This is a genomic window from Rhizobium sp. KNZ2-6A (assembly GCF_056755475.1).
Genome location: NZ_JBNDIC010000015.1, coordinates 1 through 54146, shown reverse-complemented (window position 1 = coordinate 54146; position 54146 = coordinate 1). Strand labels below are relative to the sequence as shown.

Genomic DNA, 54146 nt, shown 5'->3' with positions numbered 1-54146 from the left:
TCGTCGGCCATCAGCAATTGCGCGAAGACTGGCCCCTTGACGAAGCGGAAGGAGCGGCGGCCGCTCTCGTCTTGATCCATCACTTCGGAGCCGAGAATATCCGACGGCATGAGGTCCGGAGTGAACTGCACGCGGTTGGAGTCAAGGCCGAGGACTGCGCCGAGCGTGGTCACGAGCTTCGTCTTTGCGAGGCCTGGCACGCCGACGAGCAGGGCGTGACCGCCGGCGAGCACGGCCAGAAGCGTGTTCTCCACGACGCTTTCCTGGCCGAAAATGACCTTCGACACCTCCTCGCGAATGGCGGCAATATCGCTGAGCGCCTTTTCGGCGGATGCGATGATGGCCTGCTCGTCGAGACTCGTTTCGGTCGATTTGATCATGCCCATTTGCGTCTCCAATGGCAGAAAAACGGTGCGCGTGATTCGCAGACGTTACACATTTGCCTCATAATCAATACAACTTATCGCCACCAAGACGGCTGACAAGCACGTTTCAAATGACTATCTCGTGAGAACTGTCATATTTGTGACTAACGACCAACCGGGACAGAAGAATGGCAACCGAGGAAATCAAGGCAACGGGCGACGCCGCGAGCCTCGCGGCGCTGATTTCGCGCGCAGCCGGCGATAGCGGCGGCCGCAAGAAGGGTCTGCCACCCGTCGATCGCTGGAATCCGCCGTTCTGCGGCGATATCGACATGGAAATCAGGGCCGACGGCACCTGGTTCTATCTGGGCACGCCGATCGGCCGCGCGCCGCTGGTGCGGCTGTTTTCCACCGTGCTGCGCAAGGATGCGGACGAGAAGACCTATCTCGTCACACCTGTGGAAAAAGTCGGCATTCGCGTTGTCGACGCGCCTTTCGTGGCCGTCGAGATGAGCGTGACGGAGCGCGACGGCAAGCGCGTGCTGACATTCCGCACGAATGTCGGCGATGTCGTCGAAGCGGGCAGGGACCATCCGATCCGCTTCATCATCCGCGGCGAAAATGACGAGCTGAAGCCCTACCTGCATGTCCGCGGACGTCTCGAGGCTCTGGTGACGCGCGCGGTCATGTACGATCTCGTCGAACTCGGCGAACCCGTTGAAATTGCCGGGCGCGAGATGTTCTGCGTGCGCTCCGGGGGGACGATCTTCCCCGTCATGCCGCTTGCCGAACTGGATGCACTGACTCGATGAGTGAATTCCCTCTTTATTCCGCGGATGAATTCCGCCGTCGCGCCCTCAACCAGAGCGGCGGCCCGATCGATCTCGCCTGGCGCGATCATGGCGATCATCTGCTTAATCCGGAGACGATAGCGCAGGTCGCGGACCTGAAGCTGAAGGATGCCGCCGTACTCATACCGGTCGTCGACAGCGGCGACGATGCCAAAGTCATCTTCACACTGAGGACATCCACCCTGCGCAAGCATTCCGGCCAGATCGCCTTTCCGGGCGGCGCGATCGATCCGGAGGATGCCTCGCCGGAAATGGCGGCGGTGCGCGAGGCGGGCGAGGAGATCGGGCTTGCCGATATCTTCATCGAGCCTGTCGGGCGGCTGCCGCATTATCTGGCCGCCACCGGTTTTCGCATTACGCCCGTTCTCGCGGTCGTGAAGCCCGGCTTCGATCTGGCTCTCAATCCGACAGAGGTGGAGGATGCCTTCGAGGTGCCGCTCTCCTTTCTCATGGATCCCAGCCACCATGTCACCGACACCATGCTCTGGCAGGGGAGCGAACGGCATTTCTACCGCATGCCTTACGGTCAACGCATGATATGGGGCATTACCGCGGGCATCGTCCGCACGCTTTATGAAAGGCTCTATACATGACGTCCGTTGCCAATGAGGCCTGGTTTCGCGATAAGGCGCTGCAGCGGGTGCTGTCGTTGCTCGATGCCGATGGCGGCGAAGGACGCGTGGTCGGTGGTGCCGTACGCAACAGCCTGATGGGGCTGCCGGTCGCCGATATCGACATAGCAACCACTCTCTTGCCGGAAGCCGTCATCGAAAGAGCCGAGGCGGCGGGGATCAAGGCAGTACCGACGGGCATCGCGCATGGCACCGTGACCTTGGTTATCGACGGAAAACCGTTCGAAATCACTACTTTGCGTCGCGACGTTGAGACCGACGGGCGCCGCGCCGTGGTCGCCTTCAGCCAGGATTGGCAGGCAGACGCCGAGCGGCGCGACCTGACCATCAATGCGCTTTATGCGTCCGCCGATGGCGAGGTCGTGGATCTCGTCGGCGGTTTGGCGGATCTCGAGCGCCGCAATATTCGTTTCATCGGCGATGCGGCTACGCGGATCGCCGAGGATTATTTGCGTATCCTGCGGTTCTTCCGCTTCTTCGCCTATTATGGCAGCGGCCGGCCGGATGCGGATGGGTTGCGCGCCTGCGCCGCTGCGCGGGCGAAGATATCAACGCTCTCCGCCGAGCGCGTCTGGTCGGAAATGAAGAAGCTTCTGGCGGCTCAGGATCCGGGCAGGGCGCTGCTCTGGATGCGCCAGGTCGGCATATTGACCGAAGTCCTGCCGGAAACCGAGAAATGGGGTATCGACGCCATTCCCGGACTTATTTCAACCGAGCAGGCCCTCGGATGGCCGGCGGAGCCGTTGCTGCGGCTTGCCGCCATCGTGCCGCCGGATACGGAAAGGCTTGCCAAGCTTGCCGAGCGGCTGCGTCTCTCGAAAGCCGAAGGAGTCTATCTCCAGGCATGGGCGAACGCACCTGCCGTCAAGGATGATATCTCGGAAGCGGCCTTCGACCGCCTGCTTTATCGCCACGACCCATCGGGCGTCGCGGTTCGCCTGAAGCTGGCGCTGGTGACCGCGCGAAGCAAGGCAGAGAGCGATTTTGAGGAGATGGGACGTGTCGCGCGGTTGGGCAAGCTGCTGGAACGAGTGGCAAAATGGAAAAAGCCCGCATTCCCGCTCAGCGGCGCGGATGCGCTGGCCGCGGGTATTGCCGCCGGGCCGCGCGTCGGCGAGCTTCTTGGCAAGCTCGAGCAGGAATGGCTCGACGGAAACTTCAAGATGAACCGGGCGAGCCTTCTCGCCCGACTGAAGGAATTGGCCGCCGCGTGATATCGAGGCCTCGTGCCTACCCCCTAATCAGGCCGCGTTGGCCTCATCGCGAATGCGTGCCTTGATATTGTCGACCATGTTTTCGCGGATGGTTGTTTCGCCATGCGCCTCGCGCATATGCTCGACGGCGCGGCGAACCACTTCGGCGTCGTCCTTGGCGCGAGTATGCCAGGAACAGCCGGGCACGAGCGTACCACATTCGAACAGTCGCATATCTTCCTCCTCATTTCCCAATAGGTTCCGGTCCCTCACGCCGAAAAGCATAGTGGCCGAAAGGCATGGGGGCTAAACGCGGTGGACGGAAAAAAGTTTCTGCCGCCGGCGAGCTTCCCGCTTGCCGGCGGCAGTCTTCCAGATTTCAATCCGGCATTGCCCAGGATTTGAAGCAGTCCGATGACTGATACTTCGTAATCGGTGGCTGTCTTGCCGAACGATCGGCCGCGAAGCGGGCGATGTCGTTCGGCGATTTGCCCGCCAACTGCATCCTCACCTGTTCGATGAAGCAGGATAGCGGCAGATCGGATCCGCTGCGGATCCGCATATCTTCGGCCAGCCGGACGACAAATTCCGGACTATCGACCGTGCGTGACAGTTTCTGCTCTTTCGAAGCTTCGGTGACGTGTTTCTCTGCTCCCATTACAACCTCCTCCGATTGAAACGAGCATTAGGTCACTTAGGCACTCCTCCCGCCGATTTCTTATCCGATCGACTCGTGTCGGATATCCAAAGCGTGTCGCGATCTTTCAGATTCGCCCATTACGCTCCGCATCGCCTGCTTTCGCATGCCGTTATCGCAAAACGCCGCCACCCTTGCGCGACATATATCAGGGCCAACGCACCACCGGCGGCAGAGACGAAAGAATGGACTCCACGTTGCCGCCCGTCTTCAGTCCGAATATTGTACCCCTATCATACAGCAAATTGAACTCCACATAACGTCCGCGGCGAATTAATTGCTCGTCGCGGTCCTCTTCCGTCCATGTTTCGTTGAAATTGGAGCGGACGATGCGCGGGTAAACCATCGTGAAGGCGCGGCCGACGTCGCGCGTGAAGGCGAAATCGGCATTCCAGCCGCCGGCTTCTTCCGTAGAATGCAGCCAGTCGAAGAAGATGCCGCCGATGCCGCGCGGTTCGTTGCGGTGCTTCAGGAAGAAATATTCGTCGCACCAGTTCTTATAGTGCTTGTAGTCGGCGACGGAGTGGCGGTCGCAGACGATCTGCATGGCGCGGTGGAAGAGTGCGCTGTCGGCATCTTCCTGGGTGCGTCGGCGATCGAGCATCGGCGTCAGGTCGGCACCGCCGCCGAACCATTGGCTCGTTGTGACAACCATGCGGGTATTCATGTGCACGGTCGGCACGTTCGGATTGACGGGATGGGCAATCAGCGACAGTCCGGAGGCCCAGAAGCGAGGATCTTCTTCGGCGCCCGGAATCTGGCTGCGAAAATCGGGAGAGAATTCGCCATGGACCGTCGATGTATGGACGCCGACCTTTTCGAAGACGCGGCCTTCCATCATGGACATGCGGCCGCCGCCGCCTTGGCCCTTGTCTCGTTGCCAGTCCTTGGCGACGAAGCGGCCCGGTTCCTGGTCGGAAAGGGGGCCGGTCAGCTCGTCCTCCAGCTGCTCGAATTCCGCGCAGATCGTGTCGCGCAGGCCTTCGAACCAGTGTCGCGCCGCTTCTTTCTTTTCTTCAATATCCTCGGGTAATCCCTTGGGAAGATTGGGTCGTTCCATGCATGCTCTCCGACGGTGCGAGCAACCGGCGGCCCGCGATTCGCGCTGTATGTATCGTGATTTGGAATATCAGCAAGATTGCGGCGCAGCCAGTGCAGCAACGTCGCAGGAGAATCGACTCGCAAATTTCACAATGCGGTATTATGTTCCCTCTCTCAAAGGCGAGGTTTTATCATGAGGATACCTGGACCGCCGCCCCTGGATGGGTTGAGACGCAGAATATTCCGTTACCGGCAGGAACATCCCACTGGCGGGAAAAGCGAATTCGTTCGCGAGACCTTTTGTCTCAGTCGCCCCGAAGCGCGTGAAAAGGCGCGTGAATGGTTCGACGAATTTCCCAAGGCTGCCTATTGGACCGAAGTCGAAAGCTGGCGTCAGGTCGACGGCGATCGCATCGAGTTCACCATGCGGCGCCTGCCATCGGCGGATTGACCTGAAAGAGATAACCGCCTGCAGTGATGGGCGATGGGGCTGACACATGTTCCAGTGTGTTTGCGGCTATCTTCTATTTGTAATCAGCTCAATGCGGCTTGGGTGACTGTGCGTCATCCGATGTGCCTGATCCGGCAGGCTGAATGCCGGGCAGGATGCCGCTGGAAAAGGCTTTCCTGACCTTCTCGATCGTTGCCGTGTGCCCACCGCCTGGAACCAGAGGTGAGAGCGCCTGTGCCGTCGGCTGGGCCGGGGCATCGAATGTTGCGGCTTGATGCTGTTCCGCTTTCGGATCTTCGATGATCGGCGATGCCGCGAGGATCTCCCTGAGCGTGGTCGTTACAGGCAAATGGCCGCCCAGATCGGTGTTTGTGTGATGCCATGCCTGCGAAATGCGCCGATCGGCCTCGATGAAGGCGCGGGAGTTGATTTCGCCGAACCAGTCCCACTCGCCCATGACATCGACGATATCGGTGAATACGGGCGGCATGGCGATGCGAGTGCCGATCGTCACGATCTTCGTATGCCGCGCCAGCTCCGCAACTCGTCCTTCATTCTGTTTCGAGAGGTTATGCAGGGCGGCAGAAAGGACGAGATTGCCCTTGGAGTGGCCCGCCAGCAGAGGGAAGGAGAGGCGAGGATCGGCGAGAAGCGCCTGCACGGTTCTGGTGTCCAGGCTGGTGCTGGCAGCAGTTCCATCACGCTGCGCTCCAACCCTGGGCCGGCCGGCAAGATCATCCAGGCTTTCAAGCAGCGGCCGCAGACCTCTCAAATGACCGAAGAAAAACGATCCGCCGAAAGCTTCGGTGATGACATCGGCGATGCCGTAGCCCGAGACGACGACCGCGACCGGCGCGTCGACCGCATCGGCGACGTTGCGGGCAAAGGCGGCCGCTCCGAGCGCGGAACCGCCGATGCCGGCGACTGCGAGCGCCCGGGCATCGGCACCGCCGCGCAAGACGAATTCATCGATGGTTTCGCAGAGGGTGAGCGCCCCAAGACCGCTCGGTGGCACGAGCAGGATCGCGCCCTCGGCGGCGAGCGAGTCACTGATGTAGAAGGCTTCCTCGGGTGTGATGACCGTGACGTCGTAGAACAGCGCATCGAGAGCCAGGTTCCGCTGGCGAAGGCCTTCAAGCGCGAGGTTGCGCAAAGGGGAGTGCTGGAGCCGTTCGGGGAGGCTCAATGTACGTGCGAACTGGGTAAGGAAAAGCGTGAATGCCGTCTGGAACATGGGTCACCTCGCCAAGGCTGCCTGAGTTTGAGCATTCCAGGGCGAAGCTTCTCACACTTTATCCGGCGTGCCAACGGCTATTCGGGTGCGGCATTCAGGCCTGGGATGCGGGCGATGACCATCGCGCTTGCCGCAGCGCTTCGCCCGAAATCATGGCCGCCGACATTGCGACATTGATGGAGCGCTGGCCCTCGACCATGGGGATCAGGACCCGGCCATCGGCCTTTTCGTGCACATGCTCCGGCACGCCGGCGCTTTCTCGGCCGAAGAGGAGAATATCGTCGTCGCGGAAGGCAAAATCCGTATAGCGCTGTGCCGCTTTCGTCGAAGCCAGCACCAGCCGTCGCCCGCTTTCCTGTCGCCATGCCTCGAAGCGCTCCCAGTTGACGTGTCTCGTCAAGGTGACGGCGGCGAGGTAGTCCATGCCGGCGCGCTTGAGATTGCGGTCCGATATGTCGAAGCCGGCCGGCTCGATGATGTCGACGCCGAGGCCGAGGCAGGCTGCAAGCCGCAGGATCGTGCCGGTGTTGCCGGGGATGTCGGGCTGGTAAAGGACGATGCGCAGTTTTGTCATGCGCTGCAACTAGCGAAAACTCCCCTGTTTGTCTTCGATTTTCCTCGATCCCTCGATTTTTGTGATGTCTCCCATCAGCAGAATTGAAGGTTTCAGCCCATTTTTCAGGCATATTTCGCTTTTCAAAAGAGAAATGTCGCGCTAAAAGACACTCGCTCTACAACCAGCGAAATAGGAGGCGCAGATGGATATCACCTTTGTAATGATGCGCCTTCGTGCCGTGAACCCACGGTTCTGAACAAGCGCTTTAAGGCGCTCCTTCGCAGGTACCTCCTTTTTCGATTCATTTCGCGGCCATATGGCCTCGTTCTTTCATCGTCCGGCCACCATATCAATCCGCGACCTTTAGGCGCAGAAGGTGGTCAAAAGGTCGAGTCTCTGGAGCATTTCAATGTTTGGCTGGTTCGAACGCCGACTAAATCCATTCCCGAGCGAAGTGCCGGATACTCCGCCGCGCGGCCTCTTCGCCTTCTGCTGGCACTATTCAAGGCCGGCGCTGCCATGGCTCGTCGCCATGAGCATTCTCACCATGTCGATCGCGATCGGTGAAGTCGCGCTATTCCAGTTCCTTGGCGATATCGTCGACTGGCTGACGAAGGCGGACAAGGCGACCTTCCTGCAGACCGAATGGCACAAGCTGTTCTGGATGGGCGCGATGGTGCTCGTCGGCCTGCCGCTCGCGGCGATACTCGACAGCTTCATCATGCATCAGGTGCTGCTCGGCAACTATCCGATGATCGCGCGCTGGCAGATGCACCGCTTCCTGCTGCGCCACAGCATGACCTTTTTCGCCAACGAGTTCGCGGGCCGTGTCGCGACCAAGGTGATGCAGACCTCGCTTGCCGTGCGCGAAACGGTCATGAAGATCCTCGACGTCTTCGTGTACGTCGTCACCTATTTTCTGTCGATGATCCTCGTCATCGCTGCAGCCGACTGGCGGCTGATGATTCCGATCCTGCTCTGGCTCGGCGTCTATGTTGCCATCGTCGCTTACTTCGTGCCGGTACTGCGCAAGATCGCCGCGCAGCAGGCCGATGCACGCTCGACGATGACGGGCCGCGTGGTCGACAGCTACACGAATATCGCCACGGTGAAGCTCTTCTCGCACGCGGGTCGTGAAGAGACCTATGCCAAGGCCGGCATGGAGGAATTCCTCAATACCGTCCATAAGCAGATGCGCAAGGTGACGCTGTTCCACGCCTCGGTCTATTTCAACAACTGCGCGGCGCTGTTCATCGTCTCGGCTCTGTCCATCTGGTTCTGGCTCAGCGGTTCGATCTCGGTCGGCTCCATTGCCATTGCCATCGGCCTTGCCATGCGCGTCAACGGCATGTCGCAGTGGGTGATGTGGGAAGTCTCGGCGCTCTTCGAGAACATCGGTACCGTCTATGACGGCATGGAGATGATGACGAAGCCGCACGATATCGTCGACAAGCCTGCTGCCTCGCCGATCGTTGCCAAGCAGGGTGCGATCCGCTTCGATCACATTCGCTTTCATTACGGTAAGGCGAAGGGTGTGATCGAGGATCTGAGCCTCGACATCCGCGCTGGCGAAAAGGTCGGCCTCGTCGGCCGGTCCGGTGCCGGCAAGACGACGCTGATGAACCTGCTCTTGCGCTTCTACGATCTGGAGAGCGGCCGCATCACCATCGACGGCCACGATATCGCCGGCGTGACGCAGGACAGCCTCCGCTCGATGATCGGCGTGGTGACGCAGGATACGTCGCTGCTGCATCGCTCGATCCGCGACAACATCGCCTATGGCCGTCCGGATGCGACTGACGAAGAGGTGATCCAGGCGGCCAAGCGCGCCAATGCCTGGGACTTCATCGAAGGACTGGTCGACATGCAGGGGCGCACGGGACTGGATGCGCAGGTCGGCGAGCGTGGCGTCAAGCTCTCCGGTGGCCAGAGGCAGCGTGTCGCGATCGCCCGCGTTTTCCTGAAGGACGCACCGATCCTGGTGCTCGACGAGGCAACCTCGGCGCTCGATTCCGAAGTGGAAGCGGCGATCCAGGAAAACCTCTTTGCCCTGATGCACGGCAAGACGGTGATCGCCATCGCCCACCGCCTGTCGACGCTGACCGAGATGGACCGCCTCGTCGTTCTCGACAAGGGCCGGATCATCGAGATGGGGTCGCACCAGGAACTGGTCCAGAACGGCGGCATCTATGCCGAGCTCTGGAGCCGGCAGTCCGGCGGATTTTTGGCAGATCACGAGGAGGCCGAGGCGGCGGCGGAGTGATGAATGGAACGATTGGGGCGCTTCGGTGCCCCAATCGTTGTTTTAACGATCTTCTCGTCCGTGCCATATGCGCAGGATGAAAACAGTCGAGCCTGCAATTTCATAGCGCATTTCATAAGCGCCTATCAGAATGCGCCTGACGTCGCGAGGCTCGAATTCTTCAAGTCTTTCACCGATGCGTGGATGCTGAAGGAGCTGCAGCGGAGCGGATGAAAGAGTTTGCGCAGCTTTGATTGCCGCAGGCCTGTTGACCGGCGCCAGAAAGTCGTAGACGCGGATCAGATCGGATTGCGCTTTTGCAGTCCACTTGATTTCCATCAGCGGGATTAAGCCTCGTCTTCCGACGCGCCCAAGCTGCGCACCCAATCTCCGATAAGCTGATGGTCGACAACATTCCCGGCATCGACATCAGCCAGAGCCTCAAGTGTCAACCTGTGGCGCTCTTCCTGCAGAGCGACCCAATCGTTGAGCGCTTGCTTCACGATCCATCCTCGAGAGCGCTCCAGTCGAGCGGCTATTTGGTCGACTTTTTCCGCCAACGACAACGGAACATGGGTCGTCAGAACTTTCGTGTCAGCCGTCTTGTTGCTCATTTCGATTGTGTCCTATCTCTCGTTACAAGATAGGCGAATGATGAATTTTGTATAGCTATTTATCGGTTTCAATCTTTCTGATTAAGTTTGATTGATGTGCAATAATATACTGGATCCAAGTGCTGCAGCTGAACATGAAGAAAATATAACCTTTCCCGCGGCATGCCGTCGGTTTGCTCGGGTCTCGAAATTCCCTATATCGCTTCCATGCTCATCCGCTCCGTCTACCGTCTGTTCGAGACCTGGATTGATCCTTATTACCGCAGCGGCGATCTCCGGCCGCCGCGGTCGCTCGGCGCCTTCATTTGGTATTATGTCCGCCAGGCCAAGGGGCCTTTTCTGGCGATGGCAGCGCTTGGCGGCGCGGTCGCCATGCTTGAGGCGGCGCTGTTCTGGTTCGTCGGCCATCTGGTCGATATTCTCGACAAGGTGAAGCCGGGCGAGGGGTGGAGCGGACTGCTCGCCGGCCACGGCGCGACGCTGCTCGGCATGGTCTTCGTCGTGCTTGTCGTGCGCTTCGTGGTTGTCAGCCTCGGCGCGCTGGTCGAGGAGCAGGTGGTCGTCCCGGGATTTTTGAACCTCGTACGCTGGCAGGCTTACCGGCATGTGGCGAGACAATCGATCGAGTTCTTCCAGAATGATTTTTCCGGCCGTGTCGTCACCAAGGTCTGGTCGGCGGGGCAGGCGACGGGCGATCTCGTCGTCTCGCTGCTGCAGGTGGTCTGGTTCATCATTATCTACGCCGCCTCGACCATCGCGCTGGTCGGCGGACTGGATTGGCGGCTTGCGCTTGTGATCGCGGTCTGGATCGGCGTCTTCTCCCTGCTTGCGCGCTATTTCGTGCCGCGCATCCGCCGGCATGCGCGCAATGCGGCCGAAGCGTCCTCGATGCTGAACGGGCGCATGGTCGATGCCTATGCCAATATTCAGACGCTGAAGCTCTTCGGCCGCGAAGAACAGAACGACCACTATATCCGCAGCGGCTTCGACCGCTTCCAGGCGGCCGTCATGCCGTTTACGCGGCTGCTGACCGGTGTCCGTTCGTCGCTGGCACTGCTTTCCGGCGTCATGATCACCACCATCGGTGCGCTGGCCGTTCATCTCTGGCTATCCGGCGAGATTTCGACCGGTGGCGTCGCCTTCACACTCAGCATGGTGCTGCGGCTGAACATGCTCTTCGGCCGCATGATGGCGCAATTCAACGCCATTATGCGCAATCTCGGCACGATCCAGAATTCGGCCGAAATGATCTCCGAGCCCATTGGTCTGGTCGACCGACCCGATGCGAAGGATCTGACCGTCACCGGCCCGGAAATCCGTTTCGACAACATCACTTTCCATTATGGGCGCGGCGGCGGCGTCATCGACAATTTCTCGCTCAATGTGGCTGCCGGCGAGAAGGTCGGCATTGTCGGCCGATCGGGCGCGGGCAAGACGACGCTCGTCAATCTGCTGCTACGTTTCTACGATCTCGAGGGCGGCCGTATCCTGATCGACGGCCAGGACATTGCCGCCGTCCGGCAGGAGTCGCTGCGCGGCGCGATCGGCATGGTGACGCAGGATACGGCGCTGCTCAATCGCTCCATTCGCGACAACATCCTTTTCGGCCGCCCCGATGCCGCGGACGAGCAGATGGTGGAAGCGGCGCGGCAGGCAGAGGCGGATCGCTTCATTACCGCTTTGGAGGATCAAAAGGGACGCACGGCCTATGCGGCCCATGTCGGTGAGCGCGGCGTCAAGCTTTCGGGCGGTCAGCGTCAGCGCATCGCGATTGCGCGCGTCATGCTGAAGGACGCGCCGATCCTGGTGCTCGACGAGGCGACATCGGCGCTGGATTCTGAGGCCGAGGCCGTGCTGCAGTCCAACCTCGATACGCTGATGAAAGGCAAGACGGTTCTCGCCATCGCGCACCGGCTCTCGACCATTGCCAAGCTCGACCGATTGATCGTTATCGACAAGGGCAAGATCATCGAAGAGGGCACGCATGACGAGCTGATTGCCCGCGGCGGTCTCTATTCCGAGCTCTGGGCACGCCAGTCCGGCGGCTTCATCGCGGTGGACGCCGATTGATCTTATCGGATCTAATTGACTGCCGCGGTATTGGCGCCAGTGGGGCGTGGCACGCTGAATTCCGTCATCAAGCCAAAATGGTTCGAGCCCATCGCATCGCGGATTTGCTTGACGGATACCAACCGGAGCGGTGCGCGAGCAAAGACGTGATCGATGGTGATGCCATAGGCGCCTAAAGCGATCGGCCAGGTCGCAGGTTCGGGGAAGGCGTGGCGAAGGCCGGTCGCGGCCAGAAAATCGCGCATGTCGGGAGCGGTAAGCGACGCGTTGAAGTCTCCTGCGAGAATCAATGGCCCTTTCACGTCGTTGAGGGCAGGGGCGAGAAGGCCGAGCTCGATCTGGTGGAAGGCATCGAAATAAGGCTTGCTCAAATGAACGGAAGCGAAATTCACGGGCTGGCCGTCCATGTCGATGGTGGCCAGAATGAAGCGATTGTCCCAAAGGCTGCCGAGGCTGCGCATGAGCTGGGTCTGGAACGGCCGTTTCGACAGCAGCAGGGAATCGCAATCGGTGGTCATCACGCCGCAGCCGATGCGGTAAGGATAGGCCTTGGTGATGCGGTCTATCTCGGAAAGGATTGGTCCCGCCTCGAAAATTTCGACGACATCGGCCTTCGAGGTGACGATGAGATCGGCAATACGGGCACCGTTTTCGAAATTGCTGTCCTCGATGTTGAAGGACAGGAGCCTGAAATTTCCACCGCCGGCCTCTGCCGAGGCAACGAGGGAAGAGGCTGCGTATTGCTGGAGCATCAGGACCGAATGAACCAGCAGCACCGTTCCGGCCGCGGTCAGGAATAGTGCGTACCAGTGGCGCTTGAAGACGAACGCGATCAAGGCAAGCAGGATCGCAAAGAGGCTTACGTGGGTCTGCAGGCTTTCGAAGAAGGCCAGAAACCAGGAATCGGCAACATAGCGCGCCGCAAGAATTCCCAGCGCCAGCGTGGCGAGAACGCATAGAACGCAATAAATCGTGTGTCTCATGGCAAGTTCTCGTGCTTCATGTTCCGATGTTTTGACGACACAAGGCAACGGTGACAATCGTCCACAGATCGCAAGACAAATCCATTTGGTTTTAAGAGGTAAGGCTCATGCCGACGATGGACCAAAGATGCGATGATCGTGGCGATTTTTGCAATGCAGCATTGAAACTATTGCTTATTTTGCCGTGCGGCACGAGAAAATACTATGTGAATCCGCTGTTTTTTCATGTGCTTAACCTCAGGCCGCCGCGAGAGGGGAGTTTAAGCCTCGGGCCTGCGACGCAATAGCGCGTTTTTGCCGCGACATTGTGCCCTCTCCCCTTGCCAAGACTGGACATAATTTGCGATCAAGCTTAGAACGCAGCGGGTTACGGAGGAATCTATGGCGGAATTATGGTCGCGATGATTCGCCGTTAGTGAGAGGGGTACCGCGGTTTTTGCCGTGGTTTGCGGGAAGAGGATGTGCAGCCTTGAGCGAGCATAGTACGACAGTTGAGTCCACCGGCGAGCCGACTCGTCGCGATTTCCTTTATTTGACGACAGGTATGGCCGGCGCGGTGGGTGCGGTTGCCGTCGCATGGCCGTTTATCGACCAGATGCGGCCGGACGCATCGACACTCGCTCTTGCATCCATCGAAGTCGACGTGTCGAGCCTGGAGCCTGGCATGTCTCTCACGGTGAAGTGGCGAGGCAAGCCCGTTTTCATCCGTAACCGCACGCAAAAAGAAATCGACGATGCCAAGGGTACGCAGATCTCGGACCTGAAGGATCCGATCGCTCGTAACGCCAATCTCCCGGCAGACGCACAGGCGACCGATGTCGCCCGTTCGGCCGGTGACGGCAAGGAAAACTGGCTCGTGATGATCGGTGTCTGCACCCATCTCGGTTGCATCCCGCTCGGCCAGGCAGGGGAATATGGCGGGTGGTTCTGTCCCTGCCACGGTTCGGTTTACGATACTGCCGGTCGCATCCGCCATGGGCCTGCGCCGCAGAACCTCTTCATACCGCAATATGCGTTCACGTCTGAAAAGAAGATCAAGGTCGGTTGAGGGGGAGCTGAATCATGAGTGGTCATTCGTCTTACGAGCCATCCACAGGGCTCGAAAAATGGGTCGACGCGCGGCTTCCGCTGCCGCGTATGGTCTATGACAGTTTCATCGCCTATCCGGTCCCGCGCAATCTGAACTATGCCTATACGTTCGGCGCCATGCTGGCCGTCATGCTGCTTTTGCAGATCCTGACCGGGGTCGTTCTCGCCATGCATTATGCGGCCAATACGGCGATCGCCTTCAATTCGGTCGAAAAGATCGTCCGCGACGTCAACCATGGCTGGCTTCTGCGCTACATGCATGCCAACGGCGCGTCCTTCTTCTTCGTGGCCGTCTATCTCCACATTGCACGCGGTCTCTACTACGGCTCCTACAAGGCGCCGCGTGAAATCCTCTGGATTCTCGGCGTGATCATCTACCTCTTGATGATGGCGACCGCCTTCATGGGCTATGTTCTGCCCTGGGGCCAGATGTCCTTCTGGGGCGCGACCGTCATCACCGGCTTCTTCTCGGCCTTCCCATGGGTCGGCGACTGGATTCAGACCTTCCTGCTCGGCGGCTTTGCCGTCGACGATCCGACGCTCAACCGCTTCTTCTCGCTGCATTATCTGCTGCCGTTCATGATCGCGGGCGTTGTCATCCTGCATATCTGGGCGCTGCATGTGACGGGCCAGACGAACCCCACCGGCGTCGAAGTCAAGCTGAAGACGGATACTGTCTCTTTCACGCCCTATGCGACGCTGAAGGATGCGCTCGGCGTCTCCATCTTCCTGCTGGTCTTTGCCTATTTCGTCTTCTATCTGCCGAACTTCCTCGGCCATGCCGACAACTACATCGCGGCCAACCCGCTGAAGACGCCGGCCCACATCGTTCCGGAATGGTACTTCCTGCCGTTCTACGCGATGCTGCGCTCGATCACCTTCAACATCGGTCCGATCGACTCCAAGCTTGGCGGCGTTCTGACCATGTTCGGCGCGATCATCGTGCTGTTCTTCCTGCCCTGGCTCGATACGTCCAAGGTTCGTTCGGCCGTCTATCGCCCTTGGTACAAGCTGTTCTTCTGGCTGTTCATTGCCGATGCAGTCCTGCTCGGCTGGCTGGGCTCGCAGCCGGCGGAGGGCATCTACACCACGGCTGCGCAGTTCGCGACGCTGTTCTACTTCCTGTTCTTCCTCGTCGTCATGCCGGTGCTCGGCATAGTCGAGACACCGAGGCGCATTCCGAATTCGATTACGGAAGCGGTTCTTGAAAAGCAGGGCGGCGATAAAAAAGACGCCGTCGCGATGAGCGCCTGAGCGGTTGGAAGGAAGAAAACGATGAAAAAGATTGTTGCCGGCCTTCTCTCGCTCGCCCTGATCGGCGGCTCCTTGACGGTAGCCGCCGTGGCGGCGGAGACGAAACCTGCCGCGGAGAACGAAACGCCGCATTATCCGCTGAAGGAGCCGCGCGAGCAGCATTGGACCTTCGCCGGCCCGTTCGGTTCCTACGACAAGGCCCAGCTACAGCGTGGTCTGAAGGTCTATACGGAAGTCTGTTCCGCCTGCCATTCGATGAAGCTGGTGGCTTACCGCACACTGGAAGATCTCGGCTACACGGAAGCCCAGGTAAAGGCCTTTGCCGCCAATTATGAAGTGCAGGACGGACCTAACCCTCAGGGTGAGATGTTCACCCGTAAGGCGCTTCCGTCTGATCATTTCAACTCGCCGTTCCCGAACGACGAGGCTGCCGCGGCCTCCAACAACGGTGCGGTGCCGCCCGACATGTCGCTGCTTGCCAAGGCGCGTGAAGTCGAACGCGGCTTCCCGCAGTTCATCTTCGATATCTTCACACAGTATCAGGAAGGCGGCCCGGACTATATCTACTCGCTGCTGACCGGGTATGAAGAGCCGCCGGCCGGTTTCAAGGTGCAGCAGAACTCGCATTATAATCCGTATTTCGATGCGGCTGCGACCTTTGCGATGCCGAAGCCGCTTTCGGATGGGCAAGTGACCTACGACGATGGCGCGCCGCAGACGGTCGACCAGTATGCGCGGGATGTGTCTGCATTCCTGATGTGGACATCCGAACCGCATCTGGAAGATCGTAAGCATCTCGGCTTCATGGTCATCGTGTTCCTGCTGATCTTCTCCGTGTTGATCTATCTCACCAAGCGTTCTGTCTATGCCAAGGCCGGCGCTCACTGAGTATTGCGATGCTTCAACGAAAAGGCGGCCCGTCGAGGCCGCCTTTTTTGTTGGTATGGAGCGCCGGTCTTGATAGGGTGCGGCCGGCCCTATCACAGCCTGAGAGTACGTATTTCATGAACACTATTGCTTCGGAGCTCGCTGCCAGCATCCGCTCCATTCCGGACTATCCCAAGCCCGGCATCATCTTTCGCGACATCACGACAATGCTTGGCGATGCCAGGGCATTCCGTCGCGCCGTGGACGCGCTGGTGCAACCCTATGCCGGCACCAAGATCGACAAGGTCGCCGGCATGGAAGCGCGCGGCTTCATTCTCGGCGGCGCGGTGGCGCATCAGCTGTCGTCCGGCTTCGTGCCGATCCGCAAGAAGGGCAAGCTGCCGCACGATATCGTCCGCATCGCCTACAGCCTGGAATATGGCGTGGACGAGATGGAGATGCATCGCGATGCCGTCAATCCGGGCGAGAGGGTCATTCTCGTGGACGATCTCATCGCTACGGGCGGCACCGCCGTCGGCGCGACGAAGCTTCTGCGCCAGATCGGCGCCGAGGTCGTTGCCGCCTGCTTCGTGATCGATTTGCCTGATCTCGGCGGCCGCAAAAAGCTCGAGGAACTCGACGTGCCGGTGCATACGCTGGTGGAATTCGCCGGACACTGAGTGTTCTCATTGACCTCGCGGGGCAATCTTTCAGGCCCCGTTAGAGCATTTCCGCTTTTCTTCGAATCGCGAAAATGCTCCATCTTCTTGTTTTTGCGCATTCCGGACGGAAAACCGCTGCGCACTTTTCCTGGAATTGCTCCAGTCGCTATTCAAAGGCCAGCACGGTGCTTTCGAAGCGCAGGGCCGGGGTGCCATGCTGGTTTATGCCGTCACAGGCGAGTGTGTAGAGCGCCCAGCCGGGGCGTGAGGCAAGTGGCCGGCTGCCGAGGATCGCGACACCATAGGTGATCGTGTCGCCGGCAAAGACCGGTCGTAGCCATTGCAGGTTTTTGAAGCCGGGCGAGGGGCCGAGAGTGGGCGGCGTCCTGCCCTCGGCCGTCAGCCGCGCGGTTTCGGACTTCCAGTAATCGACGAAAGTGCGCATCCACACGGAGCAACTATGCCAGCCGGAGGCGCAGAGCCCGCCGAACAAGGATTGCCTGGCCGCTTCCGCATCCATGTGGAAGATCTGCGGATCATAGCGCGAGGCGAAGCGGACGATGCCTTCCGGCGTGAAGGTATGGCTGCCGATCTCGATGCGTTCGCCGATGACGTAAAGTTCGCTCATCTTCATGCGGATATCTCCGCGCCGGCGCGCATGCGGATCATCGTTGCGTTCTCCCCGAGGCAGACGAGCTCGCCGCGCTGGTTCTCGACCTCATGACGGAACTTGACGATGCCGATGCCGGGGCGGGAGCGCATGGGGCGTACCTCGATGACAATGGACCGGCCCGACAGGGTATCTCCGGCTAGAACCGGTTTCTTCCATTCCATGAAATCGATGCCAGGCGCACCCTGCGCATCGGTGGCGAGGAGGTAGGAATCGCACATCATGCGCATGAACATGGACGATGTATGCCAGCCGGAGGCCGCGAGACCGCCGAGAATGCTGGTGCGGCCTGCTTCCTCATCCAGATGCATCGGTTGCGGGTCGAATTCCCTGGCGAATTCTATGATCTCCGCCGCCGTCACATGTTTGGGGCCGAGCGGAAATTCCCGTCCCGGCTGAAAGTCTTCGTAGACGAGTTTCGTCATATTCGTCACAGGCCTCCTCATTCCGTTCGTGCGCAATCGCATGCCGGGCGGGAAGGGCGCAAGTATTTTCGCAACGGCAGCGGACAACAAGGTGCGGTGAGGGCATGCCAGTACCCGCAGCCCTTGATTGTGTCCCGGCAATATGGTGAGGCTGCACAACATCGTCACGAAGCAAGGACAGACATGAGCGATCTCAAGACCGCGCTGGAAGGCGCCGCCGGCGAGGGGATCATTTCCCCGGATCAGGCTATCCGGCTTTTGCCCTATCTGACCGAGAGAAATATCGGTGTCGGCGCATCGCCCATTCGGAGCGGTCTTTCGCAGCCGCGCGAGGATGATCTGGCAAATCCGCTCGAGGACAGCGAAGCGCCGCGCTTCATCCGTGGTTTTCATGATGTGCTGATCACCATCGGCATCATCGTATTGCTTGCCGGGCTATGGGGGGTTACGGGCTTCTTCGGGCCACTGCCGGCGATTATCATTCTTGCCGAAATCCTGGTGCGTCGCCAGCGATTGGCGCTTCCGGCCGTTGCGCTGACCATCGCGCTGGCGCAATGGATCATCACCGTCTCGTTGGTCTATCTCGATCCGGCCGACGATGGCCGATCTATCATGGTAGACTGGATGATGATGACGCTTCCGTTTCCGCCGCTCTTTGCCCTGTTCTATTGGCGCTACCGCGTGCCGTTGTCGCTGGCAATGCTGCTATTCTCGCTATTCGCCCTGTTGTTGGCCGCAGTCTTCTACATCATAGGGCTGGTGACAGCTGTGCCGAACGTGGTGCTTGCCTATCCACTGCAGTCGATTTGCATCATGTTTGTGGCCGCGCTCGGGACATTCGCGGTCGCGATGTATTTCGATCTCAGCGATCCCAAGCGCATAACACGACGCTCGGATGTTGCCTTCTGGCTGCATCTCGCGACCGCGCCGGCGCTGCTCTACACGTCGAACCTGCTCGCATTCATGCTTGAGTTCGGCAATGACAGCGCCATTTTAACCGAGATTCAGAATGGTAGTTACGCGCGGGCGGCGACCATCGTCGTCATCGTGGCGGTTATGATGCTGATCGGCCTTATCATCGACAGGCGCGCTTTCGTAACGGCTGGTTTGCTTTCGCTCGGCGTGGCGATCGGCACCATTTTGCGGCAGAACAACGCCGCGCTCGACAAGGTGAGCTTCATCGTGCTGATGATCGTCGGACTGGTCGTATTGGTGATCGGCGTCGGCTGGCCGCATCTGCGCCGCGCCACGGTGCGGCTGCTGCCGGCATCCATACAGGGAAGATTGCCGGCGCTCAGGTGAGGCCGGCAATCTCTTCATTCTTTAGGCGTTGAACAGGAAGTTGAGGACATCGCCGTCCTGGACGACATATTCCTTGCCTTCGGAGCGCATTTTGCCGGCTTCCTTGGCGCCGACTTCGCCGTTGTAGGCGACGTAGTCGTCATAGGCGATGGTGCTGGCGCGGATGAAGCCGCGCTCGAAATCCGAATGGATGACGCCGGCCGCCTGCGGAGCCTTCGTGCCCAGTTCGATCGTCCAGGCGCGTGTTTCCTTCGGCCCGACCGTGAAATAGGTGATGAGGTGCAGCAGCTTGTAGCCGGCGCGGATCAGCCGGTCGAGGCCGGCTTCGTCGAGGCCGAGCGCGGAGAGGAATTCGATGGATTCATCTTCGGGCAGCTGCGCTACTTCCGCTTCGATAGCGGCGGATATGATCACCACTTCGGAATTCTGCTCCTTCGCCATGACTTCGACCGCAGCCGTATGCTCGTTGCCGGTAACGGCATCGGCCTCGGCGACGTTGCAGACATAGAGCACCGGGTGCGAGGTCAGCAGGTTCAGGCTCTTGAGGATGCGGATTTCTTCGGCATCCAGCTTCGAGAGCAGCGTGCGGACTGGCTTGCCTTCCTGCAGCAATGCAAGCGACGCATCCATGATCGGCAGCATCGCCATGGACTCCTTGTCCTTGCCGGTGGCGCGCTTGCGCGTCTGCTCGGTGCGGCGTTCGAGGCTCTCGAGGTCGGCGAGCATCAGCTCGGTCTCGATCGTTTCGGCGTCGGCAACCGGATTGATACGGCCTTCGACATGGGTGATGTCGCTGTCTTCGAAGCAGCGCAGGACGTGCACGATGGCATCGACTTCGCGGATATTGGCGAGGAACTGGTTGCCGAGACCTTCACCCTTCGATGCGCCGCGCACGAGGCCGGCAATATCGACGAAGGAGATGCGCGTCGGGATCAGCTCCTTCGACTTGGCGACCTCGGCAAGCTTGCGCATGCGCGGATCGGGAACCGCGACTTCGCCCGTGTTCGGCTCGATCGTGCAGAACGGATAGTTCGCCGCCTGCGCCGCCGCCGTCTTGGTCAGCGCGTTGAACAGAGTGGACTTGCCGACATTCGGCAGCCCGACGATACCGCATTTGAAACCCATGGCACCTTGTCCATAACTTGAAAATCTTTGCTGTGCCTATGGGGGAAGGGCCGTTGCGGGTCAAGTCTTGTGCGGGCAGGGAGGCTCTTTTCTGTCGAAAGAGAGGCTGAAGTCGTTCGAATGCTGCGCTGCGCATTGTTTCAGAGAAGCCGTCGTCCTTGAATGGTGTACTGCGCTGCACTATAATTTCCCTATTAGCCCAAAGCCCCTTTCCCTGTCGTCAACGGTGATGCCGATGAGTGACAATGATGTTGTCCTGAAACCAAAGACTAAAACCAAGCCGAAGGTCGAGAGGCCGAAGCTCTACAAGATCATTCTCGTGAACGACGATTATACGCCGCGGGAATTCGTCATCATGGTGTTGAAGGCCGTCTTCCGCATGAGCGAGGAGGCCGGCTATCGCGTGATGATGACGGCGCATAAGCTCGGCACCTGTGTCGTGATGGTCTGTGCGCGTGACATTGCCGAGACGAAGGCGCAGGAGGCGGTCGATCTTGCCAAAAGCGCCGGCTTCCCGCTGATGTTCACGACCGAGCCGGAAGAATAGGAACGGCTGCTGCCCGTTAGGTAGCCGAGGGGCGGCGGACCTGGAAGCCGGTCTTATCCTGCGTGAACCCGCAATTGGCGTAGAAGCGCAGCGTTGCCGGGTTCTTCGAGCCGGTCAGCAGCATGATTTTGTAGCAATTCCGCTCCCAGGCGCTTGCGAAAGCTTTGCGGATGACCGTGCCGCCAAGGCCTCGCCGACGGTAATCGGCGTGCGTTGCCACATTCTCGATCAAGGCATAGGGCGCACCGCCCCGCGTGAGATTTGGGATGACGATCAGCGTCACGGAAGAGACGGCCTTGTCGCCATCAAAGGCGGCGAAGATCGTCATGCCTGGATGGCTAAGGATTTCCGCAAAGCGGTTCTCCGCCAGTCGCAGCTCCAATATCGGATCGCCCACATTCAGGTGTCGGTAGAGCGCAAGCAGCGTCGGCAGGTCCGTCATCGTGACGGGCCGGACGACGATATTTGCGATATCTTCGGTCGCGGCGTCCGACACCTCAATTGTCCTTCTTGCCGAACATCCTCTTCAGCATTTCCGCCATCGGACCGGTTTCCGGGATCTTCGGCTGGCTGTGATTGCGCGCCTGGTGAATATGAGATTTGGCCGGCGCCTTCTTCTCCGGCTTCGGTGCGTCTTCTTCCGCCTTGCCGCCTAGAGCAAGCGCGATCTTGTTCATCAGCTGCGAATCCTCGCCCCGCACCAGCATGTCGGCATTGTCGGCAAGCGTGTCGAACAGCGGCTCCAGCCAGCTTTGATCCACTTTGGCGAAATCGCCGAGAACGTGATTGTGTACGAGCTCCTTGACGCCGGGATGACCGATGCCGAGGCGCATGCGCCGATATTCCTTGCCGCAGTGGGCGTCGATCGACTTGATGCCGTTGTGACCGCCATGGCCGCCGCCGGTCTTCAGGCGCGCCTTGCCGGCCGGCAGATCGAGTTCGTCGTAGATCACCACAAGGTCGGAGGGCTGAAGCTTATAGAAGCGCATGGCTTCGCCGACGGCTTCGCCCGAGAGGTTCATGAAGGTCTGCGGCTTGATGAGCAGCACCTTTTGGCCACCGAGCTCGCCTTCGGAAATCTCCGCCTTGAACTTTTTCGACCAGGGCGAAAAGCTATGGCGGCGATAGATCGCATCCACGGCCATGAAGCCGATATTATGGCGGTTGCCCTGATATTTGGCGCCCGGATTGCCGAGGCCCGCGATGAGAAGCATGCGCTTCACCCCTTGGAAAATATCGATGCCCTTCACCACAGGGATTTGGCGGCAAAGTCAAGGCGGGGATGCGGTCAGTCGTTAAGGTGGAGGCCGTACTTCAGGAAAATCTGTTTCTGCGTTCCGTCGGCGATCAGCGCATTCAGCGCCGCCTGCATCCTGTTCAGAAGATCGATTGGGAAATCCTTCTGGCAGGCTATCCCCATGGGCTGCTGGGAAAGGATGGTCACCTTCTCCACGGCATTACCCTCGGCTTTCAGCTTGTCGAAATAGAATTCCGAAATGGGCATCAGGTCGATGCGATCGCTCATCAGTTTCTTGAGCGTGGCCTTGAAATCGCTGCCCACGTCGATGCGCGGGAAATTGTTCCGGCGCAGTATCGTCTCCGTATAGTCCTCCCGCCAGGTGCCGACGAGATATTTCCTGGCTTCGCCGATGGTGGCGGCGGCAATCAGCGAACCGCTGTGCTTGATCAGGATGTTGCGATCGATCAGCAATGGCTGCACCCATTTGAAGAGCGGATCGCGTTCTTCATTATGGGCGGTTGCGAAGACGCAGGTCATGGGTTCTGCCAGCGCCTGATTATAGGCCCGCGCCCAGGGCATGATGGCGATGGTATAGTCGGCGCCGATATCGGCCATCACCTTCTGCACCTGTTCGGTGAGGGCTCCGACAGCCGTCTTGCCGTCGCGATAGTTGAAGGGCGGATATTCCTCGGTGGTGAAATGAACGGTTTCGGCGCGGGCTGGAGAGAAAAGGGATAGCAAAAACAGGCTGATTGCAATCGTGAGCAACGGCTTTCGCGTGCGGTTCCTCATCGCTATGACGCCTGTGCTATGGGTGAAGGATGATCCTGCTGCTGGCTCGCGAGTGTCTTTGCCAGGGTATCAGGATGCAGCGGCCGATAGAACAGATAGCCCTGGCCGTAGTCGATGCCCATGGTGCGCAGGGTCGCGCATTCCTCTTCGGTTTCCACGCCTTCGGCAATGACCGTGCAGTTCATCTTGTGCGACAGCGTGGTGATGCTTTCGACGAGCATGCGGCTCTTGGCGCTGACATCGGATGCGGTATCGTTGATGGCGCGGATGAAGGACTGATCGATCTTGATGATGTCGACCGGGAAGCGATTGATGTAGCTCAGCGACGAATAGCCCGTGCCGAAATCGTCGAGCGCGATGCGGCAGCCGTAGCGGCAGATCTCGTTGATGACCATGCGCGTCTCCGGATTGTCGTCCATGAGTACGGCTTCGGTGATTTCGACGACGATGCGCCAGGCGGGAATGTCATGGCGCGAAAGCAGGGTGGCGATGCGCAGCGGCAGTTCGGGCTCGAATTGCAGGGGCGAAAAGTTGATGGCGAGGTAGGTGTCCTGCATGCCGCCGAGACGCGACAGACGTGCGAAGCTGGTGACCGCCTTCTCCATGATGCGGTTGCCGATGCGAATGATCGAGCCGGTCTCTTCGGCGACCTCGATGATGCGGGCAGGGGGCAGGATACCTTTATGCGGGTGGTGCAGGCGCATCAGCGCCTCGAAGCCGACGATCGAACGATCGTCGATATTCACCACCGGTTGCAGATAGGCCTCGAACCAGTCCTCTGCGAGGCCCGCCTCGATATAGCTTTCCAGTTCGGCGCGGCGGCGCGAGTCGTCGAGCATGCCATTGTCGAAGATCTTTGCGCCGTTCTTGCCGTCGCGCTTCTTGGCATACATGGCGATGTCGGACTTCAGCAGCAGCTCGGCGGCATTGGCCGCCTGACGCGGATAGATGGCAATGCCGATGCTGGCGCTGAGGCGAGCATCGCCACCGAAGGGCGCTTCGAAGATCTCTGCGATGCTGGCAGCCATGTCGATGGCTCTTACTTCGGCATCTTCCGCCAGCAGCAGGATCGCGAATTCATCGCCACCCAGGCGGGCGGCGATGTCACCCGAGCTCAGGCATGTCTGCAGGCGGGAGACGAGTTCGCGCAGGGCCGCATCGCCGGCGGCATGGCCCATATTATCGTTGATCCACTTGAAACGGTCGAGATCGATGAAGAGGCACGCAAGTTCGCGTTTGCGCAGATCGGCCTCGTTGATCTTGGCGTCCAACGCGGTCTCGAAGCCCTGACGGTTGAGCAGGCCGGTCAGGTGATCGGTGATTGCCTGCCGGAGGTTCTTGTCCTCGGATTGCTTGAGCTCGGTGACGTCGGTCATGACGGAAAGCGACAGGCCGTCTTGGATCGCGGTAGTCTCCAGAATGAGGACATCCATCACCCGTCCATTCCGGCACTGGAACTTGACGGTGACCGCAAGACGGGCAGCGGTATCGGGATTGCTGTTCTTGCGCTCGACATATCGCGCGCGCGATTCCGGCAGGACCAGGCTTGCAAACTCACGGCCGATCACCTCGGCGCGGCCGTAGCCGGTTGCGGCGAGCCAGTAGTCGCTGACGGCGGCGATGCAATCGTCCTTGTCGAGGGAGAAAAGCATGGCGGGCGTCAGATTATAGGTATCGGTGGCGCGGCGATGGGCAAGCTTCAGTTCGGTTTCATCGCGCTGTAGCTTGCTCTGCATATCGTTGAAGCTGCTGGCGAGCCGCCCCATTTCGTCGTTCGACTGCCAGTCGACATGATGGCGGGAGCCGAGTCGCCGTGTGGCCTCGATGGCGCGCGTCAGGCGCATCAACGGCTGGATGACAAAAATGCGATTGCCGATCAGCGCCGCGCCGAAGACCGTCAGCACTGCGAAGATGAAAATGGAGATGAAGACGATTTCCTCATTCTTCAAACCGTCGAAGAGGCCGAGCTGGGGATAGTAGACCGTGATGGTGCCGAGCCTTTTGGTGCCGTCCACGCCGTTGTAGACGATCGGCCGCGCGACGGACTCCAGATTGCCCTTGTAGGATTTCGGAATGGTGGACTGCGTGACGTCGAGCTGGCCGGAAAGATCGCGCACATTGACCCGAACGATCGCGCCTTCGGCGACCGTCGTTGCGCTGATCTGGGTGACGCTATCCTCATCCAGATCCCACAGCGGCTTGGCAAGGGCCTGGGCATTGGCGACCAGCAGGACGGTTATATGATCCTTGATCTCCTTCTCGGCGCGTTCGGACGACAGGAAAAGAAAAAGGATGAAGAGCGGCGCTACGAAAACCAGCAGCGCACCGCAGACGATCGCGAAAAACCTGTTTTCGACCGAATGGCTCATTGTTCCGTTTGCTCCCCAAGCCATAGACCAGCGGATCTTGGGGGTGCCGCTTTCTACAACTCTTTCGCGTAGATTTTCATGAATCTGTTAAATGTTGCTGAAATTCTGGGGTTAATAGAAATCAACGATAGTATAGATTTCAAGACGTTTGTATTTTTACTTTCTCTAATATTTATCTTCGAGCATGAAAAACCCGCCTTCCCCGAAAGGGGAGGCGGGTCTCGATGCTTCAAGTTGAAGATGCCAATCAGGCGCTGGCTTCTTCGCCGCCTTCTACTTCTTCTTCAGCAAGACCGGCTGCCGGGGCAACGATCGTTGCGATCGTGAAGTCACGGTCGGCGATGACGGGCGTGACGTTCTTCGGCAGCTTCACGCTCGAGATGTGGATGCTGTCGCCGCTCTTCAGGCCGCTGAGGTCAACGGTGAAGAATTCCGGGATCGCATCGGCCGGGCAATGGACTTCGACTTCGTGACGAACGATGTTCAGCACGCCGCCAGCCTTGAGGCCCGGGGACTTCTCGTGGTTTTCGAAGTGAACCGGGATTTCGACGGTGACCGCGGTGTTGCCGGAAACGCGCAGGAAATCGACGTGAACCGTGAAGTCACGGACCGGATCGAGCTGGTAGTCCTTCGGCAGAACCTTGATCTTCTTGCCGTCAACGTCGATCGTTGCGATCGTCGTGAGGAAACCGCCGGCGTGGATGCGCTTCGTCACCTCATTGGTGTTGAGAGCGATAGAAATGGGGGCCTGCTTGTCACCGTAGATGACAGCGGGGATCAGACCATTGCGGCGAAGTTCACGGGCGGACCCCTTACCAACCCGTTCGCGCGCCTCGGCCTTGAGCTCGTAGCTTTCGTGGCTCATAGCTATTCCTTTCGAGGTTATTTGGAGAGTTCATCCGGTCGGCCAGTGCCGTATCAGCTGAACTGGAGGAGGGCGTACCCTGCCTCATCCGCGTTGCCTCCAAGGGTGTCTACGCGGACGCGTGGCGTATAATACAAAGCGGCCAAAGGTGCAAGCACCCCGGAATGCGAAGCTTTGTGGTGGCATTGCAACGGCCGAGACAAGCCTGCGATACCATGTCTATCAACGCCTTGACATATACCGTCGGCCCCATCAACAGTCGAATCCAATCGATCAGGGTCAGAAAGTGAGGTCGGGCATGCGCTCTAGGGTTATTGCCGCCGCCGTTTTTTCCATGGGTCTTGCCGGCGCGCCGCAGGCTGCCGAGCTCAATGAGCAGGGCGCCAAGGATCTTCGCAATATCCTCACCCAATCGCTCTCGCAGGATCTTGCCCGCAGCGATTTCGTGACCGTCAAGCCGGTGGGCGACCAATACGAGATCGTCTACGATCTCGCGAAGTTCTTCGACAAGATCAATTCCCGTGCATTTTCGGTTACAGGCTTCAAACCGCTCTCCCTCTTCGCGCAGCCTGTCGAACAGGGGAGATGGCGCCTGACGGGCGACAACAGCCTCGATGTCGCCCTGCATTCGCCGACGTCCGACCTTGCCTATTCCATTACCTCCAACTCCTTCGACGGCATTTTCGATCCGGCGATCGAGATGATGCGGTCCATGGGCATCAAGAGCAGCGGCGTGAAATTTTCCAGCGTCGGCACCGGCCCCAGGAGCGGGCGCAAGCTCGACGCCACCATCGACAGCCTTTCTTTCGCTCATACCGTCACCGACAGCAGCGAGGCCGGCAAGGTCGACCTGCAATTGCAGGGGACGCTGCAGCGCCTGAGCGAGCAATTCATCGTGCGGCCGGATGGTTCGCCCGTCACCTTTAGTGCCGACAGCGTCGATACGAACCTCACCGCCACCAGCCTGCCGGCGAAGGACCTGCGCGCGCTCATTCGCTTCTTCGTTCAGCACGTCAAAACCAAGCAGCTTTCCGAAAGCGGCAGCGAGAAGTTCGAGCAGCTGGTGCGTCGCGCCTTGCCGGTTTTCGGATCGCTCAACAAGACCGTCACCTTGAACAATGCCCTGGTTGCGACCGACAAGGGCAAAGTCGGCGTCAAGCGCATCGATTACAGCTTCAAGATGGATGGCCTCACCAAGGCCTCCAACGTCAATCTGGAACTGCGGGCCGAGCAGTTCACACCGGATGCGGATCTCATTCCGGTGGCTTATTCGGCCTTCCTGCCGTCAACGCTCGACGTGCAGCTCGGCGTGCCGAACATCGACTTCGCGGGCCTTATCGATACCGGCCTCGACGCGATCGCCCCGCATGCTGCGCCGGTCTCCAGTGAGGCGTTGAAGCGGACGATGTTCCCAAGCGGCTACGGAACGCTGGAGTTTCCGAAGATCAGCGCCACTTCAGGCGTCTATGATGTCGAGATTTCCGGAGCGCTGAAGGGCTCGACCAAGCCGCATGCCGGCTATTCACTGCAGGCGACGATCCTGGCGCGCAATTTCGACAAGACGGTTGCCGCCTTCCAGGATGCCGCCAAGGCGGAACCGCGCTTGAATAAAGTTTCTTTTGGCTTGCTTGCCGCCAAGGGTTTTGCCAAGACCGATACCGACGGTCGCCTGCGCTGGGACATCACGATGGATGAAGATCGGACGGTGACGGTCAATGGTCAAGTGATGAAGAAGCCTTGATGTCTGAGGAGCAGGCCCATGTAGGGGGCGGCAACAGAGTTTCATTCGAAAGACCGATCGGTCCTTTTCGGATTTTCACATTTCTTTTCCATCATATTTGGGGGTGAATTATGCGTTTCAAAGCGATTGCTGCAGCGACTGTCGTCGCTGCCGGCGTTATGGGCGGCGTGCAGGCGGCTGAGGTCAGTGAACAGGGTGCGAAGGATCTCTATGGCAACCTGACTTATTTCCTGCCCGATGATATCGCCAAGAGCGGCGCAATCTCGGTCAAGCCGGTCGGCACTAATTATGAGGTCACCTATGATCTGCAGAAGCTGCTCGACAAGCTGAATGTGAGTGGTTTCAGCATCAGCGGCCTCAAGCCTTTGATGATGCTGGCGACGCCACTCGACAACGGCCTTTGGAATATCGAAGGCAACAATGCGATGGACGTGACGGCGCGTTCCGAGCCTGGCAAGGCCCCCGACAGCGAATTTCGCTACGCATTGGCCTCTTCCACCGTCAAGGGCGTTTTCGATCCCGCGCTTCATTATCTGCGTTCAATGGATATGAAGGGGCAAGGCATTACCTTCGCCACCAAGACGACCGACGAAAACAAGAGCGTCCAGAAGAACGACGCCACCGCCGACAGCATTTCCTACACGCTGTCGTCGGCCGATAGCGGTGAGCCGGGCAGGCTCGATATCAAGATGGATGGCAGTCTGCAGTCGCTCTACAACAAGATCTCGTCGGACGACGAGACGCTGGGCGAAATCAAGATCGCGGCGATCGATTTCAACATGGGCGCGACGAAGCTGCCTCTGAAGGCGCTGAACTCGCTGCTGCAGTTCGTCTCCGAGCACAAGGATGAGAAGACGCTTTCGGATAAGGATGGCGAGGCGCTCAAGGCCTTGGTCATGAGTGCCATGCCGATCGTCGGTTCCTTCGATGAGTCCGTTGCCATAAAGGACATCGCGCTTACGACGCCGCTCGGTAATGGCGGGCTGCAGAAGATGGGTTATTCCTTCAAGATCGCCGGGCCCGCCGATGCCATGAGCGCCGATTTCGGATTGAGTGCGGAAAAGCTCACCTTGGAAACGGGCCTGGTGCCAGAAGACTATATTGCCTTCATTCCCGATGCGGCAGATATCCAAGTGCAGGTGCCGAACCTCAACTTCACCGCCATGATGAATGTTCTGAAGGACACCGATTTCAAGGCGCCGAAGAGCGATAAAGCCATGGACGAGAAGCTGCAGAAGGCCATGTTCCCCGATGGGACGATGACCATCAACTTCCCGAAAATCAGCGCTGTTTCCGGCCTCTATGATGTCGAGGCTTCCGGCAGCCTGCGCGGCTGGCTGGCCGAGAAGGATCGCGTCGCCATGAAGATGACGGTTCTCGCCCGCGATCTCGACAAGACGATCGCGGCCATCCAGGAGGCAGCAAAGACCAAGGCCGATCTTGCTCAGGTCTCTTTCGGCCTGATGATGGCCAAGGGCTTTGCCAAGACGGACGCCGATGGGCGCTCGCGCTGGGATATCGATCTTTCCGATGACGGTCACGTTTCGGTCAACGGCCAGGTCGTGAAGTAAGTCACTTCGAAATCAGAATGCGATCATGTTTGTCCTGAAGCCACTCAGCCAGCGCTCGATTTCTCTTCTATGGGCCGGTCAGGTGCTGGCGGCGACAGGCTCCGAATTCTATATGGTCGCGGTCGTCTGGATCGCGGCCGATTTCATCGGCAGCGATGCGGGATATGTATCCGCGCTGCAATCCGGCGCGCTGCTGCTCGGCAGTCTTTTCGGCGGCATCGTCACGGATCGTTGGCGTCACAGCACCACGATGATCGCGAGCGATCTCGTGCGGGCGGCTCTGCTGCTGATGCTGTCGCTTGCCGGGCTTCTGCATCTGATGAGCCTGCCGCTGCTGGTGGTGCTTGCCGGCTGCATTGCCTTGCTCACTTCCGCATTCGATCCGTCACTGCAGGCAACCCTGCCGACGATTGCGGTCGATCCGGACGTCCGGCACGCGACCAACGGCCTGTTCGATGCCACCCGCCGCATGGCGCGCATTCTCGGTCCGAGCCTGATTGCACTCGTGAACGGGTTTCTGCCGAAATCGCAATTCTTTACCGTGACGGCAGCGACTTTCCTGCTTTCGGCGCTCGCGGTCTGGCTGGCGGTGGCAAGGCTGCCGGCAGCACCGCGCCGACACGAATTTTCCGGAATGGCTGCCGTCGTGGATGGCGTTCTCGGCGGATGGCGCGCGGCGCGCGGCCATGCGGCGATCCTCTATGGCCTGTTCACCAACCTGATGGGTAATATCGCCTGGGCGATGGGAATCCTGCTCGGCATGATCCTGCACTTGCGCGAAATCAGCGCCGATCCGCTGACCGATTATAGCCTGATGATGACCGCTTACGGCGTCGGCAACCTGACGACCAATCTGATCCTGAGCAGCGTCAAGCCGCGTCGGCCGGTTGTCTGGATCATCGCGGCAAAGCTCATCTTCGGAGCCGGAGTCTTCCTGCTGCCGCTGATGCATGACCGCATATGGCTGATGATTGTCGCCTGTTTTGCGGCGATCAACGGGCCGTTCGAGAACCTTGCCATGCTGCATTTGATGCAGACGCGCAGCGAGCCGCATCGGCTGGCGCAGGTTTATCGTCTGCTGATGTGCGCGATCTTCACGGGTCTGCTTTTGGCCTACTTGATGTCGCCGAGCCTATTTGCATGGTTCGGCATCGGACCTTCGATCATGGGATCGGGGGCTGCCGTCTTCATCTCCGGCCTGATCGGTATCGGCCTGCTGGCATGGAGGCAAACGCGTCCTGCCAGAGCAAGGGCCGCCTGAATGCCGTCCGGCCTTAATCGAACAGGCTGGAAACCGATTCTTCCTGGCTGGTGCGGTTGATGGCTTCGCCGATGAGGCTTGCCGTCGAGATGACGCGGATGTTGGGCGCCGATTGCACGGCGGTCGTCGGCTGGATGGAATCGGTGATCACCAATTCCTTCAGCTTCGAGTTTGCGACGCGCGTCACGGCACCGCCGGAGAGAACGCCGTGGGTGATGTAAGCGGTGACGCTTGCCGCGCCCTTTGCGAGCAGTGCATCGGCTGCGTTGCAGAGCGTGCCGCCGGAATCGACGATGTCGTCGATCAGCAGGCAGTCTTTCCCTTCTACTTCGCCGATGATGTTCATCACTTCGGACTCACCCGGGCGATCACGGCGCTTGTCCACGATCGCCAGCAGACAGTCGAGGCGTTTGGCAAGCGCACGAGCGCGCACGACACCGCCGACATCAGGCGAGACGACCATGACGTTGCCGATATCGTAATTCGCCTTGATGTCGCGCGTCAGGATCGGCAGCGCATAGAGATTGTCCGTGGGTATATCGAAGAAACCCTGGATCTGGCCTGCATGCAGGTCGAGCGTGAGAACGCGGTCGGCGCCTGCCTCAGTGATCAGATTGGCCACCAGCTTAGCCGAGATCGGCGTGCGCCCGGAGGCGCGGCGATCCTGGCGGGCATAGCCGAAATAGGGAAGGACCGCCGTGATGCGCCGCGCCGAAGAGCGCCGCATGGCGTCGATCATGATCAACAGTTCCATGAGATGGTCGTTGGCCGGAAATGCGGTCGGCTGGACGACGAATACGTCTTCACCGCGCACGTTCTCCTGGATTTCAACGAAGATTTCCTGGTCCGCGAAGCGCCTGACACTGGCCTTGCCTAAGGGAACGTTGAGATAATTGCAGATCGCTTCGGCAAGATGCCGGTTCGAATTGCCTGCGAAAACCTTCATTGTGGCCCGCCTGTTACCAACCTGATAGCCGCGCTTTTAACCGCCTTGCTCTCGAATGCAAGGGGGAGAAGCGTGTTAGCTTTCATATTTCTGAAAAGCTTGTGGCTATCCACCGCTGGAATCGCGCCAGGAATTGAATTCCGACATGGTTTTGGTGGCAATCTTCTGCATGACGGATGGCGGAACGGCCGACCAAGGGTCGCCGCGCTTCAGTGGCGCGCTTTCCGAACCCTGTATGCGATGCACGCGGTTGCCGTTGCCATCAAGTACATCCCACACATAGGTCACGGAAATCTGCGGGCCGTCCTCGAAGGCGGAAAGATAGCCCTTGAGAATATAGGCGGCGCTGGAATCGCTGGAACTCTTGATCGTCAGGCCGAGGGAGCGGGCATCGGCGCCGAGCTGGCGCGACAGCGGCGTGACGGCGTCGACGGGAGCGCCGATGATCGGCAGGAAGCGGATGCTGTTGCCTCCGGCCGCGGCTGCGGGCGGCAAGGATGCCTGCTGCTGTTGTTGATCGGGTTGTTGGTCTGGCTGTTGATCGTCCGCCGCCTGCTGCTGTGGCTGCGGTTGCGGATCTTCCGACAGGCGCCGGTCTGCTTCGCGCTGCTCGTCGGCCTGCGAAAATTGATCGTTGGCCGGAGCGATGGATGCGGTGCGCGAGCCGTCGAGCGGGCGGGAGGCGTAAGGATTGGTGCCGTTTGATCTCAGCGCCGATGCCTGTTCGTCGAGCGTGCCGCTGCTGCCGTAATTTTGCGGCTGATACGCCTGCTGCGAGGTCTGCTGCTGATAGCCGTAGCTGTCCTGAGAACTTGGATAGGTCTGGCGACGCTGGGGTGCCGCGGCCATGCGCTCGACATCGCGCTGTGTGACCGGGCTCGAGCTGACATCGCCGATCGCCTCGGGCGGCGTCAGAGCGTCCGTGGTATTGCAGGCGGAGAGCGCGAGGCAAATGCCGGCGACAGTCAACGTTATCCTGACCAATCCCATCGACGCGATCCTTTCTCCCGACGGTCTGACCATTCAGGATCGCTATCTTACGCCCCTAACGGTTAAGAAATTCGAGAGGGTGGCGGGAAAGGGCTTTCGGCGCCTGCGATGTCGTCAGATAGGTCTGGCCGAGGGTCATTGCCGTGCCGCTGTCGGAATCCATGATGATCATGTGCACGAAAAGCGACATGTTCTCCTGAATTTCCTGCGGATTGCCCACATGGAACATCTCATGCTCCATCCAGGAGGGCGAGAAGCGCGCGCCGAGCGAATAGCCGCAGGCGTTCAGCCGGTGCCGGGCAAGGCCGCGCTCGTCCATGATCTTGGCATGCATGTCGAAGACGTCGCCGAAGGTGTGCCCCGGCATCAGGATCGTCTCGATTGCCTGCAGGGTTTCCAGGCAGGCGCTGTAGAGTTCGCGGTGGCGATGGCTGGGATTGCCGATGACGACCGTGCGCATCATGGCGGCATGGTAATGGGCGTCGACGCCGGCCCATTCGAGCGTCAGTTGATCATCGGCATCGAGCTTGCGGCGGCCGGACTTGTAGCGGCAGAGCAGGGCTTCCGCGCCAGAGCCGATGATGAATTCGTTGGCGGGATAGTCGCCGCCGCCGGAAAAGACCGCGCCTTGCATGGCGGCGAGAATGTCGGCTTCGTCCGCGCCGGGCCTGATCAGAGACAGGGCGGCGTCCAGGGCATCGTCGGCCAGCGCGGCGGCGCGTTCGACGTGGGCGATTTCCGCGGGGCTCTTGGTCAGGCGCAGGCGGCTTATGAGATAGGAGGCGTCGGCGATCTGGCCGAAACTGGCAAGCTGATGATCGAGCAGGCGGGCGACGCGGCCAGTCATGCCATGGGTATCGTATTCGATGCCGATGCGGGTGCCGAGGAGGTCGAGATCGGACAAAAGTTCCTTGAGATCGAGCGTCGGGTCGGCATTGACACGATCGACCCAGATGCGAATGTCGGTGATAACGGATGTAAGCTGTGCCTGGCGAAGGTCAGCCGAGCGCGTCAGAAGCGTCAGCGAGCCGTCCGCCTTGACGACCAATGTCTGGAAAAAGCAATAGCCGAACGTATCGTAGCCGGTCAGCCAGTACATGCTCTCCTGGGCGAAGAGCAGCATGGCATCGAGCTTTTCTTCCTGCATCCTCGCCAGCAGCCGCGCCAGACGAGCATCGTATTCGCTGCGTTCGAAATACAAGGCCATATCAAGCTGCCTCCCCAATGGCGATGGCGGAAATCTGTCGTCCGTAATCCGGCTCCTTGGCATGGGTCGTGCGCCGATAGGAGAAGAAGCGCTCCGCGTCCGGATAGGTGCAGAGGTTCAGGCTTTCGGCCGTGACGCCGGCCTTGCGCAGGCGATCGACGGTCAGGGACGGCAGATCGAACATGGCGTGGCCATCTCGCTTAGAAGGGGCGAAGTATTTCGCATAGCCGGGATCGTGGGCGAGGAAGCGCTCGACGAATTCGGGGCCGACCTCATAACTAGACTGGCTGATCGAGGGGCCGAGGCAGGCAATGATTGCCTCGCGTCTCGCGCCAAGTGCTTCCATCGCATTGATGGTGTTTTCCAGGACGCCGGTCAGCGCGCCCTTCCAGCCGGCATGGGCGGCGCCGATGACCCGGTTTTCCGGATCGGCGAAGAGGATGGGTCCGCAATCGGCGGCGAGCACGCCAAGCGCGATACCCGGCGTCGCCGTTACCAACGCGTCGGCTTGCGGGCGGCTGCCGTCATATTGCGCGCCGATCGTCACGACATCGGGAGAGTGGACCTGGTGGACGGTGGCAAGCTGATCGAGTGGAAGGCCGAACCAGCCGGCGACGCGGCGGCGGTTCTCCTGCACGCGGTCGCGATCGTCGTTCGAGCCGAGGCCGACGTTCAATCCGCGATAGAGGCCTTCCGAAATGCCGCCGGCGCGGGTGAAATAGCCATGGCGAATGCCGGTAGCCTCGGCGGCGCTCAGCAGCGTGCTAGCAATTGGTGTCGGCAACTGGAGCGTCCTTGATTCTGGTTTTGCCTGTCGTGCTTGACATAACGCAGCCGCGGCGAAGCAGTTCGATCTCGCCGGGATGTTGGCCCAGCCCGACGCGCGCTGTCAATCCGCAGGATCGATGGTCAGGTTTCAGCCGACAGGGCGAAAGGGCAGGAGGTCGATCGCCGGGCTGGAAACGGCAAGCACCTTGAAAAGCTCCCCCATCTTGCCTTCGCCGGCGCCTGCGAGCCTCTCTACGGCGACGCGGATGTTCTCCTGCGTCGCCACATCCTGATCCCGGCCGAGGGCGGCCGCGCGTTCCAGCAGGCCGAGCCCGACCAGGAAATCGCCCTGATGACAGCAGCCGTTGATGTGGATGCCGGAGGCAAGCGCGGTTTGTGCCAGATGCTGGAAATCGACATGGCTGGTGAGATCCGCCTCGCCTGGATGTTCCAGCGGCGGGTCGTATTCATGCATGCGCACAGCCTGCAGCGTGTCGCCGAAGCTCGTCGCCATGTGACCGTAGTCGATGGCAAGCGCCGTGCCGCCATGCGCCGCCAACCGGTCGCAGATCGTCGTCATGACGGCTTGGCGGGCAGGGGCGACCTCGAACACCGAGCCGATCGGCGGAAGCCCGCCTTCCGGAAGAAGCGTGGGATCGAGCGTGGCGACGCCGGTTGTGAAGGTAAGTTCGTCGTTGACATCGAGGCCGACCGCGCGCTCGCGGAAGCCATTGGCGGTGCGAACGAACTGGCGGATCGGAATGGCATCGAAGAGCTCATTGGCGGCAATCAGTGTGAAGCCATCAGGCACTTCGCCGAAATCGGTGTGCCAGGAGATTTTTGCGCCGTAGGCTTCGAGGGTCTGCCGCTGGAAGCCCTGCAGGCGCTCGCTGGTCTCGACCAGATGCACGGTCATAACTTCATAGAGCGGCGGCGCGAGCTTGCCGATGACGCGCAGCATGTCCGACATCATCGTGCCGCGACCCGGGCCGATCTCGACGAGGCGCACATCGGCCGGCGTTCCATGCCGTTGCCAGGCGTGCACCATGAAGACGCCGATCATCTCGCCGAAAAGCTGACTGATTTCGGGTGCGGTGACGAAGTCGCCGGACTGGCCGAAGGGTTCGCGTGTCTTGTAATAACCATGCGCCGGATCGGCGAGACACAGCGAAAAATAATCCGTGATGCTCAATGGTCCGTTGGTGCGGATGATGGCTTTGATTTTTTCCCCGAGCGCCGTCGTCATTCTTTGCTTTCGCTAATGCGTGGCCCTGACAGGCTGGGAGCCTCTTTCGAAAAGACCACGCGATATTGACCCCACCTCAAACCATCTGCCTGGTCGCCGCCAGACGGGCGCGGATGACAGCCCAAAGGCCGATGGCGACCATCGGAAGCGACAGCACCATGCCCATGGTCAGCCAGTTCGTGCCGAGCAGATAGCCGAGCTGCTCGTCAGGCTGACGGAAGAATTCGACAAAAATACGCGAGAAGGCGTAGCCGATGACAAAAATACCGCTGACCGTGCCCGGTTTCTTCAGCGCCAGCGCCCAGCGCGTGAGGGCAAAGAGAACAAGGAAGAGAATGATGCCTTCGATACCGGCTTCATAAAGCTGGCTCGGGTGGCGCGGATCGGGGCCTGCAGGGCAGACGCCGTCATGGGCAGCGATTACATGCGGACTGCAGAATACCATCGCCCAGGGAACGTCCGTGGCCCGGCCCCAAAGCTCGCCGTTGATAAAGTTAGCGATGCGGCCGAAGAAGAGGCCGACCGGCGCGGCCGCCGCGACGATGTCGAACAAGCTCCAGACCGGAATCTTGTTGCGTTTGGCAAACAAAAACATGGCGATGGTCGTGCCGATTAAACCGCCATGGAAGGACATTCCGCCTTTCCAGACCTGGACGGCGCGGATCGGATTGGCGATGACCTGATCGAGATCATAGAAGAGAATATAGCCGATGCGGCCGCCCAGAACGATGCCGAAGGCGACCCAGAGAATGAAGTCATCCAGGTGTTGGCGCGTCATCGGCGCGGTGTCGTTCAGCCAGAGCCTGCCGCTGTCGACCAGCGACCTTGCATAGAGCCATCCGAGCAGGATGCCCGCCACATAGGCGAGCCCGTACCAGTGGACCGGGACGGGGCCGAGATTGACGGCAATCGGATCGATATCCGGAAAAGGCAGGATGGCGGCGAGATTGGCGGATGTCAGCAAGATCGTCAGGCCCGTTGCAGCATGTTCCCGAAAGCACCGTGTCATTTCGGAACAGGACCATGCTAAGTATCCAAATGTGCGCGGAACATGGCGTTCGCCACTGAATCGGTCAAGTCGTTTGTTGCTGCGTCCGTGATCCGAAGCTGCATTGTCCCGTCCTATCTCAATTTGCTTGCATCGGCCCCTTGGAAATCTTACCTCAGCACTATCTGGCCCGTATCGATGCCTGACCGTTGAGGGCCGACGGCCGCAAGGAGACTGCCATGAGCACTGGACCGAACCGAATCCTGGATGAATTCGCCAAGCTGATGACCGATGCCGCCGGTGCTGCCCAGGGCGTGCGCCGCGAGATAGAGACGGCCTTCAATGCCCATGCGGAGCGCTGGTTGAACAGCATGGATATCGTCAAGCGGGAGGAATTCGAGGCCGTTCGCGAGATGGCGATCAAGGCGCGCGATGAGAACGATGCGTTGCTCGCAAGAATCGAAGCGCTGGAAGCCAAGCTCGCTTCCAAGGGCAAATAAGCTCAATCTTCTGCCCGCAGACCGGTGCGGCACCCGCTTGCCGCACCTTTTTCCTCTGAAAATTTCCGTCTGTTTTTCCACTTGTGGACATAGGCAAAAAAGCCAATCGCCAGAGTCGGTTATGACTCCCTTCTGAATAGACGTCGGAAGAGCTTTCCACAGTGCCGTTTCCAAAATCGATGCTCAGGGGCTGGCATGCCGGGCATGCCGCTATACACTGATTTTAAATGATGATTCGAAACGGACTTGGTAAGCCCCGGGCATGGTGGACGCGTTAGTCTGGCAGCCGTTCAACATCATCCCGAATATGGTTCCGGAGTAAAACTGTTTGCGTTCTTTCAGTGTTGGGTCACGGGAAAACTGCAATCATTCCGGTCAAGAAGGTGCTGCATGAGCCTTATGGAAATGGAAGTCGAACGACAATCGAATCCGGTCGACATGATCGAGTTCGTTGCTGCCAATAACGACTGGTCGTTCGAGCGGTCGGGCGAGGATGAAATCGCCATGACCGTCGAAGGGCGATGGACCGATTATCATGTCTCTTTCTCCTGGATGGAGGAGTTCGAGGCGCTGCACATAGCCTGCGCGTTCGATGTCAAGGTTCCCGATCCGCGTGTCAACGAGGTGATCAAGCTCCTCTCCTGCATCAATGGGCAGGTGCTGATGGGCCATTTCGATCTGTGGCGTCAGGAGGACATCGTTATCTTCCGGCAGTCGCTGCTGCTGTCCGGCGGGGCCGAACCCACCAACCGGCAGGTGGAAGTGCTGCTTTCCAACGCGCTTGACACCTGCGAGGCATACTATCAGGCTTTCCAGTTCGTGGTATGGTCCGGGCTCGACGCGAACCGCGCCATGGAAGCCGTGCTTTTCGAAACGGTGGGCGAAGCGTGACATGACAGGTCAACCATCCGCCAATGCATTCGTATCCTCCGGGCCGATCATGCTGATCGGCGCGGGGAATATGGGTGGCGCCTTGCTGACGGGATGGCTGAAGAACGGTGTGCCGGGATCGTCGGTCATCGTCGTCGATCCCAATCCGGCCGAGGCGATGCGGAAAATGATCGCGGATGCGGGTGCCAGCCATGCCACCGAAGCTCCCGCCGGCGTGACGGCCGGTGTTCTTTTCATTGCCGTCAAACCCCAGCTCATGGATGCGGTTCTGCCGCCGCTTAAATCGCTTGTGGGCAAGGAGACCGTCGTCGTCTCAATTGCCGCCGGCAAGACGCTCTCCTCGCTTGAAAAGCACCTGGGGGAGGCAGCGATGGTGCGCGCCATGCCGAATACGCCCGCCATGGTCGGACGCGGCGTGACCGGTGCTTTCGCCAATGCTGGGGTGAACGATCGCCAGCGGCAGCTGGTTCACAACCTGTTGAAAGTATCCGGCCCGGTCGAATGGGTGCCTGATGAGGCCGACATCGACTCGGTGACCGCGCTTTCGGGCAGCGGGCCTGCTTATGTTTTCTATCTCGTGGAATGCATGGCGGAGGCGGGCCGGAAGCTCGGCCTGCAGGCGGACCTCGCCATGCGGCTTGCACGGGAAACCGTCGCGGGGGCTGGTGAACTGTTGCACCAGTCTCCCGACGACGCTTCGCGCCTGCGTCAGAACGTGACGTCTCCCGGCGGGACGACCGCTGCGGCGCTCGGCGTGCTGATGGCGGAAGACGGCATGCAGCCATTGTTCGATGCGGCCCTGGAAGCGGCACGCAAGCGGGCGCAGGAACTGGCTAGCTAAAGCAGTTTCAGGAAAAGTGCACAGCGGTTTTCCGGCGGGAATGCGTGAGAGCAAAGAGAAGAATGGCTCAGCGGTTCCGTGAAATGCGGGCATTCTAAATTTTCGATAAAGGGCAGGGCATGGCGGAAGAGATCACCTATGGCGATTTCGAACGGGTGGATATCCGTGTCGGGACGATCATCGAAGCGGAGACCTTTCCGGAAGCGCGTAAGCCCGCCTACAAGCTCAGGATCGATTTCGGGCCGGAGATCGGCATCAAGCGTTCCTCCGCGCAGATCACCGTGCATTATACGCCGGAGACCCTCGTCGGACGGCAGGTGCTGGCCGTAGTCAATTTTCCGCCTCGCCAGATCGGGCCGGTGCGCTCCGAAGTGCTGACCCTCGGTTTCGAGGATGAGACGGGCGCGATCGTTCTTGCGGCGGTGACCCAGCCGGTGCCCGATGGTAAGAGGATGATGTAAGCGACCGCCCCTTTTGCGATCGCGGGAAAACAGGCTCAGTGAATATCCCTTGATAGGGGATCGGTCAGGCTGAAATCGAGGAATTCCGCCTCGAAGCCTTCGCGCTGCGGCGAGCAGAAGGCCGGTCCGACCAATACGTCCTCCAGTGTCGGATCGAACCAGCTGAGTCTCGCCATGCGCCATTCGCTCATCCGGTCGGTGCGATACTGGATGAACAGGGCGTCGCCGTTGCGGGTGACCCGCGCGGACATGGCGTCGAAATCGTGATCCAGCCGGAAAGCGGACCAGTCGGAATTGCCGTTGGTGACGACGACGCTGAAATGCTTGGCGCCGTCGGTATATTCGATCCCGCATTTCATCCAATGCCTGGCGCCGTGGCGGAGCATCAGGCCGGCCTGATCATAAAGCTCTCGATAATGTCCGATGAATGTTACTTCGGCGGTGAAATCGCCGCGGCGCGGCATTCCGAGAAAATGGCCGTTGTCGTGATGGAAGCCGTAATAGGTTTCCTGCCAGAAATCGGTCTTGTTGCCGGAACGGACGAACAGCCGGCCCTGGTTCATTTCCCATAGCGGCGGCGCGTTCAGCCAGTGCATGCCATCAATATCGATCGGCATAAAAGCCCCCCTCATGCAGGAATGCGGATCGTGGCACGCAGGCCGCCGAGCGGGCTGTCGCCGAGCGTGACGTTGCCGCCATGGCTGCGGGCTATATCGCGCGCGATGGAAAGGCCGAGGCCTGTGCCTGATTTGTCAAGATTACGCGCGGTATCCAGCCGGAAGAACGGCTTGAAGACATCGTCTCGCGCTTCGACAGGGATGCCGGGTCCGTCGTCGTCAAAGACGATTGTCAGCCATTTGGCGCTGTGCCGAGCCTCGACGCGGAGGCTGTTGGCATAGCGGCGGGCGTTGGTGGCGAGATTGGTCACCAGGCGCGTAAAGGCATTGGGCCGGACGGAGATCTCATCGTCGCCGTCGATCGAGAAGCTCATGGATTTGCCATGCAGTGTGAAGTCCTGACGGATCTTTTCAAGGATGTCGCTGAGCTTGAACTGGCCGACATCTTCCTCCGCTTCGCCTCGGGCGAAGGCCATATAGCCCTCGAGCATGCTCTGCATGTCCTCGACGTCCTCGCTGAGGCCGACAAGATCGGGATTGTCGCCGACAAGGGCAAGCTGCAGCTTGAAACGGGTGAGAACCGTTCGCAGGTCATGGCTGACGCCGGAGAGCATGGCCGTGCGCTGCTCGATCTGCCGTTCGATGCGCTCCCGCATCAGGATGAAGGCGAGACCGGCGCGACGTATTTCGTCGGCCCCACGGGGGGAATAGTTTTCCAGTCGCTGTCCCTTGCCGAAGCTTTCCGCGGCCTGGGCCAGGGCCAGGATCGGGCGGATCTGGCCACGCAGGAAGAGCACGGCGATGCCGATCAGCACCAGCGAGGTACCGACCATCCACAGGATGAAGATATGCGTATTGGAGGCATAGGTCTGGCTGCGCTTGGCGAAGACGCGCAACACCTTGTCAGGCAGCTTGATGCGGATCTCGACCAGACTGGAATTGCCGACGGTGTCAATCCAGAAGGGCAGGTTGATCTGATCGCGGATCTCATCGCTCAGAATGCCGTCGAGGATCGAAAAGAAGGGCTTCTCGCCGGGCCGCGGCAGCTCGCCGCCGGGCTCGATCGAAATGGCGAGGTCGAGCTTCTGGCGCGCCATCTGGGTAACGGCCGAATAATCGGCATCCTGCGGATAGGTCTGGATGATGGTGATGATGGCGGCGATGTCGCGGGTGGTCGCCATCGACAGCCGCTGCGTCACCATCTGCCAGTGGCGTTCCATGAAGACGACGGTCACGACTGCCTGCAGGATGATCATCGGCAGGATGAAGATCAGCAGCGAGCGGGCATAGAGGCCGGTCGGCAGAACATACCGGCGCAACCAGCGCGTCAGCCACCGGAGCCCGTTGGAGGGCGTGTGGTCCTGGTCGCGCCTGATCGAATCGAAAGTCACCATCACCTGATCCCGCGGCCGATCTCAGTCTATGCTCAGGCGGTAGCCTATGCCACGCACCGTCTGCAGCCAGATAGGGTTGGCCGGATCGTCTTCAATCTTGCGACGCAGTCGGTTGATTTGTACGTCGATGGTCCGCTCGCCCACTTCGGCATCGCTGCCGATCAGCTCGTGACGCGGGATCGTCTCGCCGGCGCGCTTCGCGAAGAGCAGCATGATTTCCTGTTCGCGGTCGGTCAGGCGGATGAGTTCCGCCGCCTTCTTGAGTTCCTTGCGCGTCAGCGAAAACGTATAGGGGCCGAACATGACGAGCTCGATCTTAGGGGAATCGGCGGGAGTATTGCGCCGAAGTATGTTGTTGATACGCAGCACAAGCTCGCGCGGATCGAAGGGCTTCGGCAGATAGTCGTCCGCGCCGGCCTCGAGGCCAGCTATGCGGGAGTCGGCTTCGGCAAGCGCCGTCAGCATGATGATCGGAATGTTCTTGATGGCGCGCAGGCTCGATGTCAGCGTGATCCCGGATTCGCCCGGCATCATCACATCCATGATGATGAGGTCGAAATCGAGCCCTTCCAGTTTGCGGCGGGCCTCGGCACCGTCGGCGGCAGCCGTTACCCGGAAACCCTTCTCCATCAGGTAGCGGTTGAGGAGGGCGCGGATACGCGTATCGTCGTCCACGACCAGAAGATGTGCTGCATCATCCGAGATTGCTGTTTTTATGGTCATTCGATCCGTCTCGATCCTGTCCTACCCATAGATTGAGATGAGGCATTCCGCACCGGCCCCCGCGGTCTGGATTGCCGTCACTTCTCGGTCTGCATTCCCCGCAGGAAACGTTTCACACTTTCGCGCGTCGCTTCCGACGCGCCTTCGAATGCCCGTTCAATGCGGCGCGATTGCGGCTCCGCCAGCGCCAGAGCCAGATCGCGGCCGGCCCGCGTGGGGTAAAGCTTGCGCTGCCGCCGATCCTCCGGACCGGCAACCTGCCGAATATAACCCGAATCGATCAATTGTTTGAGAACCCGCGCCAAACTCTGTTTGGTGATCTGCAATGTTTCCAGAAGGTCCGCAACGGTCATGCCGGGTTCGCGGTTAACGAAATGAACGACGCGATGATGAGCGCGCCCGAAGCCGCTCTTGACGAGAATCTGGTCCGGATCCGAAACGAAATCGCGGTAGGCGAAGAAAAGCAGCTCGATCACCTCGAAATCAACGCTTCCCGCATTTTGCATCGGTGTTTCCAGCAGCTCCGTCCTTGCCGCGTTCTGGCTCATCTGTCGTGGCACCCTGGCACTTCCTTTCCAATTTTGGAGCATCCGGGAAACTTACGCAAAAATATGTCAGCTTCGTTGACACATTTTTACGCCATCGACTGTTTTCGCACAATTGCTGCACGGCGCAAACGGCGCTGCCGCGTCGGAAAATTACGCGCGCGGCCGTGCAAAACGCCAACATATCTCGTAATTCCCCCCGCTGCATCTCGTGGATAGAGCGCGACGGAAATGATAATCAACCCCTGGCGTGACCGTGAAGGCAATCTTTGCAGGCCATGGCGGGAAGAGAGGCCATGCAAAAGCGATCGAATGGCGCGGCATTCGATGCGGGTCTGGCAAGTGCCGGCCTTGCCGACACGTTCCGTGTCATCTCCGTTCGGATACACGGATTCATAGGCTGGTGCGCGTGGACCAGCCTATGAATCCGCACAAGCCGGACGAGTTGCTCCACCGGCCTGTGCGATTTGATGAATTTACGACTTGCGGCCGAGAACCGCGCCAACAATGGCGGAAAGTACGCCGCCAGCGACCAGCGAGGATATGCCTTGCGCAACGAGGCCGGTGAGGGCTTCGCTGCCGATCAGATTAAGGATCAGACCGCCACCAAGGCCGCCAATGGCACCAGCGATCGTTCTCGCAACGAGGTTTATCCCTTCCTGCTTCAAAACGGCGCTCGCGGCGTTGCCACCGATCGCACCGGCTATCAATTGCGTAATGATAGGCCCTAAACTTTCCATGACTACCATTCTCCCATTGCTCCGGAAGACACTCCCGGATCCCCTCTCGTCGCATCCCGGATTGCTACAGCAGGAAGCGGCGATAATCCTCAGTGGATATTAGGATTACATCAAGCAAGGATCGCTGCAAATAGAAGGGCAACCCAAACGGGAGAATTCTGCAATAATTTCAGGGGAAATCCGCGATGCAGGCTTGCGGCCGATCAGCCGCAAGCCAATTTCGCCATCCTGTTCGGCCCTGCGGGCGAATCAGCGGTAAACGTAGACGATACGCCGCGTCCCCGGATCGACCAGGACCGGTTGGTTGTTCACTTCGACATAGCTGTACTGATAATCCGGGATGCGATGCACCTCCACGCTTTGCGGAACCGTGGCGCCGACCACCAGGTTGCCGCTCAACCTGACCGTATCGACTGGATTGTCGTCGATATAGGTTCGGATTTCCTCAGGCGGCGTGACCGCGACCACATTGCCGCTGCCCTGATCGACGGCGCCGAGCAATTGGTCATTCGGGCCAGGCTGCGCCGTCTGGACGCTGCCGGTATTGACAGGATCGGTCTGCTCGTAGGTGATGGTGGGAATGCCGAGATCATCGCGATGGTCCTGGACCACCACCGACGCGCCGTTCTGTTCGACGCTGAGATACTGGGCATAGACCCAACCTCGCATGCCGTTGACATCGACACGGCACCAGCGGCTGCCTTCGATGCAGCCATCCAGCGTCGCCTCGGATCCGCGCGTTGCGACGCCGACGGTCGGGAATTCCGCGCCCGGGCCGGAGCGAACTTCGATGTCGCTGGCGGTGGTTGCGGACATTTCAGCCTGGGCGAGGCCTGCGCTGCCGGCAAGAATGACACCGGCCAGCAGCAAATTTTTCTTCAAGGACATTGGTTCTCTCCTTCTGGCCTCTAAAGACCTATCCTCAACGCTTTGGGTGCTTCAGTGTTCCGGCCGGCCTGCTTTGATCACGCTGCTGTCCAATGAAGGTGCGCGTTTAAATATCCGAACGGGGGAGAAGGCTGACTTTCGCACCGCCTTGAAGCGAGCGGGGGCTGTTTTGCCGGAGGTTTGCGGCTATATCCACGGCAGAACGATCAAACAGACGAGGCGCTCCATGGGCATGCTCCAGGCCGGCATCATTCCGGTGACCCCTTTCGAACAGAATTGCACCATCCTGTTCGATCCGGAAACGAAGGAGGGCGTCGTGGTCGATCCGGGCGGTGATGTCGACGTCATCCTGCAGACCGCGCGCGAGAACGGCATCACCTTGACGGCGATCTGGCTGACCCACGGTCATATCGATCACGCCGGCGGCGCCGACGAACTGCGCGAGGCGCTTGGGATCGAGGTGATCGGCCCGCATGAGGACGATCGTTTCCTGCTGGAAGATATCGAAGCCAAGGGCAAGATGTTCAACATTATCGGCGTGCGCAATGTCGTGCCGGACCGTTTCCTGAAGGAGGGCGACAAGCTCTCCTTCGGCGAGCATGAGTTTGAGGTTTTCCATTGCCCCGGCCATGCACCCGGCCATGTCATCTATTTCAACCGGAAGCAGGGCTTTGCCCATCTCGGCGACGTGCTGTTCAACGGCTCGATCGGAAGAACGGATTTGCCCGGCGGCAATCACCAGCAGCTGCTGGAATCGATCCGCGACAAGGTCTTCCCGCTTGGCGATGAGGTCGGCTTCATCTGCGGTCATGGGCCAGGCAGCAGGATCGGCGACGAGCGTCGCACCAATCCTTTCCTGCGCGGATTGTAAAAAAAACGCCGCTGGGAAGCGGCGCTTGGATTCCTCGTCATATGAAGTCGGTAGCAGAGCGCCAATCAGTCGGCGGCGCAGAAGTGACGCATGCCGTCATAGCCGACATAGGTGCCGGAGCGGCCGTCAAAGCTTCTGTAGCGGTCGTAGCAATAGCGCATCCAGGCGGAGGACCAAGGGCGCAGACCGGATACAGGCGGTGCGTAGTAGCTGACATCCCGCTCGACATAAACGCGGCGCGGCTGCGGGCGATAATAATAATCCGGAGGAGGTGCGTCGTAACCAGGGTCGACATAGACCGGCGCCGGCTCGACATAGCGCGGCTGGCTGGCGATAGCAGAACCGACGATCAGGCCGGTGGCGAGACCGGCAGCGCCGATCGCCCAGCCATCGCGGTTGTGATGACGCCAGTATTCATCAGCGGACGCGGCGCTCATGGAAGTTACCGTCAGTGCCGCGGCGACGGCGGACATGACGAGCGTTTTGCCGAGTGTGGTCATTGGCCTATCCTCTAACGGAAGCGGGGCAAAAGTCATTCCCGCTCTTTCATGGGAGGCAGACTATACGCGGCAAACTGAATGCAGACTGAATGACAAAACCCGGCATCGCTGCCGGGCCTCAACTCGAATTTGATAGCCGTAAAGGCGTCTCAGCCGGCAATCTGCAGATTGACGGCCTTCGGCCCCTTGCCGCGGCGATCCGGTTCCGTGTCGAAGCTTACCTTCTGGTTTTCCGACAATCCAGCCAGACCAGAAGCCTGAACTGCAGAAATATGTACAAAGATGTCCGCGCCACCCTTGTCCGGTTTGATGAAACCGAAGCCCTTATCGGTATTGAAAAACTTTACAGTGCCAGTCTCGGCCATGCCTCAGGTCCTTTTCTCTCTGCCCACCATCCACACGGGCAGCATTACGTCCTTGCCCTTGCGGGCGTTTGCAGGCAGTTCTCGAATTTTGAAGGAAAAGGTCCCCGTAACTCGGCATGATCTCGATGCGATGTTTGCCACCCCGCTTCTCGATCAAGCTGACCGGAATATTAGCGTTTCCGGCGCGCAATTCTATTAGGACTTCCCATGCTCTAAAAATGCCCGAACACCGTTGAGAGTGCTGTGTTTATGGGAAATTGGCAAGCAAAAGTTTTTTAACGTGTCGGAAGAGGCACAATAGCGTAACGTGCATATGTTATTGCGATTCGCAAATTTTCCCACTTCGGAACAAGTTTCTAAGGTTTTTCCATCGCTCGCGATATAGTTTTGGTGAAATTTTCCCAAATCGGCCGCTGTGAACGCCCATTTTCGATTGTTCGGAAAAATTTCGGCAAAGTCGGTCGAGAGCCGGCGAAAGCACGCTTTTCAGGGCTTTTTTACGCTGCGGCGTAGCGACGTCGGGCCAATTCCGGCACGAGTTCGACCGCAAGCATCGCGGTAAACATCAGGGCGCAACCGACATAGCCGAGCGGCCCCATGGTTTCGCCCAGCAGCAAAGCACCGAGCGAAGCCCCGAACAATGCTTCCGAAGAAAGAAAGATCGCAGCCTGAGGGGCGGTCGTGTAGCGCTGGCCGATGATCTGCAGCGCGAAAGCCAGGCCGGACGAAAAGATGCCGACATAGAGGATCTCGCCAAGCGCTGCACTTATATCGGCGATGCTGATCGGTTCGATGGCGACCGCGACGGCAAGGGCGAGAGCGGCGGTGACGGCAAATTGAGTTGCGGAAATGCCAAGTGGCCGGCCGGTTTCGTTGACGGCCGAGCCGGCAAGGGTAATTTGCGCCGCCCAGAAGAGCGCGCAGATGACGGTCAGAAAATCGCCTGATGTCAGGCGCGAGAAGGAGCCCCCCGACAGCAGATAGATGCCTGAGAGCGCCATCAGCGCTGCCGGCCAAATGATCCAATGCGGCGACCGGCGCAGGAAGATAACGGCAATCAGCGGTACGAAGACCACGTAGAGGCCGGTTATGAAGCTCGAATTCGTCACCGTCGTCGTCAAAAGCCCGATCTGCTGGGTCGCGGCACCCCCGAAAAGCGTGAGGCCGATCAGTAGAAAAGCGAGCCAGTTGCTACGCGTCAGAGGCTTTGCAGCCTTTCTCTTTTCCATCCAAACGAAAGGCAGGACCACCAGGGTGGCCACGGCAAATCGCAGGCCGATGAACCAGAAGGGTCCGATCGCCTTCATGGCTGTCGATTGCGCAACGAAACCGCCGCCCCAGATCGCGGCGGCAACCAACAACAACAAATTCGCCTGTATGCGAGACATCTGCATCCTGCGGGAAGGGAGGAAAGAAATGGGGCGACCGTTAACAGCTGCTTTTGTGCCGGGCAAGGGCGAAAGGCGCCGGAAGCGGAGCGCTAACTTGCGGCCCTCGAAACCCTCAGGAGCATTCCATCCTCTTCATCGGTGGTGATCAGCAGTGCGCCATCGGGAGCGACGATGATATCGCGCAGACGGCCGAATTTATCGTCGAACATGCGTTCCCGCTCGATGATCTTGCCCTTGCCGTCCTGGCTCAGCCGTGACAGCAGCTCGAATTTCAGGGCCGTGACGAGGAAATTGCCGTTCCATTCGGGAAACATCTTGCCGCGATAGATAGCGATGGCGCCGGGCGCGATCGAAGGGTCCCAATAGAAGCGGGGTTGCTCCATACCGGCCTTTGCTGTGCCTACACCGATCTTGGTGCCGGAATAATTGACGCCATAGGAAATGACCGGCCAGCCATAGTTCTTGCCGGCTTCGGGCGTGTTGATCTCATCGCCGCCTCTGGCGCCATGTTCTGCCGTGTAGAGCCTGTTCGTCTCGCTGTCGAAGGTGATGCCCTGCGGATTGCGATGGCCTTTCGACCAGATTTCCGGCGGGGCACGCTTGCCGTCCTTGAAGGGATTATCGGCCGGGATGCTTCCGTCGGCCTCGATATGGATGATGGAGCCGGCATCGTCCTGAAAATCCTGGGCGCGATCCTGCTGACCGCGATCGCCAAGGCTGATGAAGAGGCTGCCGTCGCGGGCAATCGCGATGCGCGAGCCATATTGGATATTACCGCGCGACAGCTTGTTCATGAGGAAGATGCGCTTCACATCGGTCAGCTGCTTTTCGTCCTGCGACAGTCGGGCGCGAAAGACGGCGGTGCCGCTTCCGCCGTCGCTCGCCACCGAGGCGGTGAAATAGAGGGTGCGGTTGCTGGCGAATTTCGGATCAAGGGCGACGTCGAGCAGGCCGCCCTGGCCATGGGCATAGACTTCAGGGACGCCCGAGATCGGGGCGGAGATCTTGTCACCACGGACAAGCCGCATACGGCCCGGGCGTTCGGTAACGAGATAGGCTCCATCAGGCAACACTTCGACTGCCCAGGGATGGTCGAGCCCTGCCGCTATCGTTTCGACCTTGACGGTCGCCTCTTGCGTCTTGATGGTTTGCGCCGGTCCGGCAAGCGTGGCCGTTCCCGAGAGCACGGCGCTGGCTGTCAAAACGATCGAAACTCTCGTTCTACCAGGGCGCATCGTCCCAACTCCCCAACATCCTTACTTTCGCAAGGTGGGGCCATTCATTGGTCGTTCAAGGCGAAGCCGATAACGTCTTTGTGTTCCTGGCCGCGAAATGGCCGACCTATCCGTTCTCGCTGTTCTGCTGGCCGGCAAGGCTCTTTTCACGCGAGCAGCGCGTGCGTGCGACCTTTGCTGTCGGAAGGAGTCGGGCAAATATTTGTTCTGTATAGGAAATTCGCGCGCACTTCAGATTCTGATTCAGATGCTTCACGCAGTGATTCAAGTTTGGGCAAACAGGCAACGTCGAACTGTGATCGGTGGAGCTTGGACAGGCGGTGCGCATAGTCGCTCGTTGCGAGCCTCTAGCCGGGTAAGAAAAGCTTGGCTGCTCAGCCCGGAAAGCCATGAAATAAAGCCACTGTGACGCCTTTGTGCTTGAAACGGCGGCCCATATTCGACATAGAGCTTAGCGCAGAAAACTGGTCCACAGGCTTTCTGCCATTTTCAACCGAATAGGACCGATCACCATGGCCTTTCTTGCCGACGCTCTTTCCCGTGTAAAGCCTTCTGCCACCATCGCCGTTTCCCAGAAAGCGCGCGAGCTGAAAGCAAAAGGACGCGACGTGATCGGCCTCGGCGCCGGTGAGCCGGATTTCGATACGCCCGATAATATCAAGACGGCCGCCATCGATGCGATCAATCGTGGCGAGACGAAATACACGCCGGTTTCCGGTATTCCCGAGCTGCGCAAGGCGATCGCCGCCAAGTTCAAGCGCGAGAACAATCTCGACTATACCTGGGAGCAGACGATCGTCGGTACCGGCGGCAAGCAGATCCTGTTCAATGCCTTCATGGCGACGCTGAACCCGGGCGACGAAGTCATCATCCCGACGCCTTACTGGGTTTCCTACCCGGAAATGGTGGCGCTGTGCGGTGGCACGCCGGTTTTCGTCGCAACGACACAGGCCAACAGCTTCAAGCTGCAGCCTGCCGATCTTGAAGCTGCGATCACGCCGAAGACCAAGTGGTTCATGTTCAACTCGCCGTCCAACCCGTCGGGCGCTGCCTATTCGCATGCCGAACTGAAGGCGCTGACGGACGTACTGGTCAAGCATCCGCATGTCTGGGTCCTGACCGACGATATGTACGAGCACCTGACCTATGGCGATTTCAAATTCGCCACGCCGGTGGAAGTCGAGCCGAGCCTCTATGATCGTACGCTGACGATGAACGGCGTCTCGAAGGCCTATGCCATGACCGGCTGGCGTATCGGCTATGCTGCCGGCCCGTTGCAGCTCATCAAGGCCATGGACATGATCCAGGGGCAGCAGACCTCCGGTGCGACCTCGGTCGCCCAGTGGGCAGCCGTCGAAGCGCTGAATGGCACACAGGACTTCATTCCCCACAACAAGAAGATCTTCGAAGGTCGCCGCGATCTCGTCGTATCGATGCTGAACCAGGCAAAGGGCATTTCCTGCCCTGTTCCGGAAGGTGCCTTCTACGTCTATCCGTCCTGCGCCGGCCTGATCGGCAAGACGGCTCCGACGGGCAAGGTCATCGAGACGGATGAGGACTTCGTGTCCGAGCTGCTGGAATCGGAAGGCGTTGCCGTCGTGCACGGTTCGGCTTTCGGCCTCGGCCCGAACTTCCGCATCTCTTACGCGACCTCGGAAGAGCTGCTCGAAGAAGCTTGCCGCCGCATCCAGCGCTTCTGCGGTGCCTGCAAATAAGCAGCTGAAGACAAGTCACATGAAAAGCCCGCCAGAGATGGCGGGCTTTTTGCGTTCAGCTCGATGCTTTGGGTTCATCAATTGATTCAAGCGCTTCGCAATTTGAGTCCGACGATCGGTGCAAGCCATTGAAATCGGAATCAAAGTCCGAGCGCGGTCAGCATGATAAAGGTGGCGAAGAGGATGAAATGAGTCATGCCCTCGATGGCATTGGTTTCGCCATCGTTGAGGTTGATGGCGGCGGCGATCAGCGTGATCATCACCATGACGGTCTGCACCGGCGACATGGCCATGATGAAGGGCTGGCCGGTATAGAGCGCAATTGCCTCCATGACGGGCACCGTCAGGATGACCGTCGATAGCGAGGCGCCCATGGCGATATTGACCGTCGCCTGCATGCGGTTGCGCAGGGCTGCCCGCAACGCCGTCAGGATTTCCGGGGCCGCCGAAATCGCAGCGACGACGATGGCCGCGATGGCGGGCGGTGCTCCCGTGCCCTTTAGGCCGGTATCCATGAAGGTTGCCATGAACTCCGCGAGCGCGCCGATCAGCACGACGCCGATCAGGATTGTCACGATCGAGGTGGTGGTGGACTCGTCCTCATGATGCTCTTCTGTTGCCGCGAGTTTCTTCTCCGTGCGCGGATAGCTGTAGCTGAAGAAATAGCTGTGCTTGCCGACCTGCATGCGCAGGAACAGCGCATAGAGCGCGATCATCGCAACGATGGTGAAGGCCGAGTAGTAATGCCATTTCGGATCGGGGATGAATTCCGGCACGATCATCGAAATTCCCATGGCCGTCAGGATCATCACGCCATAGGTCCTGCTGGAATCGTCGTTATAGGGCTGCTCGCCATGTTTCAGGCCGCCGAGCAGGGCGGCGAGGCCGAGGATGCCGTTGATATCGAGCATGACGGCGGAGTAGATCGTGTCACGCACCAGCGTCGGCGAGCTTTCCCCGCTCATCATGATGGCGAGGATGATGACTTCGACGGCGACGGCCGACAGGGTCAGGATCATGGTGCCGTAGGGGTCGCCGACCTTGACGGCAAGGGTTTCGGCATGATGGGCGACGCGCATGGAGGCCAGCACAATCGTTGCGATCAATGCCGCTGCTGCGATCATCGATGCTGCTTGCCCCATTTCGAGCACGGAATGCTCACCAACAAAGGCAATGATGGCAATTGCCAATGCGACCAACAGGGCTTTTTCCTGCCTAAACCACTTTGCTGTGATCACTTTCCCAACCTTTGCCCCGATTCACGATTGCACTCTAAAGCAATGATTTCGCACATCAAGCGTCCAGGCAGGAGCCGAAATTTGCAGTTGGCGCGGTTTAATGGAATACTGCAAGGATAGGTCTGCCCAACCAATATGCCGCGGCATCCTCGAAACCCGTCTCAGATGCACGCGATCCTGCCGGCAATGTCCGGATTCAGAGGTCTTGGCAGATGAGAAGGAGGTTTGAATGGTCAAGGTCGTTTACGAAATCGTGCCGCATGACGGTGGATGGGCCTATCGTTTCCGCGATGTTTATTCGGAGGCGTTTCCGACGCATTCCGAAGCTGTGGAGGCCGCGCGGATCGTTGCGGCTGAACAGCAGGTCGGGGGCGACTCGGCCGAAATCAGCTGGCAGGACGAAAGCGGCAAGTGGCATGAGGAATATGCCGATGGCGGCGACCGTCCGGAAACGGAGGTTCTCGACGGCCAGCGGCATTTCCCGCCGGTCGATACGGCGCCTGGTGCCTAGCGCGGTTCAGCGCTTCACGGAATCACCAAACCGCCCTGTCTCTTTACTGTTCCGCAATTCTGGGCGGAAAACCGCTGCGCTATTGTTCTAGGTCTGCCGCTCGTCGACTGCCTTTTCGATGATCGCTTCGACGAAGTGACGCTTCTCGGTGGTATAGCGATCACCATCGTGCCGGTAGGTTTCGGCGAGTTCCAGTTTCAGTTTCTCATAGGCGGCCGCTTCCGCCGGATGCGCCCGAAGATAATCCCGAAAGATTATCCTGCGTTCATGTGTCCGATTGTTCGGCGGGCAAAGATAGACGCGCTCCGGCGGTCTGCCTTCGCGCCGCATGAATGCCCAGACTTCATCATCATAGCGATTGCCGCGCGGTTCGTAGCTTTGGTCCAATAGAATCCGTGTCGCGGCAGGGATGTCGGCGGAGCCGCGCAGGATAATGTCGATATCGATAAGCGGTTTCGCCGCGAGGCCGGGAATGGATGTGCTGCCGATATGCGCGATCGCCTCGGCATAGGGAGCCAGCAATTGCTGAAGCCCGTTGCGGATGCGCTCGAAATCATTCGGCCAGGTCGGGTCATATGGCACCAGTTCCACCGCTGCTCCCATGGTCAAGATGGTTCCCCCGTGTTGTTGCCCTTGATGTAAACAAGCAAACCCGCGACCAGCGCATCAAATGTCACGCGGCAGCGCGGCGACGTCTTCAGGTTTTCATGCATGACGATCCAGGTGTCGAGCGGCAATTCGATGTCGGGCAACAGACGCACGAGGCTTGCGTCGCGTCTTGCCAAGGGGATCTGGTAAAAGCCGATGCCGATACCGGCGCGTAAAGCGTTATGCAGTGCGGTGCTGTTGTCGGATCGAAAGCTGAAAGAGATCCCGTCGAGTATCGGATAGCGTTTCTGCATCACTCGTATGTAGGCAGTCTGGCGATCGAAGCCGATCAGCTTGTGCCGGCGTAGCGCCTCGAGGGTCTCGGGTTTGCCATGCCGCCCGATATAGCTGCGATGAGCGAAGAGGCCGAGGGTGATGGTGCCGATATGGCGTGCGAGCAACGCCTCCTGCGCCGGCGCCACCATGCGCACGGCAATATCGGCTTCGCGCTGCAGCAGGTCTTCCACCGCGTCGGAAGCGGAAAGCTCGATGATGAGCTCGGGATATCTCGCCTGCAGTTCGGCAAGGATCGCTGGCAACACTTCCGTTCCGATGACCTCGCTTGCGCTGATGCGCACCGTGCCGCTGACCTTGTCCTTCGAACCGGAGGCGGCCCGCAGCAGGGCGGCGGCCGTACTTGCCAGCGTCTCGGCATAGGGTTTCAGTGCGAGGGCGGCATCGGTCGGCAATAGGCCCTGTTGCGAACGCGTGAACAGTTCGGCGCCGACCGCCTTTTCCAACGCGTCGATATGACGTCCGACCGTCGGCTGTGTCAGGCCGAGATCGCGAGCAGCCGCCGAGAGCGAGCCGTGCTGCAGCACGGTAAGGAAGGTGCGATAGAAATCCCAGCTTGGTTCGGATGATGATGCCATACATTTATGTATATCATCTGCATATTTTTCCGCAATTTCGTTTATCGCAACGGTTCGGCATAGTCAGCCCATCGAAACCGATGGAGATGATCATGATCAATCAGTTGGAGCATGGGAAAACGGCCCTGATACTTGGCGCCACCGGCGGCATTGGCGGCGCCGTGGCTGAGGGGCTCGCCGCACGCGGCTGGTGCATCCGGGCGTTGAACCGCAATGCAGCCGAGGCGTCCCGCCGCCAGCCGGGCTTCGACTGGGTTCAAGGCGACGCTATGCAGGCAGACGATGTCCTGAAGGCTGCGCACGGCGCCGATGTTATCGTGCATGCAGTCAATCCTCCCGGCTACAG

59 protein-coding genes (1 of these 59 running past the window's edge) are annotated in these 54146 nt (G+C 59.6%); 23 read left to right on the top strand and 36 right to left on the bottom strand.

All coding sequences use genetic code 11. From position 1 onward, the window contains the following. On the bottom strand, positions 1–386 hold the 5' portion of the coding sequence (locus ACPYOP_RS12910) for an AAA family ATPase (protein ID WP_481410780.1). Its footprint begins 628 nt before the window's first position; only the first 386 of its 1014 coding nucleotides appear in the window; it begins with the start codon at positions 384–386; the stop codon falls past the left edge of the window. A gap of 167 nt (positions 387–553) precedes the next feature. Here ACPYOP_RS12910 and ACPYOP_RS12905 point away from each other — a divergent pair, with 167 nt between their 5' ends. Genes ACPYOP_RS12905 through ACPYOP_RS12895 form a run of 3 tightly spaced genes read left to right on the top strand, consistent with a single transcriptional unit; the run spans position 554 to position 3062 of the window. Next, complete coding sequence (locus ACPYOP_RS12905; protein ID WP_481410779.1) at positions 554–1177, top strand: DUF1285 domain-containing protein; 624 nt, start codon at positions 554–556, stop codon at positions 1175–1177. Then, positions 1174–1809, top strand: a complete 636-nt coding sequence (locus tag ACPYOP_RS12900) for a CoA pyrophosphatase (RefSeq protein WP_481410778.1) — start codon at positions 1174–1176, stop codon at positions 1807–1809. Before ACPYOP_RS12905 ends, ACPYOP_RS12900 begins: the two co-directional genes overlap by 4 nt. Continuing rightward, entirely contained in the window at positions 1806–3062 is a 1257-nt protein-coding gene (locus ACPYOP_RS12895) for a CCA tRNA nucleotidyltransferase (RefSeq protein WP_481410777.1), read from the top strand. Before ACPYOP_RS12900 ends, ACPYOP_RS12895 begins: the two co-directional genes overlap by 4 nt. Before the next feature lie 27 nt (positions 3063–3089). Here the strand turns inward: ACPYOP_RS12895 and ACPYOP_RS12890 are convergent, their stop codons facing one another. The 3 genes from ACPYOP_RS12890 to hemF form a co-directional block, all read right to left on the bottom strand. Beyond that, complete coding sequence (locus ACPYOP_RS12890; protein ID WP_120664587.1) at positions 3090–3275, bottom strand: DUF1059 domain-containing protein; 186 nt, start codon at positions 3273–3275, stop codon at positions 3090–3092. 145 nt (positions 3276–3420) lie between these two features. Beyond that, positions 3421–3699 carry a hypothetical protein gene (locus ACPYOP_RS12885; RefSeq protein ID WP_481410776.1) on the bottom strand — a complete coding sequence of 93 codons (279 nt, stop codon included), beginning with the start codon at positions 3697–3699 and terminating at the stop codon, positions 3421–3423. 187 nt (positions 3700–3886) lie between these two features. Continuing rightward, positions 3887–4798 carry an oxygen-dependent coproporphyrinogen oxidase gene (gene hemF, locus ACPYOP_RS12880; protein ID WP_481410775.1) on the bottom strand — a complete coding sequence of 304 codons (912 nt, stop codon included), beginning with the start codon at positions 4796–4798 and terminating at the stop codon, positions 3887–3889. A gap of 171 nt (positions 4799–4969) precedes the next feature. Here hemF and ACPYOP_RS12875 point away from each other — a divergent pair, with 171 nt between their 5' ends. Continuing rightward, on the top strand, positions 4970–5230 hold the full coding sequence (locus tag ACPYOP_RS12875; protein WP_481410855.1) for a hypothetical protein: 261 nt from the start codon (positions 4970–4972) through the stop codon (positions 5228–5230). Between the two features lie 88 nt (positions 5231–5318). On the opposite strand, the gene ACPYOP_RS12870 is transcribed toward ACPYOP_RS12875, so the two are convergent. Next, a complete protein-coding gene (locus ACPYOP_RS12870) occupies positions 5319–6464 on the bottom strand; it encodes a hypothetical protein (protein ID WP_481410774.1) in 1146 nt (381 codons plus the stop codon). 94 nt (positions 6465–6558) lie between these two features. After that, positions 6559–7038 (bottom strand): tRNA (cytidine(34)-2'-O)-methyltransferase, encoded by a 480-nt coding sequence (locus tag ACPYOP_RS12865; RefSeq protein ID WP_481410854.1) that lies wholly within the window; start codon positions 7036–7038, stop codon positions 6559–6561. A 391-nt stretch (positions 7039–7429) separates the two neighbouring features. Here ACPYOP_RS12865 and ACPYOP_RS12860 point away from each other — a divergent pair, with 391 nt between their 5' ends. Beyond that, positions 7430–9283 (top strand): ABC transporter ATP-binding protein, encoded by a 1854-nt coding sequence (locus ACPYOP_RS12860; protein WP_481410773.1) that lies wholly within the window; start codon positions 7430–7432, stop codon positions 9281–9283. A gap of 42 nt (positions 9284–9325) precedes the next feature. Here the strand turns inward: ACPYOP_RS12860 and ACPYOP_RS12855 are convergent, their stop codons facing one another. Next, positions 9326–9601 carry a type II toxin-antitoxin system RelE/ParE family toxin gene (locus tag ACPYOP_RS12855; RefSeq protein WP_481410772.1) on the bottom strand — a complete coding sequence of 92 codons (276 nt, stop codon included), beginning with the start codon at positions 9599–9601 and terminating at the stop codon, positions 9326–9328. A gap of 8 nt (positions 9602–9609) precedes the next feature. Then, positions 9610–9876: a CopG family ribbon-helix-helix protein gene (locus ACPYOP_RS12850; protein WP_481410771.1), complete on the bottom strand. Its 267-nt coding sequence runs from the start codon at positions 9874–9876 to the stop codon at positions 9610–9612. A 207-nt stretch (positions 9877–10083) separates the two neighbouring features. On the opposite strand from ACPYOP_RS12850, the gene ACPYOP_RS12845 reads away from it, so the two are divergent. Beyond that, entirely contained in the window at positions 10084–11946 is a 1863-nt protein-coding gene (locus tag ACPYOP_RS12845) for an ABC transporter ATP-binding protein (protein ID WP_481410853.1), read from the top strand. An 11-nt stretch (positions 11947–11957) separates the two neighbouring features. Here the strand turns inward: ACPYOP_RS12845 and ACPYOP_RS12840 are convergent, their stop codons facing one another. Next, the gene (locus ACPYOP_RS12840) at positions 11958–12929 is read right to left on the bottom strand and encodes an endonuclease/exonuclease/phosphatase family protein (protein WP_481410770.1); all 972 of its coding nucleotides are present in this window, start codon (positions 12927–12929) and stop codon (positions 11958–11960) included. A 469-nt stretch (positions 12930–13398) separates the two neighbouring features. Between ACPYOP_RS12840 and petA the strand changes: the two genes are divergently transcribed. From petA to ACPYOP_RS12820, 4 genes are all read left to right on the top strand, one after another. After that, positions 13399–13977, top strand: coding sequence for a ubiquinol-cytochrome c reductase iron-sulfur subunit (petA, locus tag ACPYOP_RS12835; RefSeq protein WP_481410769.1), 579 nt, complete (start codon positions 13399–13401; stop codon positions 13975–13977). Between the two features lie 14 nt (positions 13978–13991). After that, on the top strand, positions 13992–15272 hold the full coding sequence (locus tag ACPYOP_RS12830) for a cytochrome b (protein ID WP_481410768.1): 1281 nt from the start codon (positions 13992–13994) through the stop codon (positions 15270–15272). A gap of 21 nt (positions 15273–15293) precedes the next feature. Continuing rightward, positions 15294–16160 (top strand): cytochrome c1, encoded by an 867-nt coding sequence (locus tag ACPYOP_RS12825; protein WP_481410767.1) that lies wholly within the window; start codon positions 15294–15296, stop codon positions 16158–16160. A gap of 116 nt (positions 16161–16276) precedes the next feature. Beyond that, entirely contained in the window at positions 16277–16819 is a 543-nt protein-coding gene (locus tag ACPYOP_RS12820) for an adenine phosphoribosyltransferase (protein WP_113251094.1), read from the top strand. A 148-nt stretch (positions 16820–16967) separates the two neighbouring features. On the opposite strand, the gene ACPYOP_RS12815 is transcribed toward ACPYOP_RS12820, so the two are convergent. Next, entirely contained in the window at positions 16968–17435 is a 468-nt protein-coding gene (locus tag ACPYOP_RS12815) for a MaoC family dehydratase (protein WP_481410766.1), read from the bottom strand. Next, a complete protein-coding gene (locus ACPYOP_RS12810) occupies positions 17432–17896 on the bottom strand; it encodes a MaoC family dehydratase (protein ID WP_481410765.1) in 465 nt (154 codons plus the stop codon). Before ACPYOP_RS12810 ends, ACPYOP_RS12815 begins: the two co-directional genes overlap by 4 nt. Before the next feature lie 183 nt (positions 17897–18079). Here ACPYOP_RS12810 and ACPYOP_RS12805 point away from each other — a divergent pair, with 183 nt between their 5' ends. Continuing rightward, entirely contained in the window at positions 18080–19198 is a 1119-nt protein-coding gene (locus ACPYOP_RS12805; RefSeq protein WP_481410764.1) for a hypothetical protein, read from the top strand. A 21-nt stretch (positions 19199–19219) separates the two neighbouring features. Here the strand turns inward: ACPYOP_RS12805 and ychF are convergent, their stop codons facing one another. Next, positions 19220–20323 carry a redox-regulated ATPase YchF gene (ychF, locus tag ACPYOP_RS12800; protein WP_481410763.1) on the bottom strand — a complete coding sequence of 368 codons (1104 nt, stop codon included), beginning with the start codon at positions 20321–20323 and terminating at the stop codon, positions 19220–19222. A 235-nt stretch (positions 20324–20558) separates the two neighbouring features. Here ychF and clpS point away from each other — a divergent pair, with 235 nt between their 5' ends. Further along, positions 20559–20870: an ATP-dependent Clp protease adapter ClpS gene (gene clpS / locus ACPYOP_RS12795; protein ID WP_184354072.1), complete on the top strand. Its 312-nt coding sequence runs from the start codon at positions 20559–20561 to the stop codon at positions 20868–20870. Between the two features lie 16 nt (positions 20871–20886). Here clpS and ACPYOP_RS12790 read toward each other — a convergent pair whose 3' ends face one another. The 5 genes from ACPYOP_RS12790 to ACPYOP_RS12770 form a co-directional block, all read right to left on the bottom strand. Next, a complete protein-coding gene (locus ACPYOP_RS12790; protein ID WP_481410852.1) occupies positions 20887–21312 on the bottom strand; it encodes a GNAT family N-acetyltransferase in 426 nt (141 codons plus the stop codon). Positions 21313–21367: 55 nt separating this feature from the next. Then, positions 21368–22084, bottom strand: a complete 717-nt coding sequence (pth, locus tag ACPYOP_RS12785; protein WP_481410762.1) for an aminoacyl-tRNA hydrolase — start codon at positions 22082–22084, stop codon at positions 21368–21370. A 74-nt stretch (positions 22085–22158) separates the two neighbouring features. Next, on the bottom strand, positions 22159–22902 hold the full coding sequence (locus ACPYOP_RS12780) for a substrate-binding periplasmic protein (protein WP_481410761.1): 744 nt from the start codon (positions 22900–22902) through the stop codon (positions 22159–22161). Between the two features lie 2 nt (positions 22903–22904). Continuing rightward, positions 22905–25271 (bottom strand): putative bifunctional diguanylate cyclase/phosphodiesterase, encoded by a 2367-nt coding sequence (locus tag ACPYOP_RS12775; protein WP_481410760.1) that lies wholly within the window; start codon positions 25269–25271, stop codon positions 22905–22907. 247 nt (positions 25272–25518) lie between these two features. Then, positions 25519–26136 carry a 50S ribosomal protein L25/general stress protein Ctc gene (locus ACPYOP_RS12770; protein ID WP_481410759.1) on the bottom strand — a complete coding sequence of 206 codons (618 nt, stop codon included), beginning with the start codon at positions 26134–26136 and terminating at the stop codon, positions 25519–25521. 298 nt (positions 26137–26434) lie between these two features. Here ACPYOP_RS12770 and ACPYOP_RS12765 point away from each other — a divergent pair, with 298 nt between their 5' ends. From ACPYOP_RS12765 to ACPYOP_RS12755, 3 genes are all read left to right on the top strand, one after another. Beyond that, complete coding sequence (locus tag ACPYOP_RS12765; RefSeq protein WP_481410758.1) at positions 26435–27877, top strand: hypothetical protein; 1443 nt, start codon at positions 26435–26437, stop codon at positions 27875–27877. A 110-nt stretch (positions 27878–27987) separates the two neighbouring features. Next, the gene (locus ACPYOP_RS12760) at positions 27988–29448 is read left to right on the top strand and encodes a hypothetical protein (RefSeq protein WP_481410757.1); all 1461 of its coding nucleotides are present in this window, start codon (positions 27988–27990) and stop codon (positions 29446–29448) included. A 25-nt stretch (positions 29449–29473) separates the two neighbouring features. Next, a complete protein-coding gene (locus ACPYOP_RS12755) occupies positions 29474–30709 on the top strand; it encodes an MFS transporter (protein ID WP_481410756.1) in 1236 nt (411 codons plus the stop codon). Positions 30710–30722: 13 nt separating this feature from the next. On the opposite strand, the gene ACPYOP_RS12750 is transcribed toward ACPYOP_RS12755, so the two are convergent. The 6 genes from ACPYOP_RS12750 to lgt form a co-directional block, all read right to left on the bottom strand. Further along, positions 30723–31655, bottom strand: a complete 933-nt coding sequence (locus ACPYOP_RS12750; RefSeq protein WP_481410755.1) for a ribose-phosphate pyrophosphokinase — start codon at positions 31653–31655, stop codon at positions 30723–30725. A 105-nt stretch (positions 31656–31760) separates the two neighbouring features. Further along, positions 31761–32645 (bottom strand): hypothetical protein, encoded by an 885-nt coding sequence (locus ACPYOP_RS12745; protein ID WP_481410754.1) that lies wholly within the window; start codon positions 32643–32645, stop codon positions 31761–31763. A gap of 55 nt (positions 32646–32700) precedes the next feature. Further along, positions 32701–33852 carry a M24 family metallopeptidase gene (locus tag ACPYOP_RS12740; protein ID WP_481410753.1) on the bottom strand — a complete coding sequence of 384 codons (1152 nt, stop codon included), beginning with the start codon at positions 33850–33852 and terminating at the stop codon, positions 32701–32703. A 1-nt stretch (position 33853) separates the two neighbouring features. Beyond that, positions 33854–34636, bottom strand: a complete 783-nt coding sequence (gene pgeF / locus ACPYOP_RS12735; protein ID WP_481410752.1) for a peptidoglycan editing factor PgeF — start codon at positions 34634–34636, stop codon at positions 33854–33856. A 132-nt stretch (positions 34637–34768) separates the two neighbouring features. Further along, on the bottom strand, positions 34769–35866 hold the full coding sequence (locus ACPYOP_RS12730; protein ID WP_481410751.1) for a class I SAM-dependent methyltransferase: 1098 nt from the start codon (positions 35864–35866) through the stop codon (positions 34769–34771). A 76-nt stretch (positions 35867–35942) separates the two neighbouring features. Beyond that, positions 35943–36830, bottom strand: coding sequence for a prolipoprotein diacylglyceryl transferase (lgt, locus tag ACPYOP_RS12725; RefSeq protein ID WP_481410851.1), 888 nt, complete (start codon positions 36828–36830; stop codon positions 35943–35945). Positions 36831–37093: 263 nt separating this feature from the next. On the opposite strand from lgt, the gene ACPYOP_RS12720 reads away from it, so the two are divergent. The 4 genes from ACPYOP_RS12720 to ACPYOP_RS12705 all read left to right on the top strand — a co-directional run bounded on the left by ACPYOP_RS12720 (position 37094) and on the right by ACPYOP_RS12705 (position 39547). Next, a complete protein-coding gene (locus ACPYOP_RS12720; RefSeq protein ID WP_112340711.1) occupies positions 37094–37354 on the top strand; it encodes an accessory factor UbiK family protein in 261 nt (86 codons plus the stop codon). A gap of 390 nt (positions 37355–37744) precedes the next feature. Next, on the top strand, positions 37745–38245 hold the full coding sequence (locus ACPYOP_RS12715; protein ID WP_112340712.1) for a type III secretion system chaperone family protein: 501 nt from the start codon (positions 37745–37747) through the stop codon (positions 38243–38245). Position 38246: 1 nt separating this feature from the next. Continuing rightward, complete coding sequence (gene proC / locus ACPYOP_RS12710) at positions 38247–39086, top strand: pyrroline-5-carboxylate reductase (protein WP_481410750.1); 840 nt, start codon at positions 38247–38249, stop codon at positions 39084–39086. Positions 39087–39205: 119 nt separating this feature from the next. Next, the gene (locus ACPYOP_RS12705; protein ID WP_481410749.1) at positions 39206–39547 is read left to right on the top strand and encodes a tRNA-binding protein; all 342 of its coding nucleotides are present in this window, start codon (positions 39206–39208) and stop codon (positions 39545–39547) included. Between the two features lie 35 nt (positions 39548–39582). Here the strand turns inward: ACPYOP_RS12705 and ACPYOP_RS12700 are convergent, their stop codons facing one another. The 6 genes from ACPYOP_RS12700 to ACPYOP_RS12675 all read right to left on the bottom strand — a co-directional run bounded on the left by ACPYOP_RS12700 (position 39583) and on the right by ACPYOP_RS12675 (position 44454). Further along, positions 39583–40164: a DUF1349 domain-containing protein gene (locus tag ACPYOP_RS12700; RefSeq protein ID WP_481410748.1), complete on the bottom strand. Its 582-nt coding sequence runs from the start codon at positions 40162–40164 to the stop codon at positions 39583–39585. A gap of 11 nt (positions 40165–40175) precedes the next feature. Then, positions 40176–41558 (bottom strand): ATP-binding protein, encoded by a 1383-nt coding sequence (locus ACPYOP_RS12695; RefSeq protein WP_481410747.1) that lies wholly within the window; start codon positions 41556–41558, stop codon positions 40176–40178. 21 nt (positions 41559–41579) lie between these two features. Beyond that, positions 41580–42281, bottom strand: coding sequence for a response regulator (locus tag ACPYOP_RS12690; protein WP_149634791.1), 702 nt, complete (start codon positions 42279–42281; stop codon positions 41580–41582). A 77-nt stretch (positions 42282–42358) separates the two neighbouring features. Then, the gene (locus ACPYOP_RS12685; protein ID WP_481410746.1) at positions 42359–42829 is read right to left on the bottom strand and encodes a MarR family winged helix-turn-helix transcriptional regulator; all 471 of its coding nucleotides are present in this window, start codon (positions 42827–42829) and stop codon (positions 42359–42361) included. 473 nt (positions 42830–43302) lie between these two features. Further along, positions 43303–43566: a hypothetical protein gene (locus ACPYOP_RS12680; RefSeq protein ID WP_120664552.1), complete on the bottom strand. Its 264-nt coding sequence runs from the start codon at positions 43564–43566 to the stop codon at positions 43303–43305. Between the two features lie 249 nt (positions 43567–43815). Next, positions 43816–44454 carry a DUF1236 domain-containing protein gene (locus ACPYOP_RS12675; RefSeq protein ID WP_481410745.1) on the bottom strand — a complete coding sequence of 213 codons (639 nt, stop codon included), beginning with the start codon at positions 44452–44454 and terminating at the stop codon, positions 43816–43818. A 226-nt stretch (positions 44455–44680) separates the two neighbouring features. On the opposite strand from ACPYOP_RS12675, the gene ACPYOP_RS12670 reads away from it, so the two are divergent. Further along, positions 44681–45325: an MBL fold metallo-hydrolase gene (locus ACPYOP_RS12670; protein ID WP_481410744.1), complete on the top strand. Its 645-nt coding sequence runs from the start codon at positions 44681–44683 to the stop codon at positions 45323–45325. A gap of 65 nt (positions 45326–45390) precedes the next feature. Here the strand turns inward: ACPYOP_RS12670 and ACPYOP_RS12665 are convergent, their stop codons facing one another. The 4 genes from ACPYOP_RS12665 to ACPYOP_RS12650 form a co-directional block, all read right to left on the bottom strand. Then, positions 45391–45825, bottom strand: a complete 435-nt coding sequence (locus ACPYOP_RS12665) for a BA14K family protein (RefSeq protein ID WP_481410743.1) — start codon at positions 45823–45825, stop codon at positions 45391–45393. A 149-nt stretch (positions 45826–45974) separates the two neighbouring features. Then, on the bottom strand, positions 45975–46190 hold the full coding sequence (locus ACPYOP_RS12660) for a cold-shock protein (RefSeq protein ID WP_004116423.1): 216 nt from the start codon (positions 46188–46190) through the stop codon (positions 45975–45977). Positions 46191–46687: 497 nt separating this feature from the next. After that, entirely contained in the window at positions 46688–47578 is an 891-nt protein-coding gene (locus ACPYOP_RS12655) for a DMT family transporter (protein ID WP_481410742.1), read from the bottom strand. A gap of 92 nt (positions 47579–47670) precedes the next feature. Further along, positions 47671–48816, bottom strand: coding sequence for a PQQ-dependent sugar dehydrogenase (locus ACPYOP_RS12650; protein WP_481410741.1), 1146 nt, complete (start codon positions 48814–48816; stop codon positions 47671–47673). 512 nt (positions 48817–49328) lie between these two features. On the opposite strand from ACPYOP_RS12650, the gene ACPYOP_RS12645 reads away from it, so the two are divergent. After that, entirely contained in the window at positions 49329–50531 is a 1203-nt protein-coding gene (locus tag ACPYOP_RS12645) for a pyridoxal phosphate-dependent aminotransferase (RefSeq protein WP_481410740.1), read from the top strand. Positions 50532–50671: 140 nt separating this feature from the next. On the opposite strand, the gene ACPYOP_RS12640 is transcribed toward ACPYOP_RS12645, so the two are convergent. Then, positions 50672–51730: a calcium:cation antiporter gene (locus ACPYOP_RS12640; RefSeq protein ID WP_481410739.1), complete on the bottom strand. Its 1059-nt coding sequence runs from the start codon at positions 51728–51730 to the stop codon at positions 50672–50674. A 268-nt stretch (positions 51731–51998) separates the two neighbouring features. Between ACPYOP_RS12640 and ACPYOP_RS12635 the strand changes: the two genes are divergently transcribed. Next, the gene (locus tag ACPYOP_RS12635; protein WP_481410738.1) at positions 51999–52280 is read left to right on the top strand and encodes a DUF2188 domain-containing protein; all 282 of its coding nucleotides are present in this window, start codon (positions 51999–52001) and stop codon (positions 52278–52280) included. Between the two features lie 87 nt (positions 52281–52367). On the opposite strand, the gene ACPYOP_RS12630 is transcribed toward ACPYOP_RS12635, so the two are convergent. Together ACPYOP_RS12630 and ACPYOP_RS12625 are read right to left on the bottom strand one after the other, a co-directional pair. Then, on the bottom strand, positions 52368–52883 hold the full coding sequence (locus tag ACPYOP_RS12630) for a GrpB family protein (RefSeq protein ID WP_481410850.1): 516 nt from the start codon (positions 52881–52883) through the stop codon (positions 52368–52370). 2 nt (positions 52884–52885) lie between these two features. After that, on the bottom strand, positions 52886–53800 hold the full coding sequence (locus tag ACPYOP_RS12625) for a LysR family transcriptional regulator (protein WP_481410737.1): 915 nt from the start codon (positions 53798–53800) through the stop codon (positions 52886–52888). A 92-nt stretch (positions 53801–53892) separates the two neighbouring features. On the opposite strand from ACPYOP_RS12625, the gene ACPYOP_RS12620 reads away from it, so the two are divergent. After that, a partial coding sequence (locus tag ACPYOP_RS12620; RefSeq protein WP_481410736.1) for an SDR family NAD(P)-dependent oxidoreductase occupies positions 53893–54146 on the top strand: 254 nt, incomplete at its 3' end.

Excerpts from the sequence above, each read along its gene's own strand:
- ACPYOP_RS12705 (WP_481410749.1), top strand. The coding sequence starts at position 39,206 with ATGGCGGAAGAGATCACCTATGGCGATTTCGAACGGGTGGATATCCGT.
- ACPYOP_RS12660 (WP_004116423.1), bottom strand. The coding sequence starts at position 46,190 with ATGGCCGAGACTGGCACTGTAAAGTTTTTCAATACCGATAAGGGCTTC.
- ACPYOP_RS12655 (WP_481410742.1), bottom strand. The coding sequence starts at position 47,578 with ATGTCTCGCATACAGGCGAATTTGTTGTTGTTGGTTGCCGCCGCGATC.
- ACPYOP_RS12765 (WP_481410758.1), top strand. The coding sequence starts at position 26,435 with ATGCGCTCTAGGGTTATTGCCGCCGCCGTTTTTTCCATGGGTCTTGCC.
- ACPYOP_RS12810 (WP_481410765.1), bottom strand. The coding sequence starts at position 17,896 with ATGACGAAACTCGTCTACGAAGACTTTCAGCCGGGACGGGAATTTCCG.
- pth (WP_481410762.1), bottom strand. The coding sequence starts at position 22,084 with ATGCTTCTCATCGCGGGCCTCGGCAATCCGGGCGCCAAATATCAGGGC.
- ACPYOP_RS12905 (WP_481410779.1), top strand. The coding sequence starts at position 554 with ATGGCAACCGAGGAAATCAAGGCAACGGGCGACGCCGCGAGCCTCGCG.
- ACPYOP_RS12850 (WP_481410771.1), bottom strand. The coding sequence starts at position 9,876 with ATGAGCAACAAGACGGCTGACACGAAAGTTCTGACGACCCATGTTCCG.
- clpS (WP_184354072.1), top strand. The coding sequence starts at position 20,559 with ATGAGTGACAATGATGTTGTCCTGAAACCAAAGACTAAAACCAAGCCG.
- ACPYOP_RS12895 (WP_481410777.1), top strand. The coding sequence starts at position 1,806 with ATGACGTCCGTTGCCAATGAGGCCTGGTTTCGCGATAAGGCGCTGCAG.
- ychF (WP_481410763.1), bottom strand. The coding sequence starts at position 20,323 with ATGGGTTTCAAATGCGGTATCGTCGGGCTGCCGAATGTCGGCAAGTCC.
- ACPYOP_RS12755 (WP_481410756.1), top strand. The coding sequence starts at position 29,474 with ATGTTTGTCCTGAAGCCACTCAGCCAGCGCTCGATTTCTCTTCTATGG.
- ACPYOP_RS12645 (WP_481410740.1), top strand. The coding sequence starts at position 49,329 with ATGGCCTTTCTTGCCGACGCTCTTTCCCGTGTAAAGCCTTCTGCCACC.
- ACPYOP_RS12665 (WP_481410743.1), bottom strand. The coding sequence starts at position 45,825 with ATGACCACACTCGGCAAAACGCTCGTCATGTCCGCCGTCGCCGCGGCA.
- ACPYOP_RS12695 (WP_481410747.1), bottom strand. The coding sequence starts at position 41,558 with ATGGTGACTTTCGATTCGATCAGGCGCGACCAGGACCACACGCCCTCC.
- hemF (WP_481410775.1), bottom strand. The coding sequence starts at position 4,798 with ATGGAACGACCCAATCTTCCCAAGGGATTACCCGAGGATATTGAAGAA.
- ACPYOP_RS12885 (WP_481410776.1), bottom strand. The coding sequence starts at position 3,699 with ATGGGAGCAGAGAAACACGTCACCGAAGCTTCGAAAGAGCAGAAACTG.
- proC (WP_481410750.1), top strand. The coding sequence starts at position 38,247 with ATGACAGGTCAACCATCCGCCAATGCATTCGTATCCTCCGGGCCGATC.
- ACPYOP_RS12865 (WP_481410854.1), bottom strand. The coding sequence starts at position 7,038 with ATGACAAAACTGCGCATCGTCCTTTACCAGCCCGACATCCCCGGCAAC.
- ACPYOP_RS12815 (WP_481410766.1), bottom strand. The coding sequence starts at position 17,435 with ATGAAGATGAGCGAACTTTACGTCATCGGCGAACGCATCGAGATCGGC.
- ACPYOP_RS12715 (WP_112340712.1), top strand. The coding sequence starts at position 37,745 with ATGAGCCTTATGGAAATGGAAGTCGAACGACAATCGAATCCGGTCGAC.
- ACPYOP_RS12845 (WP_481410853.1), top strand. The coding sequence starts at position 10,084 with ATGCTCATCCGCTCCGTCTACCGTCTGTTCGAGACCTGGATTGATCCT.
- ACPYOP_RS12700 (WP_481410748.1), bottom strand. The coding sequence starts at position 40,164 with ATGCCGATCGATATTGATGGCATGCACTGGCTGAACGCGCCGCCGCTA.
- ACPYOP_RS12730 (WP_481410751.1), bottom strand. The coding sequence starts at position 35,866 with ATGACGACGGCGCTCGGGGAAAAAATCAAAGCCATCATCCGCACCAAC.
- ACPYOP_RS12775 (WP_481410760.1), bottom strand. The coding sequence starts at position 25,271 with ATGAGCCATTCGGTCGAAAACAGGTTTTTCGCGATCGTCTGCGGTGCG.
- ACPYOP_RS12680 (WP_120664552.1), bottom strand. The coding sequence starts at position 43,566 with ATGGAAAGTTTAGGGCCTATCATTACGCAATTGATAGCCGGTGCGATC.
- ACPYOP_RS12805 (WP_481410764.1), top strand. The coding sequence starts at position 18,080 with ATGAGCGATCTCAAGACCGCGCTGGAAGGCGCCGCCGGCGAGGGGATC.
- ACPYOP_RS12625 (WP_481410737.1), bottom strand. The coding sequence starts at position 53,800 with ATGGCATCATCATCCGAACCAAGCTGGGATTTCTATCGCACCTTCCTT.
- ACPYOP_RS12890 (WP_120664587.1), bottom strand. The coding sequence starts at position 3,275 with ATGCGACTGTTCGAATGTGGTACGCTCGTGCCCGGCTGTTCCTGGCAT.
- ACPYOP_RS12750 (WP_481410755.1), bottom strand. The coding sequence starts at position 31,655 with ATGAAGGTTTTCGCAGGCAATTCGAACCGGCATCTTGCCGAAGCGATC.
- ACPYOP_RS12635 (WP_481410738.1), top strand. The coding sequence starts at position 51,999 with ATGGTCAAGGTCGTTTACGAAATCGTGCCGCATGACGGTGGATGGGCC.
- ACPYOP_RS12740 (WP_481410753.1), bottom strand. The coding sequence starts at position 33,852 with ATGGCCTTGTATTTCGAACGCAGCGAATACGATGCTCGTCTGGCGCGG.
- ACPYOP_RS12840 (WP_481410770.1), bottom strand. The coding sequence starts at position 12,929 with ATGAGACACACGATTTATTGCGTTCTATGCGTTCTCGCCACGCTGGCG.
- ACPYOP_RS12860 (WP_481410773.1), top strand. The coding sequence starts at position 7,430 with ATGTTTGGCTGGTTCGAACGCCGACTAAATCCATTCCCGAGCGAAGTG.
- ACPYOP_RS12780 (WP_481410761.1), bottom strand. The coding sequence starts at position 22,902 with ATGAGGAACCGCACGCGAAAGCCGTTGCTCACGATTGCAATCAGCCTG.
- ACPYOP_RS12650 (WP_481410741.1), bottom strand. The coding sequence starts at position 48,816 with ATGCGCCCTGGTAGAACGAGAGTTTCGATCGTTTTGACAGCCAGCGCC.
- ACPYOP_RS12820 (WP_113251094.1), top strand. The coding sequence starts at position 16,277 with ATGAACACTATTGCTTCGGAGCTCGCTGCCAGCATCCGCTCCATTCCG.
- ACPYOP_RS12855 (WP_481410772.1), bottom strand. The coding sequence starts at position 9,601 with ATGGAAATCAAGTGGACTGCAAAAGCGCAATCCGATCTGATCCGCGTC.
- ACPYOP_RS12745 (WP_481410754.1), bottom strand. The coding sequence starts at position 32,645 with ATGGGATTGGTCAGGATAACGTTGACTGTCGCCGGCATTTGCCTCGCG.
- ACPYOP_RS12675 (WP_481410745.1), bottom strand. The coding sequence starts at position 44,454 with ATGTCCTTGAAGAAAAATTTGCTGCTGGCCGGTGTCATTCTTGCCGGC.
- ACPYOP_RS12630 (WP_481410850.1), bottom strand. The coding sequence starts at position 52,883 with ATGGGAGCAGCGGTGGAACTGGTGCCATATGACCCGACCTGGCCGAAT.
- ACPYOP_RS12685 (WP_481410746.1), bottom strand. The coding sequence starts at position 42,829 with ATGAGCCAGAACGCGGCAAGGACGGAGCTGCTGGAAACACCGATGCAA.
- ACPYOP_RS12670 (WP_481410744.1), top strand. The coding sequence starts at position 44,681 with ATGGGCATGCTCCAGGCCGGCATCATTCCGGTGACCCCTTTCGAACAG.
- ACPYOP_RS12720 (WP_112340711.1), top strand. The coding sequence starts at position 37,094 with ATGAGCACTGGACCGAACCGAATCCTGGATGAATTCGCCAAGCTGATG.
- ACPYOP_RS12790 (WP_481410852.1), bottom strand. The coding sequence starts at position 21,312 with ATGACGGACCTGCCGACGCTGCTTGCGCTCTACCGACACCTGAATGTG.
- ACPYOP_RS12830 (WP_481410768.1), top strand. The coding sequence starts at position 13,992 with ATGAGTGGTCATTCGTCTTACGAGCCATCCACAGGGCTCGAAAAATGG.
- ACPYOP_RS12690 (WP_149634791.1), bottom strand. The coding sequence starts at position 42,281 with ATGACCATAAAAACAGCAATCTCGGATGATGCAGCACATCTTCTGGTC.
- ACPYOP_RS12900 (WP_481410778.1), top strand. The coding sequence starts at position 1,174 with ATGAGTGAATTCCCTCTTTATTCCGCGGATGAATTCCGCCGTCGCGCC.
- ACPYOP_RS12770 (WP_481410759.1), bottom strand. The coding sequence starts at position 26,136 with ATGAGCCACGAAAGCTACGAGCTCAAGGCCGAGGCGCGCGAACGGGTT.
- ACPYOP_RS12870 (WP_481410774.1), bottom strand. The coding sequence starts at position 6,464 with ATGTTCCAGACGGCATTCACGCTTTTCCTTACCCAGTTCGCACGTACA.
- ACPYOP_RS12760 (WP_481410757.1), top strand. The coding sequence starts at position 27,988 with ATGCGTTTCAAAGCGATTGCTGCAGCGACTGTCGTCGCTGCCGGCGTT.
- ACPYOP_RS12825 (WP_481410767.1), top strand. The coding sequence starts at position 15,294 with ATGAAAAAGATTGTTGCCGGCCTTCTCTCGCTCGCCCTGATCGGCGGC.